The sequence below is a fragment of the Natrinema gelatinilyticum genome, assembly GCF_024266705.1.
GTDB classification, from domain to species: domain Archaea; phylum Halobacteriota; class Halobacteria; order Halobacteriales; family Natrialbaceae; genus Natrinema; species Natrinema gelatinilyticum.
The window spans coordinates 2,048,485-2,104,350 of the sequence record NZ_CP100756.1; the positions used below are offsets into that span (position 1 = coordinate 2,048,485).

Genomic DNA, 55,866 nt, shown 5'->3' on the forward strand with positions numbered 1-55,866 from the left:
TCAGCGGGCCGACGAGCGCCCCGATGGCGATACCGAAGCTGGCGACCCCGAGGACGAGCACGGACATCGTAAACAGCATCCCCTCTATCGAGTTCGGGTTCGGGGTCACGTCGCCGTAGCCGACCGTACTCGAGGTGATCAGCGTGAAGTAGAACGCGTCGAGGATGGTGTCGATGCCGTCGAAGTGGTCCCTGAGTGTGTAGCCGCCGATGGTGCCGTAGAGTTGGACCCCGACGAGCGCCGCCCCGGCCGCAATCTGGGTCGTGGTGAGCGAGAGCGGCTTGTCGAACCGGTCGTATGTCAGCAACAGGAGCGGGATGGAAACGATGGAGAGGACGACCAGCGGAAACGAGTACGGACTCGACTGGAGGAGTCCCTGTGCCGCGGTTAACGGAAGTAACACCAGCGTCGCCCACCACCCGGCACGGAGTCCGCGTCGGAGCGCAAGTGCGCTGCCGACCATCGTAAATCCGGTGAGTGCTCCGGTGAAGGCGGCGGCGCTTTGGATCGCTTCGGGGACGTACCCGTGGAGCGGACCGGGGTTCGGATTCCAGATATTCAAAACCGCGGTGGCGACAGACAGCAACGCGACCAGCAGGACGAGAATGACGGTCGCACGCGTCGTGAGGACTCGCCGCCAGTTCTCGGGTAGTCGTTCGCGGAGTGACTGGTCGCCGACCATACACACCGCTCAGCGACGGTGTTAGTTAAACGTCATCGTCTTCATCCGCTGACGGGCACCCACCGCCTCCCGATCGGCGGCCGAAGCGTCTCGAACGACGGTCATCGAACGTGGTTAGCGAACGACGGTTACGGGTACCGGCGAGTGCTCGAATACCTTGTCCGCGACGTTGCCGACGAACAGGCGATCGATCATGTCGCCCCCGTGGCTGCCCATCACGACCGCGTCGTAGTCGGCCGCGCGACGGACGATCGCCCGTGCCGGCCGGTCGATGGCGATGGCGGTGTCTATCTCCGCGTCGTGGTCGGCAGCCAGCTCGCGGGCTCGGTCGAAGACCGACTCGGCGCGCTCTTTCGCCGCCGATTCGATGACCTCCTCGAAGGCGATACTCATCGCTTCGCCCATCATGACGGACGGCTCGCCGACCACGGTGACGACGGTGACCGATGCGCCGGGATGGTTCTCGAGTGCGTGTTCGGACATCTCCGAGCCGTCCATCGGCACGAGAACGCACGAGAGCATACCCACGCTTCGACGGTCGTCCGGTCAAATCCACTCCACCGACCGATTCCGAGGTCGCTGACGGCTCCGACCGACCCTATCGGCCGCGGCCCGCGAACGGGCGGTCCCCTTCGACCCGACGACCCGCACCCGGTGGTCCCCGACCGGGGCAGCGGTGAACCTTTAACGATTCCGCCCGACCGGCCCATCATGCAATCGCTTCCGGTCGAAGTACTGCTCGGCATCTATCTCGGGCTCTTGACCGGTATCGTCCCCGCGTTCGTCGCCGGCTCACTGGGCTTTCTCGTCCGATACTTCACCGGCGTTACGCTGCCGGGATTCGGTGTCGTCGTCCTCGCACTCTCGATCGCCAGCGTCCAGGGCGGTTTGCTCGGCCTCGTCGAGCCCACTATCGCTCAGTCGCCGCGGCTGCTCGTCGCCGTGCTGGTCGTCCTCATGCTCGCGCTCTACGCCCACAATCAGGGCGACAAACTCGGGGCCGAACTCCCCCGCAGACTCTCGTTCACCTCTCTCAGACAACGAACTCTCTCTGCCGACGTGGTCGAACTCGTCGGCTCGGTCGGCCAGGTGACGGTCAGACCCGCCGGCGAAATCCGTGACATGGAGGGGTATCCACCGCTGTCGCCCGACATCCGACAGACCATCGAGGCGGGTTCGTGGCGACTGCCGGCCGATCTCCCGATCTCGGAACTCGAGTCTCGCCTCGAGGAACGGCTGCGAACCGATCACGATCTCGCGGACGTCGACATCACCATCAGCGAACGAGCGCGAGCGTCGATCGCCGCGGCACCGCCATCCGGAACGCTCTCGCGGCGCGTATCGGCGGGCCAGCGTGCCGTCTCGCTCGCGACGGTGGTTCCGACGGGGCTGGCTCCCGGCGACAGGGTGACGGTCAGGTCAGGCGAACGTTCGATCCCGGGGACGGTCCTGAGCGTCCGGACCGAGGTCGACGACGAACACGATGCGGCCGCGGTCCCTGACGACTTCGTGACCGACGACCCGGCGGCGACCGACGGTGGCGAAGACGTCGAGTCCGTGGTCCCGTCGTCGAAACCCACCGTCGGGACCGCTGGCGGACCCGGGCGCGTCACCCTCACGGTCGCTCGACAGGAGGTAAAATCGATCCTCGAGACCGCCTCACCGCGGCTCGTCGTGCGTTCGCGTGGGACCAGCCCCGAGTTCGAGGCGTTCGCGCTCGTGAAACGCGACGGGAACGCCATCCGTCGGCTCACCGTCGGTCCGACCGGAGAGGAGACTGACGCCGCGGAACTCGACGAGTCCGACCCGTCGGCGGACGTAACGATCCTCGCGGTACGACGGCAGGGCAGCGAAACCGGCGGCCGGCGTCACGGCTGGGTGTTCGGACCCGGCATCGAGCGCCGCCTCGAGGCGGGCGACGAGGCGTTCGTCGCTGGACCGGCGGAAGCGACCGAAGCGTTCGTGGAGGCGCTCGCCCGATGAGCCGCCCCACCACCGATCGCTGTTCAATGGTCCGCCCCATCTCTGGCGTGGTACGGGCAGTTCGACCCATCTCTGGCACGGCACTGGCTATTCGATCCGTTACCACGGCTCGCGGCCGCCCGCGTCTGGGAGGTGCTGTCCCGTGGTAGCCCTCCCGGTCGCCCAAGTGGTTTCTACCGAGACACTGCTCCAGGCGCTCGTTCGGATCGTCGGGTTCGCTCTGCTCGCGAGCGGAACGGCGGCTGCTGCGGCGTTTACGTACCGCTGGTACAGCGCGGACGAAATCCCAGAAGGTGTCGCAGTGCTGACCGGTGCGACGATCGTCGCGCTCTGGCTGAACACGCAGACCGCACTGCAGCGGGCGATCATCGGCGATACCGGGCTTCTCGAGCCTCGAACCGCGGTCTACACCGTCGCCACGTTCGTCGTCAGTGCAATCGCCGCCGACGCCGGTCGCTGGGTGGGCGATTTCGTGGCCCGCGACGTGTTCGCGGTTGCCTCCCCGCGGACGATCACCGAGGTTACGCAACTCGTTCGCGCGGCCGGCCGCGTCGTCACCGTCGAGCTCCCCGACGAAATCGGCGACATCGACGGCTACGACCCGGTCGACGAATCGGCGAAGGCCGAACTCGAGGGGGAGACGTTTCTCTTTCCACGCCGGCTCACCCGCGAGGAACTCCGCGAGCGGTTTGTCGCTCGCCTCGAGCGCGACCACGGGATCGGCCACGTCGACGTCGACCTCGCCGCCAACGGGACGATCGACTACCTCGCGGTGGGGAGCCGACCGGCGGGAATCGGCCCGACACTCGCGCCGGGGACCGTGGCGATCGCGCTCGAGGCCGATCCCGCGGCCGACGCCAGCCCAGGCGATGCGGTTCGCATCTGGCTGCGGGACGGGGACGCGACGCGACGGGTCGCCGGCGGTGAACTCCGTGCGACCGCGGGCGACGTCGCGACCGTCGCGCTGGATGCCGACGCCGCGAGCGACCTCGAGTCGGGCGGCGACTACCGACTCGTGACGCTGCCGGGCAGTCACGATGCCGAACGGGATCTCGTCTCCGTGCTCCGGGCGGCCGACGAGACGGTGACGACCGTCTCCGTCGAGCCCAACGATCTGCTCGCGGGGATGACGGTCGACTCGCTGCCCGTCCTGGTGCTCGCACTCGAACGCGCAGTCGACGACGGCGACGGTAGCGACGAGTCCCTCGCGTTGCCGGCCGGCAACGTTCGACTCGCGGTCGGGGACGTAGCCTACGTCCTCGGTCGCCCGGACACGCTGCGTCGGGTGACCGACCGGACCGTCGCCCGGACGGTAGACGGGAGCCACGGACAGACCGAGGACGGGGACGAGAACGCTGAGCGGAATCGGACGGCGCCCGACGAACGTCGGACCCGAGACCGAGAGGCCGAGCATTGACCGGGAGGTCGCACAGCCGAGTGAACGCGGCCTCGGGAGCGGTAGCTACTTGCCGTCGGCAGCGATAGCGCCAGGTATGCCTACGGACTGGAAACTGTTCGCCGACCTCGCCGAACGTGCCGGTAACAAACAGGTGACCGTCGACGCCTCGGCCGGTGATACGGTCGGAGACGCCCTTGAACAGTTGCTCGACGACGCGCCCGCTCTCGAGGACCGCGTCCTCGATGACGACGGTGAACTGCGGTCGCAGATCAACGTGCTTCGCAACGGAACCAACGTCCTGGTCGAAGCGGAGGGGTTGGAAACGGAACTCGACGGAGACGACGAACTGGCGCTGTTCCCGCCAGTCAGCGGGGGCTAAACTCGTGTCATCGGGACCGCCGGTCTCGGGCCTCTCGAGCCGTCCGGTCGCCCCTACCGATCCAGACCCGATCGCACGTTCGTCAGGTCGATTCCCAGCACGAAATCCGGTTCCTCAGAGAGTTCGGCTCCGGTCGCGGCGGCGTCGGTGACGAACCGGGCCGTTTCCGGGATCGCGACGCGGGTCGCATCGGCCCCCAGGGCGGCCGCGTCTCGAGCGATCGCGGCGAACAGCGAGCGGGCGGCGTCGACGTCCGTCCACGCGCCGAGTCCGTATTCGGCCCATGTCTCCGTCTCTGCGGGCCCGTCACCGCCGTCGGTCGTCCGTTCGACGGTCCGGGTTCTGTAGGCAGCGCCCGCGAGCCCGTCGTCGCTCTCGACCGCAAACACGGCCGTCTGATCGGCCAATCGGTCGAAATCGCGTCGCGTGAGTTCCCGGACGGCCCACGATTCCTCGGGTGCGAGCCCCAGTCCGTCGAGATGGTCGCGCGCGCCGCTATGGGTCCAGTACCGCCAGGCCGCCGTCGGATCGCTCGAGACGCGACACGAATCCGGCCCGTCGGCGTCCGGATCGGGATTCGGATGGGCGAACCGGAACTCGGTGATCGGGCCGAAGCCGCTCGCCCGCGCCACGCCGAGGGACCCCGCGTTCCACGAGAAAACCATGATCCGACCGACGGTCGCACCCTGTTCGCGTCCCCACTCGAACGTCGCGTCGTTCAGCCGACGGCTTACCCCCCGCCGGCGGAATTCCGCGGCGACGCGCATCCCCTGGAACCACGCCTCGTCCGGCGAGAGCATCACGCCCTGGACGATGCCCGCGACCTCGCCGTCGACCTCCGCGAGGAAGGTCTTCTTTCCCGTCTCGGTGGGTTTCTCGAGCCACTCGTGGTAGATTCGCGGAATGTAGTCGCCGCCCCGATCCGACCAGATGTCGCTCGTGAAGGCGGTGACGGCCTCGTAATCGTCGTGTGTCGCGCGGCGGATTTCGATGGAGGGTTCGGCGTCAGGTGACATCGTCCGTGATACAGTCCTCTCTCACGGTACCACACGGTGAAAGCCCTTCGTCGAATCGATGGCAGCTCTCGCGGAGTGCGCCGTTCGTGAGCATCGTTTTCGCGGCCCCTCGGACAGGTCCGGGCGGTGACGTCGGGCGATGGTGGGTTCGGCCCGCACACACGCACCATCCACAGATTCTTATAAAAGAAGAAACACTATTCAGATATGGAACTGTTCGAACTCGTCGTCCTGGTTCTAACGAGTATCCTCGCGTACAGGCTCATCGAAGCAATGTACGAGGGGGTGCGAGGATACGTCAGCACCAGACGCTGAACGCGGACGACAGCATCCGGTGCCGAAAGCGGGTTTTTCGTGCCGGTGTTCCCTGGAATCCTACATCCAGGGAACCGACCGCGCCTGAATCTCGCCGGCGAGCGACGTCCCCATCGCCTCTTCGACGTCGTTCGAATTCGCGAGCGCCCACATCAGCTTGACCTTTGCCGTCCCCGGCAGCATATCGTCGCCCTCGAGAACGCCCGCCTCGAGCAGATCCCGCCCGGTGTCGTAGACCCGGTCGCAGACTCGGCCCTCGAGACATTGGCTGGTCATGACGACTGTCGTGCCGTCGTCGACGAGTTCCTCGATCCGCGGGATGAGATCGGTGTGGACGTGGCCGAGGCCGGTTCCCTCGATAACCAGCCCCCCGGAGCCCTCGACGACGTCGAGGAAGGCGGGGTCCATGCCGGGCGTGAATTTCAGAAGATCGACGTCGTCCTCGAGCGCCGGTTCGATCACGAGGTCGACCGCGTCGCGCTCTCGATACTCACGTCGGAAGCTGATAGTCTCGGTCTCGTAGTCGACGCTGCCCAGTGGCTCCGCCCCGATCGTCTCGAACGCATCCCGACGCGAGGTGTGGTTCTTTCGAACGCGCGTCCCGCGGTGGAGCGCGCAGACGTCGTCGCTCTCGGAGGCGTGCATGCAGACCAGCACCTCCGCACAGTCGCTCTTTGCGGCCTCGACTGCCGACACGGCGTTCATCACGTTGTCCGACGAGGGTCGGTCCGCCGAACGCTGGGATCCGGTGAAGACGATCGGGACCGGCGTCTCGAGCATGAACGCGAGCGCGGCGGCCGAGTACTGCATCGTGTCGGTGCCGTGCATGACGACCACGCCGTCGGCGCCGGCTTCGATCTCCTCGTGGACGGCCCGAGCGAGATCCTGCCACAGGGGCGGCTCCATGTTCTCCGAGAGAATGTTGGCGACGACGCGGCCGCGGTAATTCGCGCGGCCAGCGAGGTCTGGAACGGCCCGAAGGACGTCCTCGGCGTCGAACTGTGCCGTCACCGCGCCGGTACGGTAGTCGACCGTCGAGGCGATCGTGCCGCCGGTCGAGAGCAGCGAAATCGTCGGGAGGTCGTCGTCGAACTCGATTTTCGAACTCACGCCGTCGGTCTCGGCCTCGTCGGGACCCGTCGCGTCCGTCGCGTCGATTTCGTAGACGTCCTCCGCGAGGACGGACACGTCGGCGTCGTCCCGGTCGATACCGACGTTGTAGCCGCCCTCGAGTTTCACGACGAGGTGCTCGTCCGTGCTCGAGGGGAGTAACACGCCTTCGTACGTGCGATCCGCGCGGTCGACGCGGACGCGGTCGCCTGGATTCATGGAGGTGCGTTGCGCGCCGGCGGACTTGAAGGCACGCTTTCCGCGGAGCGGATCGCGCCGTTCCGTCGCGGGTCGGGTGGGCTACTGACCGTCGCGGCGGGTACTTCCCGAGAACGACCGCCGTTGAGATACGTCGTCAAACGCAACAAATAAACCGATGACGGATCACGTACGTGATATGCAAATCGAGCCGCAAGCGTTCGACCGGGTCCTCTCGTCCATGTGCACGGAACCGCACCCGGTGGCGCGCGACGCGGCCGAGCGGTTTCTCGCGACGAACCCCGGTGATCCTGGCACCTACCCGAACGTCGCGGCGCTCGAAGACGACGCCATCGACCTTCTGGGGGACATCGCGGGGCTGGACGACCCGACGGGCTACATCACCAGCGGCGGGACCGAGGCGAACATCCAGGCCGTCCGAATCGCCCGCGAGCGGGCCGACACCCGCTCGCCGAACGTCGTCATGTCCGAATCGGGCCACTTCAGTTTCCGGAAGGCCGCCGACCTGCTCGGCGTCGAACTCAGAGTCGTTCCGACCGACGATCGACACCGTGTTGATCTCGAAGCAGTTCGCGCGAGCGTCGACGACGACACGGCGCTGGTAATCGGCGTCGCAGGAACGACGGAGTACGGTCGTGTCGACCCGATCCCTGCGCTCGGCGACATCGCTCACGCCGCGGGCGCGATGCTCCACGTCGACGCCGCCTGGGGCGGGTTCGTCCTCCCCTTTACCGACTACGAGTGGCACTTCGGTCACGCCGCGGTCGACACGATGGCGATCGACCCGCACAAAATGGGGCAGGCTGCGGTCCCCGCGGGCGGACTGCTCGTCCGCTCCCCCGCCCTGCTCGACGAACTCGCCGTCGATACGCCCTATCTCGAGTCGACCTCCCAGGCCACGCTGACCGGAACCCGTTCGGGTGCGGGTGTCGCGAGCGCAGTCGCCGCGATGAAGGTGCTGTGGCCGGAGGGGTACCGCAGTCAGTACGTCCGGTCGCAGAACAACGCGGAGTGGCTGGCTGACGCCCTCGAGAAGCGAGGCTATCGGGTCGTCGATCCGACGCTACCGCTCGTCGCGGCCGACGTCCCCCGTTCGACGTTCGACGGGCTCCGGGGGGCCGGGTGGCGAATTTCGCGGACCGCCGCGGGAGAACTCCGGATCGTCTGTATGCCCCACGTCACCCGCGAGATGCTGGCTTCCTTTGTCGGGGATCTGGATCGGCTCGAGGTGCGCGCAAGCGTTCCCGTCGTCAGCGACGACTGACGGTAATCCCGACCCTTTCGAACCGGTAGTTTCGGCCCTTTTTGACGTCGCCGACGTCTGCTGCTCGCCGGACGGTCCTATCGGCGGCCGCCGACGCGGGGGACGGGTACCCGGCCCGTATCGCTCGAGCCCGGGTCCGCATGGAGAGTGCCGGCAGCAGCCTTAGATCGATCTGCTCCCGAGTACGGGTGTGATTAACAACCATGAGAAACGGCAGACAGCAGAAGCTCGTTTCCCGTTCCATCGAAGGAACCGAAGCGCTCGTTAGTACCGAGCCGGGCGAAATCTATCTCGACGTCCCCGCCGCGAACCCGCGCTACATCCGCGTCGAAGAAGGCGACACGGTTCAAGAGGGTGATATCCGTTCGCGGACGGCAGAGGAACTCGAATCCGAATCGCTCGCCAAGTGGTCGATAGACACGATCGGTCCAGAGACGGTCATCGGGACGGATCGAGAGACGGGTCAGCGCCGCGAGTGGGACCGCGAGTCCCTCGAACAGAAACTCGCGATCGGCGGCTTCAGTACGGAACTCACCGATTTCGAACGGGTGACGGTGAGCGGAGGAGCGGGCGCGTCAAAGCCGGAGGGACGGGGCTCCGACGAGATTTCCGTGACCGTTTACGGGAACGATAGCCGCAAATTCACCGAGACGTATCGGCGCGCCGATACCGACGCCGATGCGGTCGCCGAGGAACGTCGCCTCGAACTGACCGAATCCGACGAGCGCGTCGAGCGCTTCGATCCCGCCCTCCGAGAGCGCTTCGATCAGGTGGTCGAACTCGCGCTGAGAAACGAAGGGTACGCGGTCTGAACGGTCAGGCGCTTCTCCTCGCTGTCCCTTCGTCCGGCGGGGCGCCCTCGGAGTCGGAGACGGATACCGCGACGGACGTCGGGGTCCGCGCGATCGAAACCGGCGGGTTTTACGCCCGCGAGTGCAACGTGACGAGCATGAGCCGCGACGAGTTTCCGACGGACGTACCCGCCGTCGTGACCTGCGGGTTACCGTACGCGAACGGTGACCTGCACATCGGTCACCTACGAAGCTACATCGGCGCAGATGCGTTTAACCGCGCACTCGAGACGCTCGGACAGCAATCGATCTACGTCTGCGGGTCGGACATGCACGGGACCCCGGTCGCCGTGAACGCCGAAGAGCAAGGCGTCGACCCGGAAGATTTCGCCCTGGAGTGGCACCGCCAGTACGAGGAGACGTTTCCGCAGTTCAACGTCGAGTTCGATAACTACGGGCACACCCACGACGAGACCAACACCGAACTGACCCAGGAGATCGTCCGCACCTTAGACGAGAAGGGCTACATCTACGAAAAGGAGATACAGGTCGCCTACGACCCCGAAGCCGACCAGTATCTGCCCGATCGGTACGTCGAGGGGACCTGTCCCTACTGCGGTGCAAAAGCCCGCGGCGACGAGTGCGACGAGGGGTGTCAGCGCCACTTAGAGCCCGGCGAAGTCGAGAATCCGACGAGTACGATCACGGGCAACCCCGCGGAGTACCGCGACCGACCGCACAAGTTCTTCGAGGTCTCCGAGTTTGCCGACTTCCTCACCGGGTTCCTCGACGATCTCGAGGGGACGTCCAACGCGCGGAATCAGCCCCGACAGTGGATCGAAGACGGCCTCCAGGACTGGTGTATCACGCGCGATATGGACTGGGGAATCGACTATCCCGGTGAGGACGGGGACAGCGTTGCTCACGCAGAGCAACGAAACGGAGGCGGTGAAACCGCCGACGAATCCGACCTCGTCCTCTACGTCTGGGTCGACGCACCGATCGAGTACATCTCCTCGACGAAGCAGTACTCGGAGCGCGTCGGAGCCGACGAGTACGACTGGGAGCGAGTCTGGAAGGACGAGGGCGAGATCGTCCACGTCATCGGCCGCGACATCATCCAGCACCACACGATCTTCTGGCCGGCGATGCTCGAGGGCGCGGGGTACAACACGCCGCGCGGTATCGCCGCGCACGGCTTCATCACGATCAACGGCAAGGGCCTCTCGACGAGCCGGAATCGTGCGATCTGGGCGAAGGAGTACCTCGAGGAAGGGTTCCACCCGGACCTGCTTCGGTACTACCTGACCACCACGGGCGGCTTCCAGCAGGACGTCGACTTCTCGTGGGAGGCGTTCCAGGAGAAGGTCAACGGCGAACTCGTCGGCACGGTCGGCAACTTCTGGTATCGCTCGCTGCTCTTCGCCTACCGAAATTACGAGGGAACGCCGGACGCGTCGGTGTCCGAGGAAGTACGGGAACGCATCGAGGACGCGATCGACGACGTTCGCGAGAGCGTCAACGACTACTCCATGCGAGGGGTGGGGCAAGCCGCGACCAGGCTCGCACAGTTCGGCAACGAGTACATCCAGCGCAACGAGCCGTGGAAGCTCACCGACGACGAGCCCGAACGAGCGGCGCAGGTCATCCGGGACTGCGTCCAGATCGCCAAGGCGGTCGGCGTTCTCATCGAGCCGATCGCCCCCGGCAAAGCGCAGGCGCTGTGGACCCAACTCGGCGAGGAGGGCGATATCACGGACGCTCACCTCGAAGACGCGCTCGAAGCCCCGCCGAGGACTTTCGACGAACCGGGCGAACTCTTCGAGCAGATCGAGGACGATCGGGTCGCGGAACTGACCGAGAACCTCGAGGACAGGATTGCGGCCGCCGACTCCTCATCGCCGGCCACCGAGGCGGAAACCGAAAGCGACGACACCGATGCGAGCGAACCCGAGCGTATGACGGACACGGAGGATCTCGAGGCGTTGACCGAAGAGCGAATCGGGTTCGACGACTTTCAGGAACTGGACATTCGCGTCGGCCGGATCGAGACAGCGGACGGTATCGAGGGCGCGGACGACCTCGCGCGACTCGAGGTCGACATCGGCTTCGAGACCCGACAGGTCGTCGCAGGGATCAAGCAACTTCACGACCTCGACGAGTTACCGGGAACGAAGTGCGTCCTGCTCGCGAACATGGAACCCGCCGAACTGTTCGGCGTGGAGTCCAACGGTATGATCCTCGCGGCCGGCGAGCAGGCGGATCTGCTGACTACGCACGGGGACGCGGACGTCGGCGAGAAGATCCGATAGGCTCGTCGAGAGCCGCAACTTCTGATGTGATCGGTCTCTCGAGGTTCTGTAGGCTCTGGAGCGTCGGTCTCGTCGAGGCGGCGTTCTGGCTAGTCGATCTGACGAGTATCGACATCCATTTCGAGAGCAACACAGGCCCCAAGCGAGTCATGCGCCCGCTCGAGCGTCCGGCGGACTGAACGAGCGACGACGCCGGTCGTGGCCGAGGCGTCGGTGCCATCAGCGTCTCATACGGACTACTGTACGACGTTGCCGGTGCAACCGCAGGACGGTCGCGGTTGCACCGGTACATCGGTACAGCAGACCGTATCAGTCGAGGGGCTGATACGATCAGATTTCGTCGACCAGGTCCGCGAAGCTATCCGTGTCGACGATTTCCATGGTCTTTCCCTCGAGTCCGTGCCGGTGGAGCGTCAGCGCTGATTTGAACGCGGCTTCGCGGTCGGCGGCCTCGAAGATGATGAGGAAGTCGCATTCGCCGAGGACGGCGTACGAATGCCGGAGTTCCGAGTTGTGTTCTTCGAACTCCGTTTTGATCTCGCCCCAGATCGACGTAAGCTCCTGGGCGTTCTGGACCTCGCGGTCGACGATATCGACGAGCGTGGCGTAGGTGGGCATATCTAATCGGATGATCGAACCGCGGAAAACGGTTGTCGTGGCAGTGGACGGGAGTGACGACCGACGGACACCGACGGGAGCGGCAGCCGCAGGCCGATTGCAGCAATCACATACTCACAATCGAGTAAGTCCCTATCTTTTAGGCGGTGCTCGCGCTACTCACCGCTATGAGAAACGCGAAGATCGTCTGTACGCTGGGACCTGCGTCGAACGACAGGAAGACGATCCGGGACCTCGCCGCGGCCGGGATGTCCGTCGCGCGACTGAACGCGAGTCACGGGACCCGCGACGTGCGGGCGGCCCTGATAGATCGTATCCGCGCGGTCGACGAGGAACGAGCGGAGTCGGTCGCGGTCATGCTCGACATGCAGGGTCCAGAGATTCGGACCGCACCGCTGCCCGACGGCGAGACGGTGACCCTGGAGACGGACTCTGAGATTCGGTTCGTCGAGGGCGACGAGGCGACGCAAGACACGGTCGGACTCTCGCTGTCGATCGACGCCGTCGAGCCGGGAGATCGCATCCTGCTCGCCGACGGACTGATCGAGACGACCGTGCTCGAGCGCGAGGAGTCGGGAGCGAACGATTCCGACGCGGTTCGGGTACGTGTCGACACCGGCGGCGAGTTGGGCGGACGAAAGGGGGTGAACGTTCCCGGCGTCGACCTGAATCTCGACGTGGTCACGGAGTCGGATCGCAAGGACCTCGAGCTGGCCGCCGAGAAGGGCGTCGACTTCGTCGCGGCGAGTTTCGTCCGCGATGCCGACGACGTCTACGAGGTCAGCGAGGTGCTCGAGGACGCGGGTGCGGACGTTCCCGTCGTCGCGAAAATCGAACGCGCGGGTGCGGTCGAGAACTTAGACGAGATCATCGACGCCGCCTACGGTGTGATGGTTGCACGGGGTGACCTCGGCGTGGAGTGTCCGATGGAAGACGTCCCGATGATTCAAAAACGGATCATCCGCAAATGCCGTGATGCGGGCCGGCCGGTCATCACGGCGACGGAGATGCTCGATTCGATGGTCCACGCACGTCGCCCGACACGCGCGGAGGCGTCGGACGTCGCCAACGCTGTCCTCGACGGCACGGACGCGGTCATGCTCTCGGCCGAAACCGCCGTCGGCGACCACCCCGTCGCCGTCGTCGACGCGATGGACAGCATCGTCGGCCAGGTCGAACGCTCCGGCGAGTACGCAGAATTGCTCGAGCAGCGCGTCCCCGCCTCCGGCGAGGCGCGAACGGATGCACTGGCTCGCTCCGCGCGGTTTCTGGCGCGGGACATCGATGCGGACGCGGTCGTCGCGGCGACCGAATCCGGCTACACCGCGTTGAAGACGGCGAAGTACCGCCCCGGAGTACCAGTCGTCGCTTCGACGTCGAGCCAGGCGGTGCGTCGCCAGCTCGCGCTGACCTGGGGTGTGACGCCGCTTTACGCTCCGGTCTCGGGTCAAAGCGCCGACGCCGTCGTGGAGGAAGCCGTCCAGGCAGCGTTGGACGCCAATGTCGCCGCGAGCGGCGATACCGTCGTCGTCCTCTGTGGCATGATGACCGAACTCGAGGGGACGAACACGACGAACATGCTGAAAGTCCACGTCGCCGCGGAGGCGTTGACGACCGGGCGAGTCGTCGTGGAGGGTCGCGTGACCGGTCCGCTAGTGCGGAGTTCTGACGGCGACCTCTCGGGCGTTCCAGAGGGTGCGATCCTCGCTCTCTCGGCCGAGTTCGACGAGGAATTCACGGGTGAGACGAACCGAATCGCAGGCATCGTAAACGCCGAGCGGGGGATGACGGGGTACCCGGCGCTGATCGCTCGCGAACTGGACTTGCCGATGATCAGCGATGCGGATCTCACGGAACTCGAGGGGATCGGGGACGGTGACATCGTTACCCTAGACGCCGAACGCGGCGTCGTCTACGGCGGCGATCTCGGGAAACGAACCGAACAGACCTGATCGGCACGAATACGGGGTCGTGACACGGCAGCCTGCATGCATCGGGAGTCGTCGTTCGAGCCGGCGTCGTCCGCAGACCGCGGCTTTTTGGCGACGGGACTAGTACAAACGGGTATGGCAGACGACCCGTCCGGAGCCGGTGGCGAACCCGACGACAGACGGCACGACACGTGGGGGTCGGACCCGGGCCTCGGATCGACAGCGGACTCCGAGTCGGCCGACGCTTCCGGAGGCGAGGGCACGTGGGATGGGGTCCCGCTCGATCTCTCCGGTTCGAGCGACGATGGAACGAGCGCAGATCCCGATCTCGAAGACGAATACACACCGGAGGCGAACTCGACGCCGATCGAACCCGGCGATCCGGACCTCGAGAACGTGCTGTTCGTCCTGCTAGGCGCGATCGGGATGGTACTTGTCCTCCTTCGGCTGATAACCATCCCGCTCGGCTGATCGGTGAGCGCGCTCGCGTCTGCAGTGACACTTAGTCCCCGATCCGTTCACTTCGAATCGCTCCGTCCGGCCTCTCGGTCGCCGCTCGTCGCGCTTGGCCGATAAAATCAGTCTTGGCTCTCAGTAAACATTTAATCGGGGCGGGACCTAACCCCGCATATGGTCGAATCCCTCGTGGGGAACGTGCCGCTGCTGCTTCTAGTTGCGGGACTCGTGTTGATGGTCCTCGAGGCCCTCTCTCCCGGAGCCCATCTCATCGTGATCGGGATCGCGCTGGTCGGTGCCGGACTCGTCGGCGTGCTCTTTCAACCCGCGGCGAGTCCGCTCGTCCTGGCGGGACTAACGCTCGTGATCGGACTCGCCGCCGCCTACGTCTACCGGGAGTTCGACTTCTACGGTGGGAAAGGGACTGCACAGACGACGGACTCCGATTCGTTGGCGGGCACAACGGGGTACGTCACCGAGACCGTCACGAATCGCAGCGGCGAGGTCAAACTCGACGAAGGCGGTTTCGCTCCTTACTATAGCGCACGGTCGACCGAGGGTACGATCGAGGAGGGTGAGGAGATCATCGTTCTCGATCCGGGCGGCGGCAACGTTCTCACGGTCGAATCGCTCGACTCGATCGGCGAGGACGAGATCGATCGCGCGCTCGCACGTGAGCGGGCGGCGTCCGAGTCACGCGAACGAGAGGCCGCAGACGGCGGCGACGAACTCGACGACACGAGGTCCGAAGTCGATCGCGAACCCGAAACGGAGAAATCGAATTGAGGAATGCGAACAGTCAACATATGTTGGCGGAATAAGGGAACGCTTTTCTCCCCCCCACCGTAACCCTGAAATATGGTTGCACAATTGTTCCCCCTACAGACCACCGGCGCTGCCCTGCTGATCGTCGGAGTGCTCGTTCTGGTCGTCGTCATCGCCGCACTCCTCAGCGCAATCGAAATCGTTGCCGCCTACGAGAAACGCGCCCTGACCGTCTTCGGCGAGTACCGCAAACTCCTCGAGCCGGGTATCAACTTCGTCCCGCCGTTCGTCTCGAACACGTACGCGTTCGACATGCGAACCCAGACGCTGGACGTCCCCCGGCAGGAAGCCATCACTCGGGACAACTCGCCCGTCACGGCTGATGCGGTCGTCTACATCAAGGTAATGGACGCCAAGAAGGCGTTTCTCCAGGTCGACGACTACAAGCGCGCCGTCTCGAACCTCGCTCAGACGACCCTTCGGGCCGTATTGGGTGACATGGAACTCGACGATACGCTGAACAAGCGCCAGGAGATCAACGCTCGTATCCGCACAGAACTCGACGAACCCACCGACGAGTGGGGCATCCGCGTCGAGTCGGTCGAGGTCCGCGAGGTCAACCCCTCGAAGGACGTCCAGCGTGCGATGGAGCAACAGACCTCCGCCGAGCGAAAGCGTCGCGCCATGATCCTCGAGGCACAGGGTGAACGCCGGAGCGCCGTCGAAAAGGCCGAAGGTGATAAACAGAGCGAAATCATCCGCGCCCAGGGTGAAAAGCAGAGCCAGATCCTCGAAGCGCAGGGTGACGCGATCTCGACCGTGCTTCGCGCGCGATCCGCGGAATCAATGGGCGAACGCGCGGTCATCGACAAGGGAATGGAGACCTTAGCCGACATCGGCCAGGGCGAGTCGACGACGTTCGTCCTGCCACAGGAACTCTCCTCGCTGGTCGGCCGCTACGGCAAGCACCTCTCGGGCAGCGACGTCAAGGAGAACGGCGCGGAACTCGAGAGCCGCGAGTTCGACGAGGAGACTCGCGAACTGATCGGTCTGGACGACATCGCCGAGATCATCGGCGAAATCGATCAGGAAGCTGATATGGACGTCGAGGCGATGGAACAAGAAGCCCAGGCTATCAAAGAAGGGAAGGACACGGCGGATATCACGGATCCCGACGAGGTCATCGAAGAGATGGACCAGGACTTCCAGAGTCAGGCCGACGGCGGCACTGAGATGCCGACCGACGACCCGGAGGAATAATCGGCGGACTGACCGAGGCGGACCTCCACTCGAGCACGGCACTCGTCTCCTCCGCTTCGGCTCCTCTCGTCCACTGACAATTTCTTTCGAGGCCGCCGAACGACCGCTCGACAGGCCCCTCCGTCTCGAATTCAGTCACCGGGTAAACAGCTACTACCGATCACCGATCGAAACGGTCCGATCGCTAACTGGTCGTTTTCGGTGAACAAAGCGGAGCGAAACCTGTTTTACGGGTCGCCTCTAAGGGGCCGTAAGCAGCCATGACATCACCCGACGGGGTCGACGACGAGAAACGTGCGACCCTGCGCCGATTCGCAGCCCTCGGTGCTGCTTCTCCGCTGGTCGGACTCTCCGAGTCGGCAGCGGCCGAGACGGGTGAAAGCGACGCGCGCGACGCCATCGCCGGGTACCTTTCTACGACGCCGGGTGCGCACTTCTCGAAGATCCGGGACGACCTCCAACTCGGAACCGGCGAAACCCAACACCACCTTCGGCGACTCGAGGAGGTCGATGCGATCGAGCGCTATCGCGACGGCGATTACAAGCGGTTCGTTACGGCCGGCAGATTCGACGAGTTCGAAAAGCGGGCGCTCGGCTACCTCCGGCGGGAGACGCCACGCGGGATGTTGATCGAACTCCTGTTGAATCCGGATGTGACGGCTGGCGACCTCGCGACGGCGCTCGACGTCTCACCGCCGACGGTCAGCAAGTACGCCGGCGAACTCGAGGAAGCTGGATTGCTCTCTCGGGACAGTGGGTACACGGTCGAACGACCGGAGACCGTACTGGTCCTCGTCGTCCGCCACGCGGATTCGTTCGGGACTCGAGCGCGGACGCTCGCGCGGAAGGCCGATCAATTTCTGACGTACGACGTCTGAGAGACGAACCCCGAAGGTGCTACTACGGGACTGCCCGACACGGGGAGTAAGGAGTAAGAACGGATTACCCGACGAATCATACGGGTTCGACCACGTCCAGTAGCTCTCTGAGCGACCGGATCTCGTACGTGGCGTGTACGGGACGTTCGCACTCGCGGTTGTGCGGTCGCCGAACGAACGCGGTCTCGAGGCCGGCCGCACGGCCGGCTATGACGTCTTTCGGCGAATCGCCGACGTAGATTCCGTCGGCGACGCCGAGGTCGGCGAGCGCATCTTCGAGGTAATAGGGATCGGGTTTGCGCCGCTCGTAGCCTGCGAAGGTCGGATCTCGTCCGCGCACGACGTCGAAGTCGAACCCGAAGTAGTCGGCGACGAACGCGGCGGTTTCATGGCGGTTGTTGGTGACGAGACCGACCGTCGTTCGATCGGTCAGGTCGTCGATCGCGTCGATATCCTCGTACGTCACTCGCTCTCCGGTCCGTATCCGGTCGTGGGTTCGACTCGAGGCGTGGGTCTCCTTCAATTCCCAGAACAGCGCGGGGTCGATCTCGAGATCGGTGCAGTGATCCCGAATTCGTTCGTGATCGTGGCGTCTAAAATCGCGGTGCTGGGACGGGGTCGGATCGGCCTCCAGTTCGGCGAGGGCGGCGTCAGCGGCGTCGGCGTACACCTGCGGGTCAGTCCGCGGGCCCTTGAGGATCACCCCGTCCATGTCGAAGAAGACTGCCGACGTCATGTATCGATTCTGTCGGGACTCGAGATACAAAGGCGTTCGGCGTCTTCGAGTGCCGGCGCGCCGTTAAAGCGGTGAGTGAACGGAGGGGAGAACCGCGTTCGACTTCGATACCGTCTCCGGTTAAACGTCGACTTTCCAGGTCGTACTTGAGGAGTAACCCCATTTTTCGATCTCGACATCGTACTCGCTGTTCTGGAGTGCGGTGATGTTCGAGCCGACCTCTTTCGCGGTCATTCCGAGCTCCTGGCCGATAAGACGGGATTTGAAGTACGTTTTCGTCGCCGCGTTCTCCCGGAGGTACTCCAGAATCTGCCGTTGTTTACTCGTGAGGTCGGGGGCCATTGCAGTACTCATACACCGTGGAATGACAGGAATACCCTTAGGGGGTTTGGTACGCGCAGTTAACCCACTCCCGTCGTGCGGTTTTCCCGACGAGTAATCGAGGAATAATTGGGTAGAAAGCTTTCGTTGGTACGACCGGTTAAACAATCTCCAGGAGAGATTGTCGCATGTTCGTGACCATTTCTGCCCACCCGGGTGGCGATTGCGGCCGCCAGAACGGGACACGGTCTCTGTGCGGCCGGTTCGGGTACCGGTCAACTTTCGTCGTCGTAATAGGTTGTTACGAAGGGGCCAAACGAACACGCAACTGCTTCGCCGAGCGCTCGCGTTCGGTCCGTCAGTCCCGCCGTCAGTACACCCGCCGCCCCCTCCGCCTCGGCGACGTGTTCGGTCCCGAGCATCTCGTCCACCACCGGCCCCAGTTCACCTCCCTCTGTGACGCGTTCGGCGATCCGGTCGGGAAGTCGAAGCGTCGGCCCGCCACCTCGCTCCGTTCGGACGCCGTCCGTCGTGACACCCCACATTATCAGTGAGAGCCCCGGCATCGCCTCGAGTCGAGCGATCCCACCTTCGAGGCCGACTCCGTAGTCGGCGTCGGTCGCTGCGAGCGCTCGTCGTGCACGGTTTTCGGCTCCCCTGACCGTTTCGACGATCGTCCGCGGTTGCTCGCCGACGCCAGAGTCGACGTCGACGGCGATAACTGTCGGGTTGTACCGCTCGAGCGTTCGTTCGACTGCGTCGATCTTGACCGGATTCGTGCTGCCGACTGCAATCTCCATACCGGCCGTTCGAGGGGGTCAAAGTTGGCAGCTGCGTTTTGGAGCTGCGGCGCAACATTAATGTTACTATCCCTCATGCTTTTTCAGTCGAATTATCCACTTTCCAGGGGCTTCGGGATACGATTTCGAAACCATTAAACCTCGAGTGTCTGAACGTGAGAGGTAACGAATCCGTCCGGGCTTTTGTGATTGGTTCGGCCGGGAGCATTCGCCATCGCATGACTAACGCACCATCGAAAACGAGAGTACGACGTAGCGAACCACAAACGAACGAACGGGAAACGGAGAGCGAGACGGAGGGCCTCGCTTGCCCCGAGTGTGCGGGCCACCTCGTCGTCGACGATGAGCACGGCGAAACCGTCTGCGAGGACTGCGGACTGGTCGTCGAGGAAGATTCGGTCGATCGCGGCCCCGAGTGGCGCGCGTTCGACGCCGCCGAGAAGAACGAGAAGTCTCGCGTGGGCGCACCCACGACGAACACGATGCACGACAAGGGGCTCTCGACCAATATCGACTGGCGAAACAAGGACGCCTACGGCAACTCGCTCGGCTCACGCCAGCGCGAAAAGATGCAGCGTCTGCGCAAGTGGAACGAGCGGTTCCGGACGCGCGACTCGAAGGAACGCAACCTCAAGCAGGCACTCGGCGAAATCGACCGGATGGCCTCCGCGCTCGGTCTCCCGACGAACGTCCGCGAGACGGCGAGCGTCATCTACCGGCGCGCACTCGACGAGGACCTCCTCCCCGGTCGCTCGATCGAGGGCGTCTCGACTGCCTGCGTCTACGCCGCTGCCCGTCAGGCGGGCGTTCCACGGAGCCTCGACGAAATCGCGGACGTGTCTCGCGTCGAGAAAAACGAGATTGCCCGGACGTACCGGTACGTCGTCCGCGAACTCGGACTCGAGGTCCAGCCCGCAGACCCCGAGAGCTACGTTCCCCGCTTCGCGTCGGGTCTCGAGCTCTCGGACGAAGCCGAACACCGAGCACGGTCGCTCCTCCAGAACGCCAAGGAGAAGGGGGTTCACTCCGGCAAGTCGCCAGTCGGCCTCGCAGCCGCCGCGGTCTACGCCGCTGCGCTCCTGACCAACGAGAAGACGACCCAGGCCGCCGTCAGTGACGTCGCCGACATCTCCGAGGTCACGATCCGGAACCGTTACCACGAACTCCTCGAGGCCGAGGAGACGATCGGACTGGCCTGACCTCGGACCCGCCGCGCAGAATCTCGCCGAAACGATATCGTTTTTGCCGCCCTCGGTCCCAGTGGAGAGCAATGGGACTGAACCTCGACTCGTTCGTGCTCGCGGCGTCGACGGCGGACCTCTCCGACGAGCCTGCGGCCCGCGATCACGCCGACGCGATCGAGTTCCGGATGGATCTGGCCGACGACCCCCTTGCCGCGCTCGAAGCCTACGACGGCGAACTGCCGATCCTCGTGACGAACCGCGCCCCGTGGGAAACCGGCGCAGAACCGAGTTCGGCGGACGGTTCGAGCGGCGAAACGCCGCGCGGTGGCGAGGCCGAAGCGCGTCGACTCGAGGCGCTGGCCGAAGCGACCGCGCTCGAGTCCGTCGAGGCAATCGACGTCGAATTCGAGTCGATACTCGCAGGTGACGCCGACGAACTGCTCGAGACGGCACGGAGCCGCGACGTCACGGTCGTCGCGTCGGCCCACGATTTCGAGGGGACGCCGCCCCGACGCGAGATAGTGCGGACGTTGACAGAGGCGGGCAAGTACGCGGACGTCGCGAAACTGGCGGTCACGGCCGAGTCGAGGGCGGATACGCTCGCACTGTTGTCGGCGACCGAGCAGCTGACCGCCCACGGCGATGCCGTCGCGACGATGGCGATGGGCGACGTCGGGAGTCACACGCGCGCGGTGGCGCCGGTATACGGGTCAAAAATAGGATACGCGCCCGTCGACCCAGCAGAGGCGACTGCACCGGGACAGTACGACCTCGAGACGCTCGCGGAACTGGTTGTACAACTGGACTGATCCGAAAGCAATCGAAATCGGAATGTTAAGGGCAGGGGTCTCCTACCATCCGCACGTACAATGACATGGCTCCGCGCGCTCCTCGCTGCCGGCCTCTCGGTTATCATGCCTGGCGCAGGCCACGTCCTCGTCCGCGACTGGCTCCGTGCCGCTATCTTCGCCGGCATCTTTCTCTCGGCAAGCGCTCTCTTTCTCCCGACCGAGCAGATCGCGGCCACCGGCCCGATAACGAGTCCGAACGAGGTCTTCGAGCAGGCGACGATTATGGCCGAAGAGACCGACGCGATGGCTCAGTTTCTCCTCTCGTTTATCGCCCTGTTCGCCGCGATCGACGCGACTTTTCGTGTGCTCTCCCGACCCGGCGAGAATGGCGACGCGGAGGGGGTGACCTGTCCCGAGTGCGGAAAGGAAGTCGACGAGGACCTCGAATTCTGTCACTGGTGTACGACGCGACTCGAGCCGAAGACGTCCGACGAAGAGCCGGGTCGCTCGTGAACGCACGGAAGCGGTCGCCGTTCGGATCTAGCCCGTCGTCGGCCCCGCCCGTCCAGTATCGCGAGAACGACTCGTGATATAACCACACTAGTAGTGTATCGTCGGTGCCCTTTTGCTGTCTCGTCGGATACCGAGGCGCACCTCGTCGACTGCAGATGCATTCGGCGGGAGTGATCTGAATGCGAACGAACGGAAAACAACGCGACGAACGGGACGTCACGGCCGATTTCGACATCGATCAGTATGTGAGCTACGCGGACGGCGACGGGACGATCATCACCGACCGGCAGAATCCGTCCGCGTGGATTCGGTCGACGGATATGCGGCCGTGTGTCCGATAGGCTGGGAGCCACCCGACGAATCGAACCTGATTCGCTCCGATGACGAAACTGGATATCGATCCGGTCTGCATCGCCCTTCCCGACCTCACCATCGGTGATCGGAACGTGACGGCGACGGGCGCTGTCAGCGGCAACGGCGACAGACGAATTCGGAGGCGCGATCGGTTTCGAGCTGCGGTTGCGGGTAGTACCGGCCGCACTCAGAACACCACGTCCAGTAGATCCAGTGCGGGCCAGCTTCTTCCATGGTGTGTGTACCCCCTGCGGACGTGGTTTCAGCGTCAGCCCGTTCGATCGTGATGGACTCCGTGGAAACATCGGTAACCGTTCCGTCGATGGGCGCGTGTTGGGCCACGCTGATACCGTCAGCCGGTTGTGCAATCATCTCATCCGCCTGTACCTCGTCTGCGGCCTGGACGATCGGTTCGCTCGGGGTAACCACGCCTTCGAAGTCGGGATTCGTGATCAACGGAACCTCGACCCTGTCCGGCGAGAGCGTCTCCGTTAGTTCCGTTTCGTGGCTCGACTGCTTCCAGGCCGCCGTCGCGAGAACGTTGACCCGACCGCCACTTCCGAGGCGATTCTCCGCGACGACTGACTCCTCGATTACGAGCAGACAGTTCGTTCGCTTGCGGACACCGAACTTCTCCGGGGACTGTTCGATTTCGAAACACCACCCCGGGCCGCCGTCAAGGATGATCTCGTTCTCTTCGAGGTCTGTCGATCGACCCGCGGCCTCGAGGAGTGCCGTTGCAGGCGTGCCGACTGGTACTCTGAGGAACCGGTGGTCCGGGACCCGGCCATCGACGTGAATGAACTTCTCGGTCGTTGGCTCACCCTCGACGAGCGCACGATAGACGTTGAAAAGCGTCTCCGTATTCTGGACGATCCAGCCGTAATCCATCGGTAACTTCTCGCCTTGCATGACGGTGTCCGCGACAATCCGCATCAGTACACTTTCCATCCCGAACTCGTACTTGTCCGCCGTGTAGGCGATTGTGATACCGGTTTCGTCGCCGTCGATCGGGAGGTCAGCCGGTTCGTAGATCGTTGCGTCGGTCGCCGCCTCGAGTTCGCCCAGCCACTCGTCTCGGTCGGCCTGCTTTGCACTGATAACGATTCGATCGAACGCGTGGTCGAGCAGTCCGTCGAACAGGGACGACAGTTCGTCGGTTCGTTCACGGCCCAGCCACTTGTCCATGTAGTAATTCGGTTCGCTCTCCTGGTGGTTGACGAGCAACGAATCGACTTCCTCGAGTCGTTCCCACTTGGCGTACGTCGGAAAACCGGCACCGCCTGCCCCTGCCAGGCCAGCATTGCGCAGCGTCACCGCGAACTCGGGCGGTTCAACCGCTCTCACTTTCTCTCGAGTGACGCTCATAGTCCGGCTAGTAGATCCGCGGCGACCACTATAGGTTGGTGACAATGTTTCCCTAAATTAATAGAATAATTGAATGTTAGCATCCGAATTGATGTAACAATTGGAGATAATTCACTGATGTGTTGAAAAATAGTTGTTTTCTGACCGTGTCCGACGACTGTTGTGGTGTATGTTACCAATTAACTATGTAGGATGTGAGAGGGGTGGGTGAAAGCCGTTATAGTGCTGAACAGGCGCAAAACCCACGACTGAACAGTAGGTGCCGAACCTCCAAACAGATGCGTCCAGTTCTCGACCGCAGGGTCAAGATTAACCAGTCAACTAGTGTTCACTCCTTGAGCAAACACATTCATCAGACAATCAATTGACCGCAGAAGGGAATGAATGTAGCCTTGCCAGTCGGCAGCAGCGTGCTGACCCGGGTCGGCCCGGGTCAGCCGCCGCACTCTCTGCTAACTGTCTGGAAGAGACAATACAAATAGCCGAAACAGGGCTGTCGAGACTGCCGGCCGGTCGGTCAATACTCGCTGCTCAACGAGAACCAGACACACCAGAATCCAAAGATTGTACAACGCCACAGCGAACAGAAACTCGAACAGTCGCACCGCGAACGTCGGCGACGACGTTCGCGGGAGAAACTCTCCGATCTTCCGATAGGACGTCTCTATCCCCCAGCGACGGCGGTACGCTTCCGCAAACGGTTCGGCGAACTCCACCGAGACGTCACAGTTCGTTACCAGACAGAACGAGTCGTCGTCCCGCGTTCGGTGCGGGACGACGACGAGTGTTACCGATATTCGTCCCGTCGGTGGTTGTTTCCGGACCATCTCGTAGTTGGTGACGAATGTCTCCTCGTCATGGGCGTCAAGCACGCGCTTGACGCCCGGTGTCTTCGGCGCGCGTACGACGAACCTGACGTCCAGATCAGCCAATGTTTGAACAAGTGAAACCCGGTAGAAACTCCTGTCGCAGTAGACGCGGTTGATCTGGACGAACTGGCGAGCGATCTCGATGAGTCGGCGGATGGACTCCCGCAGCGTGCGGGAGTCATCCGCCTCGATCGATTCCCACGCCAGTGTCAGCCGAACCGCTGGATCGACGACACAGAGCGTCACAAATGCGTAGGCAAGGTTCGTTCCACGGTCTGGATTGATCGCACAGACGTGCGGTGTCTCGGCCGAGCCGTAGTAGAGCCACTCGTGAATATCGAGCGCGACGTCGACAGGACGAGCGAACGCCCGCTGCTGGCGGGCGTGAGCGAACGTGGCTGCCCGGACGCCATCGAACTGGGCGCCGATGGCGTCCGGGCTTAGTCCACGAAGATGGTAGAGAAGCGATTTCGCGAGCGGACTCCGTTGCTGAAGGTCAATGTCTTCTCCTCGAGCGAGCTGCAGTTCTTTCGCGGTCGTATGGACAAACTCGCCGTCGAAGGCACTTCGAGCGAGGACTTTCTCAAAGTCCTCGCTCGAATACTGCCCGTTCGATTTCGTCGCAAAATCGAGCCGCGTGAACAACAGAGAGGTAGCTGCACGAGATAGGTGTTTTGCCTCGGTCGCATGGATCATACTGTTGATTCGTCACCGACGACGAAAACGACGACTTAGCTACTTCGGCACCTACTGTGAAGTCGTGGGTTTTGCGCTGTACACATCCTGCAGGCAACGCTTTTGAGTGGTGCCCGCGTCGCTTGTCGTGTCGGTCCGAAGGTTACGACCCCTTCGGCAACCGATGGCCCGAAACTGGCGGTTCGAGTGTCCGCCCATCCCGGAAACGGGACGTGCCCTTCGTGGGAACAAAAACCAAGCGTCGGGCTTCAGCACGCGAGACACGTAACTCCGAGTCCGTTGACGCCCCGTTTTGGTTCCGGCGGAACCAAAACGTCGGGTCCGAACAGAGTGAGGATAGGAGTACCGGCGGCGTGGCACCGCCAGCGCCCCATCCCTCGCTACATGGGTCGCGGGCGGGGATTCCAACCCCGCCCGCGACGGTGGCCCGCAAACCTGCAAACACCCAATCCAGCGCGGTGCGGTACGGCGTGGGAAGCCCATGACTTCGGTCATAGGAGGATGTCACTTCTCGATGATGCTCTCCTCGACGGCCTCGCCGAAGTGGCGAGCCGTGTCCTCGTAGTAGATCAGGATCTCGTCACCGGCCTCTAAGTCGGTCACCGCCGTCCGTCCCTTCGCGGCGGCTACCTTGATCGTCTCCGCGTTCTGGAGGAGCGTCTCGATTCGATCGCCGCTCTCGGTCTCGAGGGCGATCCGGAACATCGGCCGCTTCTCGATCTTGACACGGCCGACGATCGCTTCGCGGGTGCTCCCCTCGAGACCGACGATCTGGACGGTGTCGCCGCTCTGGAGTTCCGCGAGGTATTTCGTGCCACCGTCGGGCGTGCGGACATAGGCGTGGACCGCGCCCGCGTTAACCCGGAACGGACGCGAGGCGACGTACGGCGATTCGGCGGTCTCAGCGTGGACGAAGACCAGTCCGCGACTCATCGAGCCGACGAGCATCCCCTCCTCGTGTTCGAGCAGGTTCCCGGTGTCGACACAGACCCGATCAGCGCTGCCGGCCTGTTCGACGGCTACGACTTCGGCGTATTCGAGATCGAGGCGCTCGCGCTCGGCCTCGTCGCGGACCTCGACCGTCTTCCGGATCTCGTCCGGGTCGTCCGAATCTAGCAGGACGGAATCGGCTCCGATCTCGAGCGTTTCGAAGGCCGTCTTGGCCTCCTCGGCGCTTGTCACGCCTGCGACCAGGTCGGTTTCCTCGCCGATGCGCGCGATCAGATTCTCGAGTGGTATGATCGTCCAGTCTTCGCCAACGACGACCGTGTGATCGGCCTCCTCGGCCGCGGTCTCCGCGAAGCGCTCGTACTCCTTGCCGAGGATGCGGACGTACGCGCCTCGATCGAAGTCGCCGTCGCGGCGAAGCGTCGAGAGGTCGGCGGAGCCAGAGAAATCTTCCGGAAGGTCGATCGTCGCGTCGCCTTCACCGCCTTTTCCAACGATGACCGCGTCGGCTTGTGCAACCGGCCCGTCGTCGTTGCTGTCCGCTTCTGCGTCGTCGATGTCGTCGACCAGGGTCACGTCCCCGTCGGTACGGTACGCGGCGACGTTGATATCGCCGAGTTCGCGGACGCGTTCCACGTCGTTCTCGTCGACCAGCACCCAGTCTACACCCGATTCGAGCGCGGCGGTGATCCGCGCCCTGCGGTCGTCCCAATCGCCGATTGCGTCGTCGGCTTTCACCCAGACACTTCGCGTCATAAATCGTCCGTCGGAGGGAATCGGCTTGAACGTGGCGGATCGGACGGCATCGCCGGGCGGCGTCGCGTGTCGCGGCCGACGGTATCGACGACCGCCGAATCAACTCGCGCAGTACCGTTCGGTTCGTCACTCGCCATACTCACGGTAGTAACAATAGTCCCGATAGTAACGATAGTACTGATACTTTCTCATAAATAGATAACATATGCCCGTTCGATCGATCCAGTATGGGCCAGCGCCACCTCGAGACGACGGCCGAACTGACGATCGATCGTGCCGCCCACGGTCTGGAGGTGACTTCCGTAACGGACGTCGCTCGAGCGGCGTTCGATCACGCGGGCGAGGAGGTAATCGGAAAGTTAGGTCTCGACGCGGCCGTTCTGGGTGCCATCCGCCTCGCGTGTCGTCGCACCGGCGTCGGCGAACCTGCTCGCGAGCAGTTCGCGGCCGAGTTCGCCGTCGATCCGGATCTCGTCGTCGCAGCGGATGACGTGTTGGCGGGCCGGCTGAGTTCGCCCGCCGATACCGACGATATCCGTTCGCTTCGACGGCGGCTGATCGTGGCACAGGAAGTCCTCACCGCGGTCGAGTGCGACCGCGGCGCTGGCCCGCAGCTTCCGGGTTCGCACCTCGCTGACGCCGCGCCCTTCCTGCTCGCTCGTGCGAGCAGCCATCTCGACTCCCGTACGGACCGCGAATTCCCGGAGCTGTCTGCGGCGGCACTTCGCGATCACATCGACAGACTCGAGGCCGACCTCATGTTGGCCCGCCTCGGGACGACGCTGTTCACGCTCGTTTCCGACGCGGACTGAGCCGGGTGCCCGTCACGGCGATTCGCCGCTTAGCGCAACTCGCCAGCGTCGTCCATGAGTTTGTGTCGAAACGCTCGATAGGCGTTTTCGCCCCGCTCGGTCAACTCGACGACCCGGCGCCGGCCGACCGACTCGATCGTGACGTAGCCGTCCTCGGCGAGCGGCTCCAGGACGTGCGTATCGAGGACGCGAAACGCGCCCTTGTCTTCGGCGCTGCGTTCGTCGGGCGAGCGCCGATCAGCCATGAAGGAGAGATCGGTATCCCGGGCGTACTCGATGAGGTCTTTCTTCTTCGGCGGCGACGTCCGGTCGGCGTGGAATCCCTCCCACGCGCCGGGCTCGGACAGGAACTCCATGATCGCGACCTGATCGCGCGTCGGCGATTCGATGGGATAGGTCGGAACCTGCTCTATCTCGTCGACGCCGAAGGAGATCGGTTCGGTCGTCCCGTCGTGGGCGTACTCCGACGGTTCGACGTAGTAGGCGTGGGCGTCGGTCGAGACGTCCATGCAGGCGATCGTTGCGCCGATCGCCGGAATCGTGCCGGCCCCCGAGACGTTTACGTACACCTGGTCGTCGGCGTGGATGTCCGCGATTGTCGTTACGTCACCGAGGACCGCGTAGACGTCCGTCAGATCGCACTCCCAGGTTCGGACCTCGGGAACGATCGTTCCGAGTTCGTCGCGTAACTCGTCGTGATAGTCTGCCGGCGCTGTAGCGTTTCGCTCGATGTACCCGTCGTCATCCGCTGGTCGCGTGTCCCCGTCCGGGTGTCTGTGACCGGCGGTGCTGTCGTCCTCGAGGAGGTAGACCAGGTCGGCCCGCTGGTCACGGATCGGCTCTACGATCCGCTCGTACTCGTAGCCAAGCGGGACGACGTGGACTCGCTTCACGACGTCCATACCCCGAGAGGTGTGTCGGTGAAAATAACTGCTGTGGATTCCACGGCGGGGATCGAGCCAGTTCCCGGGCGACCGAACCGGGAATCCCGCCATCGGCGAAACGTTGAGAAGACCTGAACCCCTACGACGTGACAGATGGCCGTCTACGACGCGATCTGTTTCGATCTCGACCGGACTCTCTGCGAATCGACCCAGGACGCGGTTGCGGTGCTCGAGTCGACGTTCGATGGCGCTGACTGCGAACAGTTCTGTACGCCTGCGGAGCTTCGAGCCGCCGTGCCCGACCTGCCGAGTACCGGAACGGATCGTGAGTTCTACGACACGCTTTTTACCGAAGTCGCACGACGGGCCGGCGTCGATACGTCCGTCGCACCGACGCTGACGACTGAGTATCTCGACCGTCGGGATCCGACCGCCGTACAGTTCCGACCCGGCGCCCGGGCCGCGCTCGAACACGCCAGCGATCGAGGCCGGGTCGGCCTCATAACGAACGGCGGGCGGACGACCCAAACGGAGAAACTTCGGTCGCTGGGTATCGAGGACGCCTTCGACGTGCGAGTCTTCACCGAACCGAGCGCCGGCATTCACCCGAAACCCAGCGCGGCCCCCTTCGAACGCGCACTCGCCGAACTCGAGGTCGCACCTGATGCAGCGATCCACGTCGGCGACTCCTTACACGCCGATGTCGCGGGCGCCAACGCGATGGGGATCGATTCGGCCTGGCTCGACCCCGGTCGCGACGACGGCCCCCGCGACCACGAACCGACCTACGAACTCGCGTCGCTCGAGTCGTTCGAGACGATCGTCTGAGCGACGTGTAGTCGCTTTCGACGATGAAGTCGTTCACGCACGCTGTTCGTCTGGCAACAGGTCCGTGTGAACCACGGCGCGGTACTGACTCTCGGTCCCCTCCTCGAGTCGCTTGAGCAGCGCGGCGGCCGCCGAGAAGTTCTCTGGAAGTTCGAACGGGTCGTCGTCGGCTTCGTCGCGTTGTTTGCAGCGCTTGACGAACGCGACGAGTTTACTGTAGGTCTCCGAGCGGGCGTAGACCACGCCGATGTCACGATCGAAGCTCTCGCGCCAGGTTTCGATCACCGGTTCGCTCGCGCGCCGGGGCCGTTGCAGTCGTTCGGCAAGCGCCTCGGTATCGATTTCGGACGCCTGGCCGTCCGCGATGCCGCCGATGGCCGCCTCCAGGTCGTCGGTCTCGACGTCGAGCGCCGGCGCCTCGGCTTCGGCCTCGAGCAAGTCCGCGAACGCTTCGACCTCTTCGCGGCGAACTGCGATGGGGTAGACGAAGTCGTGCGTCTCCTTCGGCAGCGTGTACGACTTCGCCGCGACGCCCTGTTCGCCGGGGCCTGATTTCCCCAGCATCAACTCGAGTAGTCCCATATGTGAAACAGGTAGAGTGAGCCGAATAAGTGTTCCGCGGTCGACTCGAAACGAACCATCGACGACCGCGCGCTGGACGCCTCGACGCCGTCGTTGCGTTGCCGATCGACCAGGTGATCGGACGGCGTCCAGTCGCCCGAACAGACTACCGCAGAGACCGAATGCCGTTCGAACGGAACGTCCGTCGAGACCGACAGATCCTCGGCAGGAGTTCGCGATTAGGCGGCTGCGTTCGACCGTCGATCGCGATCCCCTCTCGCTACCAGTCTTCGCCGAGCGCCGCTTTCGCGCCGCCGTACCCGCTCGCAGTCGTCCACGTCCGGCCGCTTTCGACGTGTTCGACCTCGTATGATCCGCCACAGACCCCACAGCAGTACTGGTCGGGCGACGTGACCGGCTTCGACGCTCGATAGCGCTTCGCGCGCCAGTCGCAGTCGGCAGTGAGACACTGGAAGACGTACCGGGGCTCCGTAAACGCCTCGCAGTAGCGGGGCGCCTCGAGCGCGGTAGCCTGTTCGTGAAACCGGTCGCCGTGGCCGGACTCGCCGAACTGCTGGAACTCCCAGGCGTGGACGAGTTCGTGTCGGACGATACCGGCGAAGGTGGGCCACTCGTACCGTTCGTATGCCCGGCGGGCGAGTACGATTGTCGCCACGCCACGGTTCGCGTGCCACCGACACGCTCCCGCTCGCCGACGTGCTCGCGCGGACACGTCCCACTCGAGGGCCGCGAGATCCACCGCCAGCCCGTTCTCGTCGATGACGTCGCGGGCATGAATCCGCGCGCGAGCGACTATCTCGTCCTCGAGCGTGTGCTCCTCGCCGTCGGTCACAGACTCGAGAAGGAAGACCGCGCCTGAAATTCTTCCGGTGGACGGAGCGTTGGGGTGTTCGACGGCCCGGAACCACGGTAATAATAACTCAGAGGCAATTTCTTGTTAAGGTTGCTAGTTTACACTCCGTCTAATAGCAGCCAATTTAATAAATGAACTGGCCTGAGTTCGACCTACGATGAGTCACAACGAGCATCGCGACGGGCGGGCTCGTCGTCAACGTCGTCTCGGTCTACGTCCTCCACGGCGACGCGATGAGTCTCAACGAGAAGGGTGCGTTCTACCATCTGCTCGGCGACGCCGGCGGCTCGGTGGCCGTCATCGTCTCCGTCCTCGCCATCGAAGTGACCGGCATCCGCGTGATCGATCCGATCGCCGCGGCGCTCATCGCCGCCGTCGTTACCTGGTCGGCGATGACCGTGTTGCGCGGCAGCGGCGAGATATTTTTCCTCAAGACCCCGCTCGAGAGCGACGAAATTCGTTCGATCCTCGACGACATAGACGACGTCGACCGGATCGACGACTTCCACGCGTGGCAGATCTGTAGTCAGATCACGGTCGCGACAGTTCACGTCGAAACGGACGTCGAGACGATGGCCGAAGCCGAGTCGATCGTTCGCCGCGTTCACGACGAACTCGCCCACGAGGGCATCGATCACGCGTCCGTCGAACTGTGTCCCCAGTACGCCGACCGCGACGTGCATCTCGATACACACTGTCACTAACGGTCGCACAGCGACCGCACCAGACGTCCACCTGGCGGCGATCGAACCGAGAAAACGAACGAGCAGTTCCGAGCAGTATCCTCAACGGCCTGCTGTACCGATATACCGGTGCATCCGCAGGACGGTCGCGGTTGCACCGGCAATGACGCACAGTAGTCCGTATCAGACCTCGAGCGCCAACCCCGCCTCGGCGAGCGTCTCGTCGGCCGACAGGTCGTGGTGGACGACACCGGCGACCGCTCGCGCGATGGCTTCGGGGTCTTCGTGCTGGAAGATGGATCGCCCCATCGAGACACCGGCGCCGCCGGCATCCATCACGCCGCGGACCATCTCGATCGTCTGCCGATCGGATCCCTTCGAACCGCCGGCGATGACCACCGGGAGCCGAGTCGACTCGACGACGTGCCGGAAACTTTCGGCGTCGCCGCTGTAGCCCGTTTTGACGATGTCCGCGCCCAGTTCTTCGGCGAGTCGGACCGCGTGGCCGAGCGCCTCGGGATCCTCGGGATCGATGCCGGGCCCGCGGGCGTAGGCCATCGCCAGCACCGGCATCCCGAATCGCTCGGCCGTTTCCGTAACCTCCGAAAGTTGGGTGAGCTGATCGGGTTCGTGATCCGAACCGACGTTGATGTGGAACGAGACCGCGTCGGCGCCGACCCGAATCGCCTCTTCGACGGTGCCGGTCACTCGCTTGTCGTTCTCGTCGGGGCCAATCGTCGTCGAGCCGTTGAGATGGACGATGTAGCCCTTACCGTTTTTGTTGTCGTGGACGCGTGGTGCGATCCCTTTCTGCGTGAGGACTGCGTCCGCGCCGCCGCTAGTGACGTCGTCGATGGTCGATTCGATGTCTTTCAGCCCCTGGACGGCACCCATCGTGATGCCGTGGTCCATTGGGACGATCACGTACGATCCGTCTGTCCCGAGTCGCTCGAGTCGTGCGTCAATTCCGGTGGTCATTGCGGGAGTGTAGCAAGCTTGCAGTTATGGCTGTTCTGGTTCCGGTGCATCTTCAGCGTCGGCGTCGGCCTCGGTGTCGTCGACTGCGCCGCGGCAAGCGCCGTGTTTGAGTTCCGTCGCCGTGGCCTCGAGTTCGGCGACCGCGCCGGCGGGGTCGTCGCTCGACGCGATGATGTCGACGAGCGCGCTGCCGACGATGACGCCGTCGGCGCCCGCCTCGACGATTTCGGCGGCGTGGTCACCTTTGCTCACGCCGAAGCCGACCGCCTTCGGGACGTCGTACCCCGAGAGCCGCGCGAGGCTGTCGTGTGTCGCCGTCGAGACGTTCGCGCGCGCACCGGTCGTCCCGAGACGAGCCTGGACGTACGCGAATCCCGAAACCTGCGACATGATGGTCTCGAGGCGCTCGCCCTCGGTCGTCGGCGCGATGATGAAGACGAGATCGAGCCCGCGGTCGTCGCAGGCCTCGCGCAGCGGGTCCGCCTCCTCGGCGGGCAGGTCGGGGACGATAATCCCCGAGAGTCCGACTTCGGCGGCACGCTCGACGAACGGTCGAACGTCCGGCTCCGAACCGTACTGCAGGATCATATTGTAGTACGTCATAACCAGCAGCGGTGCGTCGGTCTCGAGTTCGTCGACCAACTCGAAAAAGCCCTGGGGGGTCGTACCGGCCTCGAGCGCGCGATTGATCGCCGCCTGGATCGTCGGCCCTTCGGCGATCGGTTCCGAAAACGGGAGCCCGAGTTCGATTAGATCGGAGCCGCCGCGGTCGAGGGCCTCGACGTACGCCGTCGTGTCCTCGAGGGTCGGATCGCCCGCCGTGATGTAGGTGATCAGTGCGGGACGATTATCGCGGATCGCGGCTTCGACGTCGCTGTCGTAGTCGACCGAATCGTCGGTCACCGGTCGAACACCTCGACGTCGGGTGCGGCCTCGAGATCGCGTTTTTCGGTCTCCTCGAGCACCGTCTCGAGGTCCTTGTCGCCGCGTCCCGAGACGGTGACGACAACGAGGTCGCCGAGTTCCTCGTGCGCCTCGTCTCGCGGGCTTCGCTCGCTCGACGTATCCGTGGCGATCCCCGCCGCGCACTCGAGATAGCCTAGTGCGTGACTCGACTCGAGTGCCGGGATGATGCCCTCGAGGCGGGAGAGCCGGTGGAAGCCGTTGACTGCGTCCTCGTCCTCGACGCTCACGGGAGTTACCCGGCCCGTCTCGACGAGGTGCGAGAGTTCGGGCCCGACGCCGGCGTAATCCAGCCCCGCGCTGACGCTGTGTGACTCCACGATCTGGCCGTCCCCGCTCTGGAGGAGCTTCGTCATCGCACCGTGGAGGACGCCGTCGGTGCCCGTCGAGAGCGTCGCAGAGTTGGGCGCGAGACCCGCCTTTTCGTCGATCGAGAGGCTCGAGCCGCCGGCTTCGACGGCGTACAGCGCAACGTCTTCGTCTGGCGGACGCCGTCCGCTCGAGTCGTCAGCGAACCGTGGGCCCGCGCAGTCAGGAACGAACGCGTGAAAGGTGCCCATCGTGTTCGAGCCGCCGCCGGCGCAGGCGACGACGCTGTCGGGGAGCTGCCCCGCCTCCTCCTGTATTTGCTCGCGGATCTCCTCGCCGATGACGGACTGGAAGTCTCGGACCATCTTCGGGAAGGGGTGCGGGCCGACGACGGAGCCGATCACGTAGTGGGTTCGTTCGACGGTGGTCGCCCAGTCTCGCATCGTCTCGTTGATGGCCTCTTTCAGGGTTGCGCTGCCTGCATCGACTGGATTTACCTCGGCTCCGTTCATCCGCATCCGATAGACGTTCGGTCGCTGGCGATTGACGTCAGTTCGGCCCATGTATATTTCACAGGGCATGTCGAGGTGGGCCGCGGCCATGGCCGTCGCGGTACCGTGTTGACCCGCACCGGTTTCGGCGATGATCCGCTCTTTGCCCATGTACTTCGCGAGCAGCACTTGCCCGAGCGCGTTGTTCAGTTTGTGCGCACCGCCGTGGACGAGGTCTTCGCGCTTGAGATAGATTTCGCGGTCGTAGCGATCGCTCAGCCGGTCGGCGCGCTGTAGCGGCGTCGGCCGGCCGCCGAAGTCGTGCATTCGCTCGCGGAACTCGTCCATGAACCCGTCCTCGTTCTCGAGGACGAACCGTTCGTAGGCGGCTTCGAGTTCCTGCAGGGCTGGCATCAGCGCCTCCGGAACGTACTGACCACCGTAGTCACCGAACGTTCCCGTGCTCCCGGAACGTGATCCGCTCTCGTCGCGTTCGTCTGTGTTCATGTCTGTGTGTCTCCGTCGTGTGCGCTCATGTCGACTCGGTTTCCGCTGCGTCCGGTGATTCCGCTTGTGTGAGTCGCCGGGTGTTCTCGGTCACGTCGCTCTCGTCCGCACTGTGGTCCATGATGGCGCTGCCGACCAGCAACGCGTCGGCGCCGGCCTCGCGCATTCTGCGGACGTCCGCCGGCGACGACACCCCGCTCTCGGCGATCAGCGTCACGTCGTCCGGAGCGGCGGGAGCTACCGACTCGAAGGTTTCGAGGTCGACCTCGAGTTTCGCCAGGTCCCGGTTGTTCACCCCAACGAGCTCCGCGTCCGCGTCGAACGCGGCCTCGAGTTCGTCCCGGTCGTGTACTTCGACAAGCGGCTGGAACCCGCGGTCGCGTGCGGCTGCCACGAGCGCTGGCAGGTCGTCGACGAACCGCGCGATTAAGAGCAACAGGTCGGCCGCGACGACGTCCATCCCGGCCTCGTCCAGAACGAAGTCCTTGCGGAGGACGGGGACGTTCACGGCTTCCCGGACGCGGGTCAGCGCGTCGGGTGAGCCGCCGAAGTGGGTCGGCTCCGTGAGAACCGAAATCGCCGCCGCGCCGCCCTCGACCATCGCTTCGGCCAGTTCGACGGGATCGTCGGCTCGCGTTCCGTCGGCCGTCGGACTCGTCAGTTTCACCTCCGCGATCACCGGGACAAGCCCGTTCGCTTCCGCCCGTGCCAGCGCGTCGGGCAACGACCGTGCGTCGACGTCTACGACGCCGTCGCCGCCGGAGCGCTCTCGAGCGGCCGCGAGGATCGACTTCACTGCGGGCGCAAGCTCCGTTTCGGAGTTCATTATTGTACATCGACGTACTCATATGTACATAAGGTTTGCGTCATCGTGATGGCGGAGACGGGAGACATCCGACGGTCCTGTTTCGGCGGGACGGTCGGTCGTCTGTCGGCGACCTCGCTGGCTAGTCGCTCCGTTCGGCTTCGAGGGCCTGGAGCGTGTCGTAGGCATCGACTGCGTACGTCATCGCGGGACCACCGCCCATCACCACGGCGATCTTCAGCGCGTCGACGATCTCGTCGTGGGTCGCACCGGCCTCGAGCGCCGCGTCCGTGTGCCAGAGGATACAGTGGTCACAGCAAGTGACGACGCCGATGGCGAGCGACATCAACTCTTTCGTCTTGTGATCGAGCGTCGTCGTCATTTCCGCTGTTTCGACGAACCCACTGAACCGTTTCAGCTCCGGCGCCTCGCTCGTCAGTTCGCCGAGCGTCTCCTTGAAATCGTCTAGTTCTTGTGATCGGGACATCGTTTAGCAAAACCACGACTGGGGACTAAACGCAATGGGGGTGGAACAGGACCGCTGTGAGGGGTCGCGCATTCCACACTTGTGACGTGTTGCAGACGGGATTCCGATCGCCGAGAACGGCAGTCGTCGGTGGTCATACCGCACTGAACCGAGACCCGGGACCGGCGCCTATTCAAGCCCGGGTCTCCTACGGCATCCTATGGTGGACGTTACGGACGCTGGAATCTACGCGCGGGAATCGCCGTACCTCGATCGGTACGTCCAGCTCGGAGTCGCCAGCGGGCGGGTTCTGAGCGTCTCGTTTCCCGAGGTTTTGGATGACGACGCCGAAGAGGACCACCCCGTACTCGATCGAATTTTCGAGTATCTCGACGGCCTCGAGCCGGTCACCTTCGAGGACGTCCAGGTTGCGATGACCATGCCGACCGACCAACGGTCGGTCCTCGAACAGGTCCAGCAGGTTCCCTACGGCGACCAGGTTACCGTCGAGACACTCGCCCGGATGACCTCGGGTCTCGATCACGAGGACGAAACCGACATCGTCCTCGTCCGAACGGCACTCGACGAGAATCCCGCGCCCCTTCTCATTCCCGATCACCGCGTCCGCGACGGCCCCAGCGCCGCGCCCCCGGACGTCGAGCAGAAGCTCCGGTCGCTCGAGGAATTGTAAGCGTCCGATATCCCGTATGAGCGAGTCGACGAAGGCACGAACCCGCATCCGAAGCTGTATACAGCGGTTCAACGGAGCAGTCGAGAACTCGGCGAGTACGCGGTTACGTCTCTGATCGGTCGATCTTCTCGGGCACTTCGAACGCCGTCGCCAACTCGAGTAACTGCACGAGGATCCGGCCTGTCGCGCCCCAGACGGTGTAGCCGTTCACGTGGAAGTAGTGGATGACGACCTCGCCGTAGTACGGATGTGATCGACGTTCGTACTCGTAGTTCGCTGGATCGAGCAGTCCGGCCAGGGGAAGCACGACGATTTCGGCGACTTCGTTGTCGTCGCGGACGTACTCCCGATCCGGGACGTGGGCAACAAACGGCGTGACGGCGTACTCGGTGACCGTCCGGATGTCGTCCAGTTGCCCGACTACTTCGGCCTCGCTCGGCTCGAGGCCGATCTCTTCGTTGGCCTCCCGGAGCGCGGTATCGAGGATCGTCCCGTCTATCGGCTCGGCACCACCGCCGGGGAAACTCATCTGGCCGGGGTGCTCGCCGAGGTGGTCGGCGCGTCGGGTGAACAGCAGGTGATCCTCACCGTCGCGATCGACGATCGGCGCGAGGACGGCTGCGTCGTACTCCTGATCGTCGATCTCGACCGGGTCGTGGGCGGCGACCGGCTCGAGGCTCAACCTCGTATCAGTCATTCCGAAAGTGCGTCCTCCAGCCGCGTCCGTTCGTCTGTGAGATCGACCGGTGCCCAGGCCTCGAGGTCGTAGCTGACGTCGAGCAAGGTCCGACACCGCGCGCCGTCGCCTGCGGCGATTGCTTCCTCGACGGCTGCAACGAAGCGATCGCGGGTCGCATCACCCAGTGGCTGCCGATCGGGTCGGCGGCGTTCGACGTCGAGGATGTGGGGGACGTCTTCGGCGTGTTCCGGTACCGACGGAAACGCAGTTGGCCCGGCGACGAAGAGCGCCTCGCCGTCCGTGTTCGCCACTGCGTCGCTTCCGCTGGCGGGATCGTACTGAACGAGTGCGAACGATTCGAGTGCCGCCTCGATCGCCGTGTCGAGGGTGTCGTCGTCTACCGACTGCCCGTCGGCTCGATACGCGGCCTCGGCGAGCGCCCGCTCGAGCTCTTCGCGGGTCAACCCGCCGAAGAGGTCGACCACGCCGGCCAGTTCGTCGGCGGTCGCGTCCATACCCGGTCCAACGGCCGGTGATGGGATTAGTCTTGTGAGCGTGATCCGACCCGTCGCTCTTGCCAGGGCTGGGCAGCTTCGACCACCTCGGCCGGGTCGAACGGGGCGTCGGTCCACCGCGGCAGACGCGCGTCGTCCTCCGGCGGCGCGATCGAAGTGGCGTAGCGGGCCAGCTGATCGCGTTCGCCAGCGGGATCGTACTCGAGACCGTTGAACGCCGCATCGACGTGATATTGTCGGATCAGTGTCTCGCCGACTGCACGATATCGCTCGGGCAGCGTCTCGTACTCGGGATCGACGCCGTGTTCCTCGAACACGCGTAAGAGTGCGGCCGCGACTTCGCGGCTCATCCCTTCGAGCCCCGTCTCGCCCGCGACCGTTCGGTGGTCGTGTTCGTGGGTCCCGAGGTCGACCTGAGCAGTCCCGTCGAAGCCGGCGACCGCGAAGGCGTCGCCGAGCGTTCCGACCTCGAGTCCCCACGCCCGGGGTGGGCGCAGCCGGCGGGTGAGGTTGGCGGTCGCGGCGAACTCGCCGGCCAGCGCGTATCGAAACGCGCGGAGGTAGTCGACGATCGGCTCGTCGTGGGCGTCCGCGACCGTTCGAACGAGCGGTTCGTAGAACAGGCGGCAGAGCCGGCCGTAAAGCCGATCGCGTTCGACGCGGGCGTAGTACCCCTTCGAAAAGTCGAAGTTCATCGTCAGGGGTGCGAGCAGGCGGTGGACGTGTCCGCACTCGTAGCTTCTGACATCTGCATCGTGGACGACGACTGCGTCGGCGCTGTCGGCGGCCGGGCCGAGCGCGAGCCATACGTCTCGTCCCTTTCCGAAGTATCCGCCCAGGTCCGCGTCGGTGAGCAACGCGTCGACGTCCGGTGCGGTACACCAGAGGACGCGCATCGGCAGCGCGAACGAGGTGAGCCACTCGCGAAACGGCCCGATCTGATCGGGCTCGGCGCGAACGGGAACGAAGACCGCAGCAGGCGCTGGCTCGAGGCACTCGAGTTCGCGGAGGACATGTTCGGCGGCGGGACGGTCGTACTCGCGGGCGGTCATCGGGACGACGACGGCCGTCTCGGCGACTGCGGCGGCAGCTTCGTGTCCGAGGTTGCCACAGGGTCCGTCCCCGTCGCTGAACTCGTGGAGCGTCGCGATTCGCTCCTGGACGTACTCCATCGGTGGGGTGTTCGGGCGAATCGGTAAAACTGCCACGAATGCGGCCCGGTGATATCCTCCCCGTCGTGAACGACGGCCTTCTCGTTCCGCAAGGTGGGATAGTTGCCGGTCCACGACACAACGTGTTCTCTCTCGCAGCGGGTGAAATCCGACCAATACTCTTCGAGGATCGAACCGTTCGAGATCCGGACGGGTTGTCGTATCTGAGATCGTGCTCGAAGCTGTCTGCTTTGGACGTGGTTTGTGGCGGGTGTGAGAAGCCGCTGAAGACCGAAAATCACCCCGACGAGATCGAGACGCTCCGAATCTGTCCGAATTGCAACGCCGAGTGGAAGGAGATCCGCTAGGGCCATTTTCTCCCCCGATTGCCACGACCGTTCGGGGGTGGAGTCGAGATTCCGAATCGATCCCACGCGCCGTCTCGGTCCTCCGCCCGGCGCACAGCGTCCTACCGACGGTTCTCGTCGCCGTGCGGTGACCGACGGGGTCTGACGTCCAACTGCTTTTACCGACGAGCGCCCAATCACGGGTGTGAGCTACGGAAATCTTTGCGACCACCTCGACGCTCTCGAGGCCGGCGATGGTCGACACGTCGTCGCCCTTCCCGACGGCAGCGTCGACCACCGGTACGCTCTCTCGGGAGCCGGCGGCGCGTCCATCGAGGGCGTCGACGAGTTCGCCGGCCAACTCGCAGACGGCAGCCGTGCGTTCTGGCTCGAGGCAACCGGCGTCCGGCCCGGTGGACAGGCGGTCAACGTGGCCGTACAGGTCGACGCACTCGGCGATTCTGCGACCCTCGTCGGTCATCTCGACCATCCGGTGTTGGCAGACTTTTCCTTCGAAACGTACTCCATGGGCCCGCCAGCGACCGTCAGCGTCGTCGCGTTCGATGGGGACGACCTCCTCTTCTCAGAGCCGGGGCCGACCGAAGCGTGGGACGTCGCGGATCTCAGTGCGGTCGTGGACTGAGACCAGCTCGTCGATGCGGACGCGCTCTGTTGTGCGAACTGGGTCACGGTCCGCGGCCTCACGGCCGTCTTCGACCGACTCCAGTCGGCCCCGCCCGCCGAGTTCCTCGCGGTCGTCCTCGATCCCGGCCCGATCGACGCGGTCGAGCCGGCGGCGCTCGCGGACCTGTTCGACGCGCTCGCGCAAGCGGACGCGGCAAGCGACACCCTCGAGGTTGTTCTCTCCGTCAATCCGACCGAACTCGAGGCCGCCGTGACGGCCGCCGACGGAGCGGACGGCGCGTTCGATGGGGCCCCGGACCGGAACCGAGACAGAGCGGAGACCCTTCGTTCGGCGGTCGACGTCACAGGCGTGGTCTCTCACGGCGCGGACGTGGCGGCCGGGGCGACTCGCGACGAGTCTGCCGTCGTCGACATGCTCGACGTCAGTGAGGTGACGCACACGACCGGTGCCGGCGACCGATTCTCGGCTGGGCTGGCGTGTGCGCTGGCTCGCAAGTGGCCGCTCGAGGCGGCGCTCGCGCTCGGAAACGCCTGTGCGGCACACTTCGTCGAAACTGGCGAAACCGCCAATCCAAGGGCGGTGCGCTCGTTGCTCACGCGCCGGGGGTGAGTCCGATCGATCCGGACTAGCGTTCGCCGGCCAGCGCCGAAAAGAGCCGGTCTTCGAATTCCGCGCGGCTGATCCCGTCCGAGGGGCCGATTCCGTTCATGTGGTCGACCGAGAGTTGGCCGCCGCCCATTCGCGCGTGACCGCCCGCGCTAGCCATCGGAATGTCGCTGATAGCGTGGCGAAGCGTCTCGCCCATGTGGACCCGGTCGTCGCGCGATCGGCCGGAGAGGTGGAGCGTCCCGTCGTTTTCGCCGTAGACGACGACCGCCGTCACGCCCTCGAGATGCATGAGTTCGTCCGCGGCCTGCGGAATTGCGTCCACGTTCCCGATTTCGCCGACGTCACAGACGGCGAATGGACCCTCGACGCGTTTCTGAGTGATCGCTGTCGCCTTAACCCGTAATACGTCGTCGCTGACCTGGGGATTAGCGATTCGGTCGAGCAAGTCCTCGTCTATCCCCGGAAACAACGTGGCACAGGCGTCGAATTCGGCCCGCGAGCAGCCGTTCGTCAGGTGGTTCGTGTCCGACTGAATTCCATAGAGCAGTCCTGTTGCCAGTTCCGGTGAGATCTCGAACCCGCTCGAGCTTTCTTCTTCGTCGGCCATCGTCGCGCCGATATCGGTTAGATACTCGACGATGATCGTCGACGCCGCGCCGTAGTCGGTCCGAACGTCCGTGAACTTCGTCCCGGCTCCGTTACCGGGGTGGTGGTCGACGACCGCGATCGGCTCGACGGTCTGGGCACCGGTAAAGCCCCGCGGGGTATTGTGATCGACGAGTACCACCGCGTCCGAGCTGAGCTGCGAACTGGCCTCGATGGGGTCGAGATCCAGATCGAGAACGGTCCGGAACGCCCGATTCTCCTGGTGACGGATCTCGCCGGGGAACTGCAGGTTCGCCTCAGTGTCGACCGAGTCCGCGATCGCTGCGATCCCCATCGCACACGACATGGCGTCGGGATCCGGATTTGGGTGCATCAACACCGTCACGTCGTCGTGATTCGCGAGCACGCGCTGCAGCCGGGCGCCCGGCGGTCGTCGGAACCAGCGAATCGCCCACCAGCCGCCGATAACGAGTCCGACGACGACGAGGACGAGAAGTGAGAGAACGAGCGGTTCGAGAGAGCGGATCGAGTCGCCGACGAAACCGGTCACGAAGGGATTCGCCCCGACCAACGCAGCCCCACTCGAGACGGTCCGGCGGCTCATATCAGCAAATCAAATCGGACCACCAAGAGTTTTCCCCATAGCAGCCGGGGTTCATCACTTACCCGACGAGCTTCGGAAGCGTTCGATAGCAGCGTGATACCCTTCGCGGAACGTCGGATAGACGAACTCGTATCCCAGCGCCCGTAATTTCTCGTTCGAACACCGCTTACTCGTCAGAATTCGACGTCGACCGGCCTCGGAAACGTCGTCTGCCGCTAGGCGCTCGTCTTTCGTCTGCTTCGGGGGCCGTTCGACCCCGCACTCGTCGGCCAGCCAATCCGCAAACGTCCACTTCGAGGTGGGATCGTCGTCGACGACCTGAACCACCTCGCCGCGTGCGAGGGCCTCCTTGAGCAGGTAGCGGACTGCCCCGGCCGCGTCGTCTCGGTGGACCATGTTCAGATACCCCTCCGTCACGGGCCCCTCGAGGTAGCGCTCGAGCCGATACCGGTCGGGTCCGTAGAGGCCGGCGTAGCGCGCGACGGTCCCGTCGATGCCGTGTTCCGGCGCGTCCTCGAGTGCGATCCGCTCGGCCTCGGCGAGTACCGCGGTCTTGTCGGTGGTCGGCTCGACCGGCGTTTCCTCGTCGACCCAGGCGCCGTCGTGGTCGCCGTGGACGCCGGTCGAGGACGTGTAGAGGAGCCGCTCGGGTGGATTCTCGCGCTCGCCGAAGGCATCGATCACCGTTTGCAACCCGTCGACGTACACCTCGCGAGCAGTCTCGGCTCCGCGGCCGCCGCTGCTCGCGGCGAACACGATCGCGTCGACGTCCGGTATCGTCGCGAGCGCCTCGCGGTCGGTGACGTCCGCCCGTCTCGCTTCGAAGCCGGCTTCTTCGATCTGCTCGACGCCCGCAGGCGATCGGCGAACACCGATCGGCTCGTGCCCGCGATCCGCGAGCTGTCGGCCCAGTTCGATCCCGACGTACCCGCAGCCCAGGATCCCAACGTACATGACCGAACTCGCGGTCGGCTGCACATAATCTCACCGCTCGAGCCCCGGTTTCCGACCACCTGTGCTACTCGTGTCGTCGGTTGCGAGTCGATGCGCTTGACCGCACGCTTGATACGGACTACTGTACGTCATTGCCGGTGCACCCGCAGGACGGTCGCGGTTGCACCGGTACATCGGTATAGCAGACCGTATGAGGTCGAACGGACGCGAGGAAGGCGGTGCGCAACGGGAAGGTACTCGACGGCGACCTGCGAGGCGCTACTCGACGGTGACTTCGACCGCGTGGGGAAGATACGCGTTCTCGGCGTAGCCGCCTTCGTTCCACGGATATGCGTCGTCGCGGTCCTCGTCGGGCCGCGCGATTCGCGCCGGTTGGCGGCGGCCGCGGTCGTCCGTCGCTCGAGAAACGAGCGTGTAAGTGCCAGGAGACGGCTCCCAGACGTAGCGAAACAGCCGCCAGGCGCAGTCGTAGTGTGGACCGAAGAACGATCCCTCCTCCCAACTGCCGCCGCCGTCAGTCGATAGTTCGATGGCCGTCACCTCGTCGTCGCCCGCCCACGCGACGCCGACGACTTCGACTGTGCCGTCTTCTCGCGGGGCGACGGTCTCGCCGTCTTCTGGCGAGCCGATCGTGGATTTGACGTTTTCGTCGAAAGTGTACGGATGATCGATCTCGTCGGATTCGATCTGGTCCCAGGTGTCGTCCGTCGGCACCGTCGGGTTCGATTCGGGCTCGACGCCTTCGGGGTGGATCCGGTAGGCAGATTGCTGCCACTTGGTGTAGTCCTCCCCGTCGCGGTCGGTCCAGTCCTCACCGTGGACCATCGTCTCCGCGACGTGGAGTTCGGTGAGCCACTTGACGCTGTTGACGCCGTACCAGCCCGGAACGAGCAACCGAACTGGCTGCCCGTGTTCCGGTGGGAGCGCCTCGCCGTTGACTTCGTACGCGAGGATGCAGTCCTCGAGAACTTTGGTCATCGGGATCGAGCGGGCGAACCGGTCGTTCTCACCGTCGACTTCGGGACGGTCGCCACCGACCGCAGTAAGCCACGTGTCGTCGGTCGCCGCTCCGTGGTCGGTCAGAATCGAGCGTAGCGGCGTCCCCGTCCAGATTGCGGTACTGACGGCTCCGTACTCCCACTGCACGCTTCCTGTCTCCGGTTCGAAGTAGCCGCGGCCGTTTCCGGCACACTCCATCGTGTGCGCGACCGCGACCGTCGGGTAGTCCTCCCGAATCGCGTCCATTCCCAGGTCGGCCTCGCGATCGACCGCACCAGCCAGTGCGACTGTCCACTCGTCGGCCTCGGGCTCGAGCGTCTCGTTGCGGTGGCAGACGTAGTGATCCTCGAGCGGTGTGAGCCAGTTCGCGTACGTGTCTCGATCGGCGGCGCCGACGACCCGATACCGATCTTCGAAGTCGGCGACGGCCTCCGTGCCGGGTTTGCGACCCAGAATTGCGTCCGTCTCTCGCCGTCGGCGCTCGCTGCGCTCCGAATTCGACATGGGGTCCGAACACCGTCGAGCTAGATAAATACTCGGTGGTATCGCTGGCCGCGAGACGACCCGACCGGAACTCGACGACGCCTAGGGTGCGCCGTCGGCGATCACGTACTGGACGTGGACGAACTCCTCGAACGACATCGGTGCCCGCTGTTCGATCTTTTGCTGGATCTCCTTTGCGTCCATGTCGATCTCGAGTTTGCTCTCGACCGCGTCGACGTCGAGGACCGCAGTCGACATTCCGAGCAGGAGATGTTCGAGCGCTATCGTGACGACCGTCTCCGGACCGGGTTCTCCCTCTTCGAGCGCCTGAATCTCCGCCGCTTCCTCGAGTGTGAGGTCGGGCGAATCGCCTCGTGCGAGCGCCTCGAGCGCGTCCCGTTCCAGGTCTGTTTCGGCCGTGACGGCCTCGGGGCCGCGTCGGTCGACGATCGCCGCGAGCTCGTCTTCGTACTCGGCCCGAAGATCGGCGGGTGAGTCGGGAACGGTCATCCGTTGTTCGTAGAACATACCCGAACGGAGGGGAATGCGCCAGAAATGCATTGTGACCTTCATCGGACGGGGCGCCGCCAGATCGGCCACTGGTCCGCGCCGTGTGCGTCCGCTCGCTTGACGGCATCGTCACCTCGAAGGCGGACGCTATTTTCATCGACGCCGGCCTCGGCGGCGGGACCGGCAGCGGCGGTGCGCCCGTCTTCGTCCACCACCTCCAGCGGCTCTACGACGGTCCGGTCTACGCACTCGGCGTCTTGCCGGGACGAAACGAGGGGACGCTCTACCAGGCCAACGCCGGCCGCTCGCTGAAGACGCTCCTCAGGAGGTCGATTCGGTGCTGCTCGTCGTCGCAGGCCAGCCGGATCCCCGAAAGCGAGCCGGTGACTCGAGGACGAAATCGGCAGCATGCAGGTCCGGGACGGAGACGTTCCGCTGGTCAGCGACCGACTCGGCGCGCTGGTGTTACTCAGCGGAGCGGACGGTCGGATCAGATTCAACGGTTCGTGGACCGAGCGCGTGACGCAAAGCGCGCACAGGAGCGGGAATCGACGGACCACGCCGAGCAGTTCGCGGACGACCGACTCGAGAATCTCCTCTAGTCGATCCTGAACCCACGGCGATCCTGAACCGATGGAAGGGCTTTTTACTTCGGCTTCGCTGACAGTGATAATGACCGACGAGTGGGTCGGTGGGATCGTCACCGACCGCAACGGCGACGGTCCACCGACCGTCGAGGAGTGGCGACTCGTATCGGTTCCCGGGCGCCCAAGTGGGTTCGACGGGGGACCGATCGCCTATCGAACGAACTTTACGGATCCCCGATACGACGAGGCTGAACGGGCGCTACTCGAACTCCGTGGCGCCTACGACCGCGCGACGGTCTGGCTGAACGGCACGCGACTCGGAACCAACGAACCGCACTTCGTTCCCCTTCGACTCGAGTTCGAACCGCAGCCCGAAAACGAACTGATCGTCGTCTGCGAGCGACCCGACTCGTTTGCGGGGATCTACGAGACCGACGAGGTACCGGCCCACTTCGGGACACCGGGTATCTGGTGGGACGTCGAGGTCGAATCGCGACCCACGGCCTTTCTCCGGCGGCTCGAGGCACGGACTCGTGTCGGCGTGAGTCCGGAGTCACGGCGGAGCGTGGAGACGACGGGGGAAGCGATCACGACCGCGACCACCGACGGCGCGGGTGCGACTATCGACGTCACACTCGAGATAGATGCGGGCGAGGCGGTCGACGACGCGGCGTCGCTGTCGCTCCGGCCAGCGGGGTTTCGCGGTGGCGCCACTATGGAGCGGATCCAGATCCGAGCCGACGCGGGCGAGCGGACGACGGTGTCGAAAACGATCTCCATGACGAAGCCGTCGCTGTGGTGGCCTCGCGGTTACGGCCCCCAACGACGGTATACGATCCGGGCAAAACTCGGCGACGACGCCATCGAACGAACCGTCGGTCTCCGGTCCGTCGAGCGAGACGACGACGGACTGGTGGTCAACGGCCGCCGCGTCCGCGCTCGCGGATTCACGCGGCTCCCCGGCGGCGACCCGCGCGACGACGTCGACCGGGCGGTCGATGCGAACGCCACGATGCTTCGTGCCCGGGCACACGTCCCACCGCGAGAGTTCTACAGCGCCTGTGACGAAGCGGGAATCCTGGTCTGGCAGGATCTACCCGCCACCGGAACCGGGTCTGAGCTACCGGTCGAGCGGGGGACGGAACTGGCGTCGGCGCTCATCGAGGAATACGGGCGACATCCCAGTCTCGCGATGATTGGCGTTCACGATCGGCCGTTGGACCCGTTCGCGGATCCGCTCGGGAGCGGCTTCCGCTCGAAACTTGCAGTTCGGTATCGGGCGTGGCGGACGTCGGTCGACCATGGTCCCGCAACCGAGATCGCCGAGTCGATCCCCAGCGATCTCCCCGTCGTTCCGACGATCGGCGCGCCGGGAACCGGCGCGGAGGCGTCTCACCTGGCTCTCGGCTGGCAGTACCTCGAGGCGGACGATATCGACTGGCTGCTCGAAACGTATCCCGCTCTGGAGGACGTCGTCGGCGGGTTCGGAACTGGCTCTCTCACGAGTGATGACGCCGATCCCGCGGCGATTCCGGGGATCGACCCGACGCTGCTCGAGCGGCGAGCAGACGATGCCGACGCGTCCCAACTCGAGCAGACGCGGACGCTGAAGACGATCACGGAAGCACTCCGACGGCGAGGTTGTGGCATCGTGACGGCGTCGACGCTACGCGATAGTGCGCCGGACGGCGGGATGGGTGTTCACTCGGTCGACGGCGAGCCGAAACGGGCCGCCGAGGCGATTTCACTCTCGTTCGAACCCGTCCAGGCCGTTCTCGACGGCCCGGCCAGTCCAGGAACGGTCGGGATCACCCTCTGCAACGACACGCACGATGTGCTCGAGCCGGTCGTCGGCTGGCGGGTCGGCGACGCCACGGAGACCGCACAGGTAAGCGTCGGGCCGCTCGAGACGACGCCGGTCGGAACGGTTCGAATCCCGCGGGACGCAGAGCGGGTCGACCTCGAGGTGGCCGTCGACGGTCGGTCGGTCTGGAACAACTACGAGTTGTGAACCGCATTCGCAGCGACCGTCGTGCGTTCTCACTGGCCAAAAATCGTCGCGTGGTTTCACCCGATATTGGCCGATCCGACTGCCCTGACTGGGTGTGAATCGGCTCGCCGTGATCGAGTGGCGGTTCTTCCACGAAGCCGAGACACTCGCGTGGCTTCGGCCTGAATCCGTCTCGGTATGCGTCATACGGTCTGCGGTGACGATGTACCGGAGCACCCACAGAACGATCGCGGTTGCTCCGGAACTGACGGACAGCAGTTCGTATCAGTCGACCCGGACGTCACGCACATTCGGTCTCGTCTGTCACGATGGTGATATCGAGATGCTGGTCTATCGACGTTCGGCGCGGCAGTTCCGTCGCTGCCGTCTTTCTCCGGGCAAACGACGTTCTGACCGCCGGTTTTCTCTAAACGATGCACTCGAAACACGCTCGGTAATCGGATCTCCAGTGCGTCTCTCGTGTCGCACGCCGTGGATGTTTCGACTGCGCTCCAATATAAGTACCTCCCACCACCCCTGTCAACGTCCAACATGGCACGATGAGGGCCCTGAGAACCGGTTTCGGGAGTTTCGGGACCGGTACATTTAAATTATAAGCGCCAGTAGTAGCGGCTACCAGAACGCCACCGGGGCGCGTATCGCTCGACGATCGATGACAGGAAATCTTATTCACCGAGGTTTCGCAGATCGTGAGCAGTCGCTTCGAACAGCCGGACGGCCCGTAACGAGCGCCACTCGTCTTCTGACCGGCGAGTCGCTTTCTGCCGTCCGACCGGTTCTCCGGTGCGGGTATGGCACAGAGGTTTGAATAACATGGTAGACGAATCGAAAAACATCGAACTGACAGAGGACGACCTCGAGAACAAATCGAAAGGGCAGCTCATCAAAATGGCCGGTCAACTGCGGGATCGGCGAAACGAGCTGAATCAGATGGCTTCTGAACGCGCCTCCAAGCGCGACGATCTCAACGCGAAGACTCGCGAGAAAGTCGACGAGGCTCAGGAACATCGCGAGAAACGCGACGAGCTAAACGAGCAAGTCCAGGAGCACAAAGAACAGCGCAACGAGTTAAACGCCGAGGCCAACGCGCTGTTCGACAAGGTCGAGCAGCTCAAGTCGGACATGGAACTCGACGAGGGAAAGGACCTGGAGGAACTCGAGAATGAAATCGAACAACTCGAGTTCAAACAGCAGACCGAGGTTCTCTCGAGCGAGGAAGAGAAGGACCTTATCGAGAAGATCGAGTCGAAGCGCGAGGAATACGAAGAGCGCAAACAGAAACTCGATCAGAACGAAGACTTGGAGGAACTCGTCGAGGAGGCCGAAGAAGTCCGATCGGACGCCTCCCAGCACCACCAGAAGGTGACGGAGCTGGCGGACAAGGCCCAGGAACATCACAATCAGATGATCGAGGCCTATCGCGAAGCCGACGACATCCGTGACGAGGCCGACGAGATGCACGAGAAGTTCGTCGTGGCCCAGGAGGCCGCCGACCGCCACCACGAGGACTTCGTCCGCGTTCAAAAGCGCCTGCGCGAACTGGACAAGAAGGAAGAAGAAGAGCGCAAGTCGGAGCGCGACAAGAAGAAGGAAGCGGCCAAAGAAGAGGCCGAGGAGATTTATCAGAAGTTCAAGGAAGGCGAAACCCTCGACACTGAAGATCTGATGAAGCTCCAGAAAACGGGGCTGCTCTAAGTCGAACACGTCTACCGCGTCTTTTCTCCCGATTTTCTAGATTCGAAAGCGGGTACAGAGTCGTTCGCATTCGCGTCCGTCAACGGGCGCACAGCGGACTCTCCCGACTCACCGCCGTAGAGCAATCGTCGCGTCGGTCAGTTACACAGTCGTGACAGTCACCGTTCCGTTCTCATAGTCTGTGAACCGTGTACTGCTCTTTTGTTCATACGGGTGTTCCACACCAGCCTAACAGGGTAATGAAATCGAACGAACATCGGTCGGTCGAGAATCCGACTGCTCGGGAACGGCTGACGGAATTCTATACGACGTTCAATCACGTCGTCACGAACGACAGCGACATCGATACGTTGGCAGCGGCGATGACGGACGACGTTACCTGGATAGACGCGACGACCGGCGCTCGTACCGATCGACGGTACTCGGGGACGGACGCCGTCCTCGAGAACGTGGTTCTAACACCGCGTGATCGATCCGATCATCTTCAGGCCCATCCCGAACGGTTCACCGACGCGGGTGAGACCGTGATCGTAGAGGGCGCCTACGTCGGAACGGTCGACGGACGGAACTTCGATATCGCGTTCGCCCACGTATTCGAACTGATCGACGGCCGGATCGACGGCTGTACGGCCTACAGGGATACTGCACTCGAGCAGCGAGTATTCGATGCCTAACGCTGCCTGTCCGGGGATATGCTGGATTGGAAACCGACAGGTTGCAGTATACGATCTATAACAATGGAACAAGACCCACTGACCTCGCGTATGCAACGACACAGGGACGACATGAGCGTGGTCGTTCCCGGGATCGGCGCGCCGAGTACCGTCGCCTGTCTCCGCTCGCTTCGACCACGCGGCATCCGAACGATTGTCGGCTCCGAGTCGCGGTCGACCCCGGCGGCCACGTCGGCGTATCGCGACGAATTCGTCGGCCTTCCGGACCCGGCGACGGATCTTCCCGGCTACGGAGACGCCTTGCTCTCGCTCGCCGAACGTCCGGACGTCGTGACGATCATCCCCGTTCGGGAGGAAGACGTCTACGTCCTTGCGGATCGAAAAGACGCGTTCGCTGACGAAATTGCGACTCTCTGGCCGGATTTCGACACGCTTCGACGCGTCCAGGACCGCATCGACCTCTTCGACGCGGCCGACGCAGCCGACGTCGCGGCCCCCGAGACCGAACGCCTCGACGAATGGGACGACTGGGATCAGGAGACGATCGTCAAACCCCGCTACACCGTGGCCGCCCCCGAGTATCTCGGCCCGACGTTCGACTGCGCTGAGATCGGCTCCACCGAGTACCAGCGCCCCGGATCTCGACCGGATACGGCGGCGGAAATCGAGAAACGTGGTCACATTCCGCTCGTCCAAGAACGGATCGCAGACCTGCGAGAGTTCGGCTTCTTCGCGCTCTACGATCACGGCGACCCCGTTGCGACCTTCCAGCACTGTCAGCGTCGGGGATGGGAGTATTGCGGCGGTCCGAGCGCATACCGAGAGTCGGTCCACATCCCGGAACTCGAATCCGCCGGTCGCGCGCTGCTCGACGAACTCGAGTGGCACGGCCTCGCGATGGTCGAGTTCCTCCGCGACCCCACGGACGGCGAGTTCAAGCTGATGGAGATAAACCCGCGCTTCTGGTCGTCGCTGCCGTTTTCCGTCCGAGTAGGTGCTGACTTCCCCTACTATTACTGGAAACTCGCGAACGACGAGTCGATTACGTCAACCCCGACGTACGAGGTCGGCATCGGCGGCCACCTCCTCCGTGGTGAACTCAGTTACCTCCACAGCGTGGCGACCAAAGAGTATCCGCTTGTGGATCGTCCCCCGCTTTCCGGAGCCATCCGCGAGGTCGCGGCGTCGATTCTCCGCCATCCCCGGTTCGATTACGCGGTCGGCGACGATCCGGTGCCGTTCTTCCAGGACAGCGTGAATCTCGTGCGGGCGTGGCTGAATAGTCACGCCGACTCGGATCGGCCGGCCGGCGCGACAACGGAGGCGATGGCCGAAACCGGACGTCCGGACGACGGACGCGCGGAATCAACCGAAACGAGCGAAACGAGCCCGTCCGTCGACGGTGACTCGACGCGCTCGGTTCAGACTGACGGCGGCTCGCAATCCCACTCACGACGGTCCTGACAGAGCCACGCCGAAGCGCTCCGGCCGAATCGCCCGCAACCGCCAACGCTTATCGGACTTCGCCCCCAGCTACGCAGTATGACTCGAGGTGGACCCAGTGGTCAGTAGCGAGGATGTCGGTCAACTAGTGATCGTCGTCGTCGGTGCGCTCGTGTTCGCAGCCATCGGTATCGTCCTGTTCGTCATCCTTCCGTCGACGCTGGCACAGCTGCTGGGCGTGGTCCTCGCACTCGGAACCGCTCTCGTCGGTATGCGTCTGGCGGGCAACGTCGCCAGATCGATATTCCCGGGCTACGACGTCGCCGAAGTGGCCGTCGAAGGCCCGATTGCCCGCGACGGCGGTGGCGGTCGATTTCCGTCCACTCCAGGGACGACGCCGGCCGACGATATCGTCGAACAGATCGATCGCGCGAACGACGACGATAACGCACAGGCGCTTCTCCTGAAGCTGAACACGCCAGGGGGCGAGGTCGTGCCGAGCGACGATATCCGGCTCGCGGCAATGCGATTCGACGGCCCGACGATCGCCTACGCGACCGACGTCTGTGCCAGCGGCGGCTACTGGATCGCCAGCGGCTGTGACGAACTCTGGGCCCGCGAGGGGAGCATCGTCGGGTCCATCGGCGTTATCGGCTCGCGGATCAACGCGAGCGACTTCGCCGAGAAGGTCGGCCTCTCCTACGAGCGGTTCGCCGCCGGCGAGTACAAAGACGCCGGCACCGCACTCAAGGAAATCGACGAGGACGAACGCGCGTACCTCCAGGGGCTGATCGACGACTACTACGACACCTTCATCGAGCGCGTCAGCGATGGGCGAGACCTCGAGCCCGAATTCATCCGAGACACCGAGGCACGGATCTACCTCGGCGAGCAGGCCTTCGACCTCGACCTCGTCGATCGCCTCGGCACTCGCCGAGACATAGAGGGCGAGTTGGCCGACCGTCTCGACGTCGACGAGGTATCGGTCGAGAAATTCGAACCGAAGCGTCCGCTGATGGCTCGCGTCGGTGCCGGCGCTCAGACGGTCGCGTACGCCTTCGGTGCCGGAATCGCGGGCTTCGCCGACGAGCGCGGGTTCCGGCTGCGGAGCTGAGTCGACTGCCACTCGTGCGCGAACCGATATAGCGGTCGAACCGGCCGCCGACCTCCACGGCACCGACCGACGGAGCGTCCGCGATCGATTCGAGCGCCGGACCGGCGCCGGCTTGATGCTCGACGGTCCCGTCGCGATCGATGTGATCGCGGTGCTGGACACGGCCACGGGGGTAGTCGAACGAGTAAGTGGTTTTATCGTTACACGGAATGCAACAGCTATCGTGACTACGCTGGTCGTCTGCCTTGATCGGACCGACGACGTCGGCCGCAAGACCGGCCTCCGCTCGCCCGTCGTCGGTTGGGAGGCAGTTCGCGCGCTCGTGACCGATGTCGGCCTCGCAGATCCGGAGGACTCGGGGGTCAACACCCTGCTCGAGTCGCTCCGCGTCGCACAGAACCTGCGCGACGAGAACGAGGAAGTCGTCGTCGCGGTCGTCTCTGGAGACCACGATTCGATGGTATCGGCCGATCGAGCGGTCGCCGAGCAACTGGACGGACTCCTCGCCGACTACGAACCCGATTCGGCGGTCGTCGTGACAGATAGCGCGGATGACGAGCGGCTGATCCCGATCGTGGAGAGCCGCGTTCGGGTCGATTCCGTCGACCGGGTCGTCGTCCGCCAGGCCCGCGACATAGAGTCGACGTATTATCTGCTCAAGCAGTTCCTGGCCGACGAGGAGCTCCGCCAGACGGTGCTGGTCCCGATCGGGTTGACACTGCTGGTCTTCCCGCTGCTCGCGACCATCTCCGGCCCTGCGGAGGGTGCGGCCGCGATCACGACCGTCATCGGACTCTTCTTGCTTTACAAGGGGTTCAACATCGACGAGCGGCTGACCAGACTCGCTCATCAGACGCGGGAGTCGCTTTACTCCGGCCAGGTGTCGGTCGTCACCTACGTGGTCGCGGCCGGACTGACCTTCGTCGGCCTGTTCGTCGGCGCACTCGGCGTGTCGAACCTCGGTGAAACGCCGGGTGTGGTGATCCCCGCGACGCAGTTCGCCTTCGATAGCATCCCCTGGCTCGCAATGGCCGCACTGACCGCAAGCGTCGGTCGATTACTCGACGAGGCGATCGGCGAGGAACCGATCCGCAGTTCGTTTCTCAACCTGCCGTTCATCGTCGTCGCGGTTAGTCTAGTCGTCCGCGGGTTCTCTGCGTACTTCCTCGAGCAACAGGACGTGGTCGATTCGTTCGTCGTCCCGGCGGCGGAACTCGGGGTTCTCTCGAACGAACGGTTCGTGATGGGTGCCGGCGAACGGCTCGCGCTGTTCGTCGTTACTGCGATCGTGGTGAGCCTCATCGGCGCGCAGGTCGCGTCGGTCGTCTCCGGCTCCGGTGACGGCGGCTCCGACGCGGAACGTACTGACAGCAGTGACGGATCCGATGGGGCGGTCGAGCGTGACTCGACGACCGATGCGACCTCCGACCGTGAGGACAGGTCGCTATCGGATCGAGCGGACCCCGAACTCACCGACGGTGGCGCTGACGCGAACGCAGACCCGTACTCGTTGAACGACCGTGACCGGTGACTCGTCCCTGGATCGCTTGGGGCTCAGGTCAGATCGTCCCGTCTCCGAACTCGGTATCCATTTACCCGTTCCTCTTCACTACCGACTATGAGCGATGCAGACGGTGCGTGGATGAGCCTCTTTTCCGGCGGCAAGGACTCGGCGTGGGCGCTGTATCGAGCCATTGAACGCGGGCTACCGGTCGAACGGCTGGTTACTGTCCATCCCGAGGGTGACTCGTACATGTATCACGTCCCGGCGACGGACCTCACCGCGCTCGCGGCCGAGAGCATCGGTATCGAATTGATCGACGTCGAACCCGAGGACTTCGGAGCCGAGGTCGCCGTCGACTCGAGTAGCCAGGGCGACGATGAACTCGAGCCCCTGGAGGCCGCCCTCGCCGATCTCGACCGCGAACTGCCGGGCGGCGTTGCTGGCGTCACGGCGGGTGCCGTCGAGAGCGAGTACCAGACCAGCCGCATTCGCGGGATGTGCGACCGCCTCGGCTGTGAACTCTTCGCCCCGCTCTGGCAGCAGGATCCCCGGGGGCTGGCCGACGCGATGCTCGAGGCCGGCTTCGAGATCACGATCGTTCAGGTCGCAGCCCACGGATTGGACGAATCGTGGCTGGGCCGCACGCTCGACCGCGAGGCAATCGCCGACCTCGAGGCGCTCAACGAGGAGTACGGCGTCCACATCCTGGGTGAGGGTGGCGGGTTCGAGACGTTTGTGGTGGACGGGCCGCACATGGATCGGCGGATCGATCTCGAGTACGAGACCGAGTGGGACGGGACGCGGGGGCGGGTGCGGATCACGGACGCTCGGCTCGAGTGACGGGCCGCGAACGGACGCAGTGAGAGAGCGGCTTTTTGGTCCAGATTCACGTTGCGTCTTCCCGGCGACGATTTTCGCATGATCGAGAACGACCGCGAGCTGTTGGTTCGGGAGCTGCACGAACGCTACCACATCGACCGCGAACTCGAGGACCTGTCGTCGGAACTGGCCGAGGCCGCGAGCGACGAGGCGCTCGAGGAGTTTTGCATGGCCCACGGCGAGCGAACGACGGAGCAGGTGGTGCGGCTCAAACCGATCTTCGACGCGACCGAGGCCGAACCCCCACTGGTCGAGAACCCAGTTCTCGAGGGATTGCGGACGGACCGCGAGGACATCGTGGGGGACCTTCGGGAGCCGGTACTCGGCGACCTCGTCGAGACGGAACTGGGACGGGGAATCGAACGGCTGGAAATAACGAAACTCGAGACCCTGCTCGCACTCACCGACCGGATCGACTTCCCGAGCGAGGTCACCGATCCGCTGGAGCAGACCAGGGCGGATGCCGAAACCGGTCTCGAGCAGGTCCGGGAACTGACCGCCGTGTGAGCTGGCGGTTCGCGGCGGACCTGACGACCGGCCGACGGTCGCTGTCATTCACACGTGACGGACGGCATCGAGAACCGCGTCGCGTTCGGACGGGTCGGTAGCCGTCCACCACGCAACCCGGTCGAGTTCGAGCGGGCTGAACCCCGAGGCGAACGCCAGCCACTCGGCGGAGGCGATCGTCCGCAGACCCGTCGTCGTCTCGATCGGTGACTCTTCCAGGTCGTCGTCGACCGCCGTAAGCAGTCGCTCGATCGTCGGATCCGGCGTGACGGTTGCGACGCCGGCCAGCTGGCGGAGATACTGAAACGTCGCCGGGCCGATGCCCGAGATTGCCCCGATGGAGTCCTCGTCGTAGCCGTAGGGGTCGGCCGTTTGTGCCCAGTCGCTCAGCGCGGTGAGATCGTCGTCGGCCGATCGGTCTGTGAGAACGCGTGCGGTCCTACAGAGGACACGTCGCTTGCGTTGCGCACCGAAGGCAGCCACGAGGTCGTCGTCTTCGACGTCGATGGCCGCCATCTCACTGAAGGACGTGACTCGATCGGGTACGACGAAGGCGTCACGAAATCGCTCGACGGCTGGCCTGATTCCGTCGATGAAGCGCTGACCGGTCGTCGCGGCGGCAGCCTCGGCGACGAGCAACACCGGATCGTCCCCCGTCCAGCGACGATACGCGAGGAAGTCTCCGGCGAGTTCCTCGTATGGGACGTCCTCGGCGTACGGCTCGAGGACCGCTCGAACCGTCTCGTCAGGTTGCATGACCGTTGTCCCCACGTATCACACGGC

The 55,866-nt window shown here is 64.3% G+C and carries 54 protein-coding genes and 4 pseudogenes (1 of these 58 only partly in view); 31 read left to right on the forward strand and 27 right to left on the reverse strand.

The features are described from left to right. Positions 1-682, reverse strand: the 5' portion of a protein-coding gene (locus tag NJU76_RS09970) for an NAD-binding protein (RefSeq protein WP_254528064.1). Its footprint begins 503 nt before the window's first position; only the first 682 of its 1,185 coding nucleotides appear in the window; it begins with the start codon at positions 680-682; its stop codon lies beyond the left edge, outside the window. A 114-nt stretch (positions 683-796) separates the two neighbouring features. Beyond that, the gene (locus NJU76_RS09975; protein ID WP_254528065.1) at positions 797-1,204 is read right to left on the reverse strand and encodes a universal stress protein; all 408 of its coding nucleotides are present in this window, start codon (positions 1,202-1,204) and stop codon (positions 797-799) included. A gap of 189 nt (positions 1,205-1,393) precedes the next feature. Here NJU76_RS09975 and NJU76_RS09980 point away from each other — a divergent pair, with 189 nt between their 5' ends. The 3 genes from NJU76_RS09980 (at position 1,394) to NJU76_RS09990 (ending at position 4,443) form a co-directional block, all read left to right on the forward strand. After that, positions 1,394-2,665 (forward strand): DUF8167 domain-containing protein, encoded by a 1,272-nt coding sequence (locus NJU76_RS09980; protein WP_254528066.1) that lies wholly within the window; start codon positions 1,394-1,396, stop codon positions 2,663-2,665. 142 nt (positions 2,666-2,807) lie between these two features. Beyond that, the gene (locus tag NJU76_RS09985; RefSeq protein WP_254528067.1) at positions 2,808-4,082 is read left to right on the forward strand and encodes a TrkA C-terminal domain-containing protein; all 1,275 of its coding nucleotides are present in this window, start codon (positions 2,808-2,810) and stop codon (positions 4,080-4,082) included. A gap of 76 nt (positions 4,083-4,158) precedes the next feature. Beyond that, complete coding sequence (locus NJU76_RS09990) at positions 4,159-4,443, forward strand: ubiquitin-like small modifier protein 1 (protein WP_254528068.1); 285 nt, start codon at positions 4,159-4,161, stop codon at positions 4,441-4,443. A 53-nt stretch (positions 4,444-4,496) separates the two neighbouring features. Here NJU76_RS09990 and NJU76_RS09995 read toward each other — a convergent pair whose 3' ends face one another. Beyond that, positions 4,497-5,459 (reverse strand): GNAT family N-acetyltransferase, encoded by a 963-nt coding sequence (locus tag NJU76_RS09995; RefSeq protein WP_254528069.1) that lies wholly within the window; start codon positions 5,457-5,459, stop codon positions 4,497-4,499. Between the two features lie 375 nt (positions 5,460-5,834). Next, on the reverse strand, positions 5,835-7,103 hold the full coding sequence (gatD, locus tag NJU76_RS10000; protein ID WP_254528070.1) for a Glu-tRNA(Gln) amidotransferase subunit GatD: 1,269 nt from the start codon (positions 7,101-7,103) through the stop codon (positions 5,835-5,837). 157 nt (positions 7,104-7,260) lie between these two features. Between gatD and mfnA the strand changes: the two genes are divergently transcribed. The 3 genes from mfnA (at position 7,261) to metG (ending at position 11,470) form a co-directional block, all read left to right on the forward strand. Beyond that, positions 7,261-8,367: a tyrosine decarboxylase MfnA gene (gene mfnA / locus NJU76_RS10005; RefSeq protein ID WP_256565998.1), complete on the forward strand. Its 1,107-nt coding sequence runs from the start codon at positions 7,261-7,263 to the stop codon at positions 8,365-8,367. 203 nt (positions 8,368-8,570) lie between these two features. After that, the gene (locus tag NJU76_RS10010; RefSeq protein WP_254528073.1) at positions 8,571-9,179 is read left to right on the forward strand and encodes a hypothetical protein; all 609 of its coding nucleotides are present in this window, start codon (positions 8,571-8,573) and stop codon (positions 9,177-9,179) included. A gap of 137 nt (positions 9,180-9,316) precedes the next feature. Then, a complete protein-coding gene (gene metG, locus NJU76_RS10015; protein WP_254528080.1) occupies positions 9,317-11,470 on the forward strand; it encodes a methionine--tRNA ligase in 2,154 nt (717 codons plus the stop codon). A 330-nt stretch (positions 11,471-11,800) separates the two neighbouring features. On the opposite strand, the gene NJU76_RS10020 is transcribed toward metG, so the two are convergent. Next, positions 11,801-12,088, reverse strand: a complete 288-nt coding sequence (locus NJU76_RS10020) for a GYD domain-containing protein (protein ID WP_254528082.1) — start codon at positions 12,086-12,088, stop codon at positions 11,801-11,803. 167 nt (positions 12,089-12,255) lie between these two features. Here NJU76_RS10020 and pyk point away from each other — a divergent pair, with 167 nt between their 5' ends. The 5 genes from pyk (at position 12,256) to NJU76_RS10045 (ending at position 17,378) form a co-directional block, all read left to right on the forward strand. Then, positions 12,256-14,040: a pyruvate kinase gene (pyk, locus tag NJU76_RS10025; RefSeq protein WP_254528087.1), complete on the forward strand. Its 1,785-nt coding sequence runs from the start codon at positions 12,256-12,258 to the stop codon at positions 14,038-14,040. A gap of 114 nt (positions 14,041-14,154) precedes the next feature. Then, entirely contained in the window at positions 14,155-14,490 is a 336-nt protein-coding gene (locus NJU76_RS10030) for a DUF7312 domain-containing protein (protein WP_254528089.1), read from the forward strand. A gap of 159 nt (positions 14,491-14,649) precedes the next feature. After that, positions 14,650-15,261, forward strand: coding sequence for an NfeD family protein (locus tag NJU76_RS10035; RefSeq protein ID WP_254528090.1), 612 nt, complete (start codon positions 14,650-14,652; stop codon positions 15,259-15,261). Between the two features lie 72 nt (positions 15,262-15,333). Then, positions 15,334-16,500: an SPFH domain-containing protein gene (locus NJU76_RS10040; protein ID WP_254528092.1), complete on the forward strand. Its 1,167-nt coding sequence runs from the start codon at positions 15,334-15,336 to the stop codon at positions 16,498-16,500. Positions 16,501-16,760: 260 nt separating this feature from the next. Continuing rightward, complete coding sequence (locus NJU76_RS10045; protein ID WP_254528093.1) at positions 16,761-17,378, forward strand: winged helix-turn-helix transcriptional regulator; 618 nt, start codon at positions 16,761-16,763, stop codon at positions 17,376-17,378. Between the two features lie 76 nt (positions 17,379-17,454). Here the strand turns inward: NJU76_RS10045 and NJU76_RS10050 are convergent, their stop codons facing one another. From NJU76_RS10050 to yjjX, 3 genes are all read right to left on the reverse strand, one after another. After that, positions 17,455-18,114 (reverse strand): HAD family hydrolase, encoded by a 660-nt coding sequence (locus NJU76_RS10050; RefSeq protein WP_254528094.1) that lies wholly within the window; start codon positions 18,112-18,114, stop codon positions 17,455-17,457. 120 nt (positions 18,115-18,234) lie between these two features. Continuing rightward, complete coding sequence (locus NJU76_RS10055) at positions 18,235-18,456, reverse strand: DUF7123 family protein (protein WP_254532451.1); 222 nt, start codon at positions 18,454-18,456, stop codon at positions 18,235-18,237. 254 nt (positions 18,457-18,710) lie between these two features. Beyond that, positions 18,711-19,235: an inosine/xanthosine triphosphatase gene (gene yjjX / locus NJU76_RS10060; RefSeq protein WP_254528095.1), complete on the reverse strand. Its 525-nt coding sequence runs from the start codon at positions 19,233-19,235 to the stop codon at positions 18,711-18,713. Between the two features lie 218 nt (positions 19,236-19,453). On the opposite strand from yjjX, the gene NJU76_RS10065 reads away from it, so the two are divergent. From NJU76_RS10065 to NJU76_RS10080, 4 genes are all read left to right on the forward strand, one after another. After that, positions 19,454-20,434: a transcription initiation factor IIB gene (locus NJU76_RS10065; protein ID WP_254528096.1), complete on the forward strand. Its 981-nt coding sequence runs from the start codon at positions 19,454-19,456 to the stop codon at positions 20,432-20,434. Between the two features lie 71 nt (positions 20,435-20,505). Next, positions 20,506-21,228, forward strand: coding sequence for a type I 3-dehydroquinate dehydratase (locus tag NJU76_RS10070; protein ID WP_254528099.1), 723 nt, complete (start codon positions 20,506-20,508; stop codon positions 21,226-21,228). Between the two features lie 60 nt (positions 21,229-21,288). Next, positions 21,289-21,723, forward strand: a complete 435-nt coding sequence (locus NJU76_RS10075; RefSeq protein ID WP_254528101.1) for a zinc ribbon domain-containing protein — start codon at positions 21,289-21,291, stop codon at positions 21,721-21,723. A 179-nt stretch (positions 21,724-21,902) separates the two neighbouring features. Then, positions 21,903-22,064, forward strand: a complete 162-nt coding sequence (locus tag NJU76_RS10080) for a DUF7331 family protein (RefSeq protein WP_254528103.1) — start codon at positions 21,903-21,905, stop codon at positions 22,062-22,064. Positions 22,065-22,188: 124 nt separating this feature from the next. Here the strand turns inward: NJU76_RS10080 and NJU76_RS10085 are convergent, their stop codons facing one another. The 3 genes from NJU76_RS10085 to NJU76_RS10095 form a co-directional block, all read right to left on the reverse strand. After that, entirely contained in the window at positions 22,189-23,445 is a 1,257-nt protein-coding gene (locus NJU76_RS10085) for an NADH dehydrogenase subunit (protein WP_254528105.1), read from the reverse strand. 452 nt (positions 23,446-23,897) lie between these two features. Beyond that, positions 23,898-25,010 carry a transposase gene (locus NJU76_RS10090; RefSeq protein WP_254528107.1) on the reverse strand — a complete coding sequence of 371 codons (1,113 nt, stop codon included), beginning with the start codon at positions 25,008-25,010 and terminating at the stop codon, positions 23,898-23,900. Positions 25,011-25,514: 504 nt separating this feature from the next. Further along, on the reverse strand, positions 25,515-26,714 hold the full coding sequence (locus tag NJU76_RS10095; RefSeq protein WP_254528109.1) for a 3-dehydroquinate synthase II: 1,200 nt from the start codon (positions 26,712-26,714) through the stop codon (positions 25,515-25,517). 227 nt (positions 26,715-26,941) lie between these two features. Here NJU76_RS10095 and NJU76_RS10100 point away from each other — a divergent pair, with 227 nt between their 5' ends. Continuing rightward, the gene (locus tag NJU76_RS10100) at positions 26,942-27,526 is read left to right on the forward strand and encodes a hypothetical protein (RefSeq protein WP_254528111.1); all 585 of its coding nucleotides are present in this window, start codon (positions 26,942-26,944) and stop codon (positions 27,524-27,526) included. Between the two features lie 29 nt (positions 27,527-27,555). On the opposite strand, the gene NJU76_RS10105 is transcribed toward NJU76_RS10100, so the two are convergent. Further along, on the reverse strand, positions 27,556-28,428 hold the full coding sequence (locus tag NJU76_RS10105) for an HFX_2341 family transcriptional regulator domain-containing protein (RefSeq protein ID WP_254528112.1): 873 nt from the start codon (positions 28,426-28,428) through the stop codon (positions 27,556-27,558). Positions 28,429-28,563: 135 nt separating this feature from the next. On the opposite strand from NJU76_RS10105, the gene NJU76_RS10110 reads away from it, so the two are divergent. Then, entirely contained in the window at positions 28,564-29,238 is a 675-nt protein-coding gene (locus NJU76_RS10110; RefSeq protein WP_254528114.1) for an HAD family hydrolase, read from the forward strand. A gap of 33 nt (positions 29,239-29,271) precedes the next feature. On the opposite strand, the gene NJU76_RS10115 is transcribed toward NJU76_RS10110, so the two are convergent. Both NJU76_RS10115 and NJU76_RS10120 read right to left on the reverse strand, forming a co-directional pair. Next, positions 29,272-29,820, reverse strand: coding sequence for a hypothetical protein (locus NJU76_RS10115; protein WP_254528115.1), 549 nt, complete (start codon positions 29,818-29,820; stop codon positions 29,272-29,274). 259 nt (positions 29,821-30,079) lie between these two features. Continuing rightward, entirely contained in the window at positions 30,080-30,652 is a 573-nt protein-coding gene (locus NJU76_RS10120) for a SprT-like domain-containing protein (RefSeq protein WP_254528117.1), read from the reverse strand. A 185-nt stretch (positions 30,653-30,837) separates the two neighbouring features. On the opposite strand from NJU76_RS10120, the pseudogene NJU76_RS10125 reads away from it, so the two are divergent. Continuing rightward, a pseudogene (locus tag NJU76_RS10125) lies at positions 30,838-31,377 on the forward strand (cation diffusion facilitator family transporter); the annotation flags it as partial. Between the two features lie 162 nt (positions 31,378-31,539). Here NJU76_RS10125 and NJU76_RS10130 read toward each other — a convergent pair. The 5 genes from NJU76_RS10130 to NJU76_RS10150 form a co-directional block, all read right to left on the reverse strand. After that, positions 31,540-32,334, reverse strand: a complete 795-nt coding sequence (locus tag NJU76_RS10130; RefSeq protein ID WP_254528119.1) for a 2-amino-3,7-dideoxy-D-threo-hept-6-ulosonate synthase — start codon at positions 32,332-32,334, stop codon at positions 31,540-31,542. A gap of 24 nt (positions 32,335-32,358) precedes the next feature. Next, positions 32,359-33,237, reverse strand: coding sequence for a tryptophan synthase subunit alpha (trpA, locus tag NJU76_RS10135; protein ID WP_254528121.1), 879 nt, complete (start codon positions 33,235-33,237; stop codon positions 32,359-32,361). Then, positions 33,234-34,604 carry a tryptophan synthase subunit beta gene (gene trpB, locus NJU76_RS10140; RefSeq protein ID WP_254528123.1) on the reverse strand — a complete coding sequence of 457 codons (1,371 nt, stop codon included), beginning with the start codon at positions 34,602-34,604 and terminating at the stop codon, positions 33,234-33,236. Before trpB ends, trpA begins: the two co-directional genes overlap by 4 nt. Before the next feature lie 25 nt (positions 34,605-34,629). After that, a complete protein-coding gene (trpC, locus tag NJU76_RS10145) occupies positions 34,630-35,430 on the reverse strand; it encodes an indole-3-glycerol phosphate synthase (RefSeq protein WP_254528125.1) in 801 nt (266 codons plus the stop codon). A 121-nt stretch (positions 35,431-35,551) separates the two neighbouring features. Further along, complete coding sequence (locus NJU76_RS10150) at positions 35,552-35,896, reverse strand: carboxymuconolactone decarboxylase family protein (protein ID WP_254528127.1); 345 nt, start codon at positions 35,894-35,896, stop codon at positions 35,552-35,554. A 199-nt stretch (positions 35,897-36,095) separates the two neighbouring features. Here NJU76_RS10150 and NJU76_RS10155 point away from each other — a divergent pair, with 199 nt between their 5' ends. Continuing rightward, on the forward strand, positions 36,096-36,566 hold the full coding sequence (locus tag NJU76_RS10155; protein WP_254528129.1) for an MGMT family protein: 471 nt from the start codon (positions 36,096-36,098) through the stop codon (positions 36,564-36,566). Between the two features lie 103 nt (positions 36,567-36,669). On the opposite strand, the gene NJU76_RS10160 is transcribed toward NJU76_RS10155, so the two are convergent. The 3 genes from NJU76_RS10160 to NJU76_RS10170 are packed head-to-tail and all read right to left on the reverse strand — an operon-like array spanning position 36,670 to position 38,932. Beyond that, a complete protein-coding gene (locus tag NJU76_RS10160; protein WP_254528131.1) occupies positions 36,670-37,263 on the reverse strand; it encodes an NUDIX hydrolase in 594 nt (197 codons plus the stop codon). Then, positions 37,260-37,760, reverse strand: coding sequence for a DUF7109 family protein (locus tag NJU76_RS10165; RefSeq protein WP_254528133.1), 501 nt, complete (start codon positions 37,758-37,760; stop codon positions 37,260-37,262). The genes NJU76_RS10160 and NJU76_RS10165 overlap by 4 nt, the downstream gene beginning before the upstream one ends. Positions 37,761-37,786: 26 nt before the next feature. Beyond that, a complete protein-coding gene (locus tag NJU76_RS10170) occupies positions 37,787-38,932 on the reverse strand; it encodes a glycosyltransferase family protein (RefSeq protein ID WP_254528135.1) in 1,146 nt (381 codons plus the stop codon). Between the two features lie 236 nt (positions 38,933-39,168). On the opposite strand from NJU76_RS10170, the pseudogene NJU76_RS27030 reads away from it, so the two are divergent. The 3 genes and pseudogenes from NJU76_RS27030 to NJU76_RS10185 all read left to right on the forward strand — a co-directional run. Continuing rightward, a pseudogene (locus tag NJU76_RS27030) lies at positions 39,169-39,279 on the forward strand (HVO_0758 family zinc finger protein); the annotation flags it as partial. Positions 39,280-39,463: 184 nt separating this feature from the next. Beyond that, entirely contained in the window at positions 39,464-39,901 is a 438-nt protein-coding gene (locus NJU76_RS10175; RefSeq protein WP_254528137.1) for a hypothetical protein, read from the forward strand. Positions 39,902-40,009: 108 nt separating this feature from the next. Continuing rightward, positions 40,010-40,513 (forward strand): annotated as a pseudogene (locus tag NJU76_RS10185) (PfkB family carbohydrate kinase); the annotation flags it as partial. Positions 40,514-40,529: 16 nt separating this feature from the next. On the opposite strand, the gene NJU76_RS10190 reads toward NJU76_RS10185, so the two are convergent. The 4 genes from NJU76_RS10190 to NJU76_RS10205 all read right to left on the reverse strand — a co-directional run bounded on the left by NJU76_RS10190 (position 40,530) and on the right by NJU76_RS10205 (position 44,687). Then, on the reverse strand, positions 40,530-41,723 hold the full coding sequence (locus NJU76_RS10190) for a DHH family phosphoesterase (RefSeq protein ID WP_254528142.1): 1,194 nt from the start codon (positions 41,721-41,723) through the stop codon (positions 40,530-40,532). A 54-nt stretch (positions 41,724-41,777) separates the two neighbouring features. Continuing rightward, positions 41,778-42,677: an SDR family oxidoreductase gene (locus tag NJU76_RS10195; RefSeq protein ID WP_254528143.1), complete on the reverse strand. Its 900-nt coding sequence runs from the start codon at positions 42,675-42,677 to the stop codon at positions 41,778-41,780. 258 nt (positions 42,678-42,935) lie between these two features. Then, on the reverse strand, positions 42,936-44,180 hold the full coding sequence (locus tag NJU76_RS10200) for a sulfite oxidase (RefSeq protein WP_254528144.1): 1,245 nt from the start codon (positions 44,178-44,180) through the stop codon (positions 42,936-42,938). Positions 44,181-44,261: 81 nt separating this feature from the next. Next, positions 44,262-44,687, reverse strand: a complete 426-nt coding sequence (locus NJU76_RS10205; RefSeq protein WP_254528145.1) for a DUF5791 family protein — start codon at positions 44,685-44,687, stop codon at positions 44,262-44,264. A gap of 95 nt (positions 44,688-44,782) precedes the next feature. Here NJU76_RS10205 and NJU76_RS10210 point away from each other — a divergent pair. The 9 genes and pseudogenes from NJU76_RS10210 to NJU76_RS10250 form a co-directional block, all read left to right on the forward strand. Beyond that, positions 44,783-45,271 (forward strand): annotated as a pseudogene (locus tag NJU76_RS10210) (cell division protein); the annotation flags it as partial. 70 nt (positions 45,272-45,341) lie between these two features. Then, positions 45,342-47,267 (forward strand): glycoside hydrolase family 2 protein, encoded by a 1,926-nt coding sequence (locus NJU76_RS10215; RefSeq protein WP_254528147.1) that lies wholly within the window; start codon positions 45,342-45,344, stop codon positions 47,265-47,267. An 813-nt stretch (positions 47,268-48,080) separates the two neighbouring features. Then, complete coding sequence (locus tag NJU76_RS10220; RefSeq protein ID WP_254528148.1) at positions 48,081-48,962, forward strand: coiled-coil protein; 882 nt, start codon at positions 48,081-48,083, stop codon at positions 48,960-48,962. Between the two features lie 239 nt (positions 48,963-49,201). Continuing rightward, entirely contained in the window at positions 49,202-49,636 is a 435-nt protein-coding gene (locus NJU76_RS10225; RefSeq protein WP_254528150.1) for a nuclear transport factor 2 family protein, read from the forward strand. A gap of 90 nt (positions 49,637-49,726) precedes the next feature. Beyond that, a complete protein-coding gene (locus NJU76_RS10230; protein WP_254528151.1) occupies positions 49,727-51,100 on the forward strand; it encodes a carboxylate--amine ligase in 1,374 nt (457 codons plus the stop codon). 97 nt (positions 51,101-51,197) lie between these two features. Further along, positions 51,198-52,193, forward strand: a complete 996-nt coding sequence (gene sppA / locus NJU76_RS10235) for a signal peptide peptidase SppA (protein WP_254528153.1) — start codon at positions 51,198-51,200, stop codon at positions 52,191-52,193. A 223-nt stretch (positions 52,194-52,416) separates the two neighbouring features. Beyond that, positions 52,417-53,724 carry a DUF373 family protein gene (locus NJU76_RS10240; protein ID WP_254528154.1) on the forward strand — a complete coding sequence of 436 codons (1,308 nt, stop codon included), beginning with the start codon at positions 52,417-52,419 and terminating at the stop codon, positions 53,722-53,724. 87 nt (positions 53,725-53,811) lie between these two features. Continuing rightward, positions 53,812-54,537: a diphthine--ammonia ligase gene (locus NJU76_RS10245; protein WP_254528155.1), complete on the forward strand. Its 726-nt coding sequence runs from the start codon at positions 53,812-53,814 to the stop codon at positions 54,535-54,537. Positions 54,538-54,615: 78 nt separating this feature from the next. Beyond that, a complete protein-coding gene (locus NJU76_RS10250; protein ID WP_254528157.1) occupies positions 54,616-55,083 on the forward strand; it encodes a DUF892 family protein in 468 nt (155 codons plus the stop codon). Between the two features lie 48 nt (positions 55,084-55,131). Here the strand turns inward: NJU76_RS10250 and NJU76_RS10255 are convergent, their stop codons facing one another. Next, positions 55,132-55,839 (reverse strand): hypothetical protein, encoded by a 708-nt coding sequence (locus NJU76_RS10255; protein WP_254528159.1) that lies wholly within the window; start codon positions 55,837-55,839, stop codon positions 55,132-55,134. Between the last annotated feature and the right edge of the window lie 27 nt (positions 55,840-55,866).

What these genes read in the sequence shown, in the direction of transcription:
- NJU76_RS09975 (WP_254528065.1), bottom strand. Translation starts at nt 1,204, where the DNA reads ATGCTCTCGTGCGTTCTCGTGCCGATGGACGGCTCGGAGATGTCCGAA.
- NJU76_RS09980 (WP_254528066.1), top strand. Translation starts at nt 1,394, where the DNA reads ATGCAATCGCTTCCGGTCGAAGTACTGCTCGGCATCTATCTCGGGCTC.
- NJU76_RS09990 (WP_254528068.1), top strand. Translation starts at nt 4,159, where the DNA reads ATGCCTACGGACTGGAAACTGTTCGCCGACCTCGCCGAACGTGCCGGT.
- NJU76_RS09995 (WP_254528069.1), bottom strand. Translation starts at nt 5,459, where the DNA reads ATGTCACCTGACGCCGAACCCTCCATCGAAATCCGCCGCGCGACACAC.
- gatD (WP_254528070.1), bottom strand. Translation starts at nt 7,103, where the DNA reads ATGAATCCAGGCGACCGCGTCCGCGTCGACCGCGCGGATCGCACGTAC.
- mfnA (WP_256565998.1), top strand. Translation starts at nt 7,261, where the DNA reads ATGACGGATCACGTACGTGATATGCAAATCGAGCCGCAAGCGTTCGAC.
- NJU76_RS10010 (WP_254528073.1), top strand. Translation starts at nt 8,571, where the DNA reads ATGAGAAACGGCAGACAGCAGAAGCTCGTTTCCCGTTCCATCGAAGGA.
- metG (WP_254528080.1), top strand. Translation starts at nt 9,317, where the DNA reads ATGAGCCGCGACGAGTTTCCGACGGACGTACCCGCCGTCGTGACCTGC.
- NJU76_RS10020 (WP_254528082.1), bottom strand. Translation starts at nt 12,088, where the DNA reads ATGCCCACCTACGCCACGCTCGTCGATATCGTCGACCGCGAGGTCCAG.
- pyk (WP_254528087.1), top strand. Translation starts at nt 12,256, where the DNA reads ATGAGAAACGCGAAGATCGTCTGTACGCTGGGACCTGCGTCGAACGAC.
- NJU76_RS10030 (WP_254528089.1), top strand. Translation starts at nt 14,155, where the DNA reads ATGGCAGACGACCCGTCCGGAGCCGGTGGCGAACCCGACGACAGACGG.
- NJU76_RS10035 (WP_254528090.1), top strand. Translation starts at nt 14,650, where the DNA reads ATGGTCGAATCCCTCGTGGGGAACGTGCCGCTGCTGCTTCTAGTTGCG.
- NJU76_RS10040 (WP_254528092.1), top strand. Translation starts at nt 15,334, where the DNA reads ATGGTTGCACAATTGTTCCCCCTACAGACCACCGGCGCTGCCCTGCTG.
- NJU76_RS10045 (WP_254528093.1), top strand. Translation starts at nt 16,761, where the DNA reads ATGACATCACCCGACGGGGTCGACGACGAGAAACGTGCGACCCTGCGC.
- NJU76_RS10050 (WP_254528094.1), bottom strand. Translation starts at nt 18,114, where the DNA reads ATGACGTCGGCAGTCTTCTTCGACATGGACGGGGTGATCCTCAAGGGC.
- NJU76_RS10055 (WP_254532451.1), bottom strand. Translation starts at nt 18,456, where the DNA reads ATGGCCCCCGACCTCACGAGTAAACAACGGCAGATTCTGGAGTACCTC.
- yjjX (WP_254528095.1), bottom strand. Translation starts at nt 19,235, where the DNA reads ATGGAGATTGCAGTCGGCAGCACGAATCCGGTCAAGATCGACGCAGTC.
- NJU76_RS10065 (WP_254528096.1), top strand. Translation starts at nt 19,454, where the DNA reads ATGACTAACGCACCATCGAAAACGAGAGTACGACGTAGCGAACCACAA.
- NJU76_RS10070 (WP_254528099.1), top strand. Translation starts at nt 20,506, where the DNA reads ATGGGACTGAACCTCGACTCGTTCGTGCTCGCGGCGTCGACGGCGGAC.
- NJU76_RS10075 (WP_254528101.1), top strand. Translation starts at nt 21,289, where the DNA reads ATGACATGGCTCCGCGCGCTCCTCGCTGCCGGCCTCTCGGTTATCATG.
- NJU76_RS10080 (WP_254528103.1), top strand. Translation starts at nt 21,903, where the DNA reads ATGCGAACGAACGGAAAACAACGCGACGAACGGGACGTCACGGCCGAT.
- NJU76_RS10085 (WP_254528105.1), bottom strand. Translation starts at nt 23,445, where the DNA reads ATGAGCGTCACTCGAGAGAAAGTGAGAGCGGTTGAACCGCCCGAGTTC.
- NJU76_RS10090 (WP_254528107.1), bottom strand. Translation starts at nt 25,010, where the DNA reads ATGATCCATGCGACCGAGGCAAAACACCTATCTCGTGCAGCTACCTCT.
- NJU76_RS10095 (WP_254528109.1), bottom strand. Translation starts at nt 26,714, where the DNA reads ATGACGCGAAGTGTCTGGGTGAAAGCCGACGACGCAATCGGCGATTGG.
- NJU76_RS10100 (WP_254528111.1), top strand. Translation starts at nt 26,942, where the DNA reads ATGGGCCAGCGCCACCTCGAGACGACGGCCGAACTGACGATCGATCGT.
- NJU76_RS10105 (WP_254528112.1), bottom strand. Translation starts at nt 28,428, where the DNA reads ATGGACGTCGTGAAGCGAGTCCACGTCGTCCCGCTTGGCTACGAGTAC.
- NJU76_RS10110 (WP_254528114.1), top strand. Translation starts at nt 28,564, where the DNA reads ATGGCCGTCTACGACGCGATCTGTTTCGATCTCGACCGGACTCTCTGC.
- NJU76_RS10115 (WP_254528115.1), bottom strand. Translation starts at nt 29,820, where the DNA reads ATGGGACTACTCGAGTTGATGCTGGGGAAATCAGGCCCCGGCGAACAG.
- NJU76_RS10130 (WP_254528119.1), bottom strand. Translation starts at nt 32,334, where the DNA reads ATGACCACCGGAATTGACGCACGACTCGAGCGACTCGGGACAGACGGA.
- trpB (WP_254528123.1), bottom strand. Translation starts at nt 34,604, where the DNA reads ATGAACACAGACGAACGCGACGAGAGCGGATCACGTTCCGGGAGCACG.
- trpC (WP_254528125.1), bottom strand. Translation starts at nt 35,430, where the DNA reads ATGAACTCCGAAACGGAGCTTGCGCCCGCAGTGAAGTCGATCCTCGCG.
- NJU76_RS10150 (WP_254528127.1), bottom strand. Translation starts at nt 35,896, where the DNA reads ATGTCCCGATCACAAGAACTAGACGATTTCAAGGAGACGCTCGGCGAA.
- NJU76_RS10155 (WP_254528129.1), top strand. Translation starts at nt 36,096, where the DNA reads ATGGTGGACGTTACGGACGCTGGAATCTACGCGCGGGAATCGCCGTAC.
- NJU76_RS10160 (WP_254528131.1), bottom strand. Translation starts at nt 37,263, where the DNA reads ATGACTGATACGAGGTTGAGCCTCGAGCCGGTCGCCGCCCACGACCCG.
- NJU76_RS10165 (WP_254528133.1), bottom strand. Translation starts at nt 37,760, where the DNA reads ATGGACGCGACCGCCGACGAACTGGCCGGCGTGGTCGACCTCTTCGGC.
- NJU76_RS10170 (WP_254528135.1), bottom strand. Translation starts at nt 38,932, where the DNA reads ATGGAGTACGTCCAGGAGCGAATCGCGACGCTCCACGAGTTCAGCGAC.
- NJU76_RS10190 (WP_254528142.1), bottom strand. Translation starts at nt 41,723, where the DNA reads ATGAGCCGCCGGACCGTCTCGAGTGGGGCTGCGTTGGTCGGGGCGAAT.
- NJU76_RS10195 (WP_254528143.1), bottom strand. Translation starts at nt 42,677, where the DNA reads ATGTACGTTGGGATCCTGGGCTGCGGGTACGTCGGGATCGAACTGGGC.
- NJU76_RS10200 (WP_254528144.1), bottom strand. Translation starts at nt 44,180, where the DNA reads ATGTCGAATTCGGAGCGCAGCGAGCGCCGACGGCGAGAGACGGACGCA.
- NJU76_RS10205 (WP_254528145.1), bottom strand. Translation starts at nt 44,687, where the DNA reads ATGTTCTACGAACAACGGATGACCGTTCCCGACTCACCCGCCGATCTT.
- NJU76_RS10215 (WP_254528147.1), top strand. Translation starts at nt 45,342, where the DNA reads ATGACCGACGAGTGGGTCGGTGGGATCGTCACCGACCGCAACGGCGAC.
- NJU76_RS10220 (WP_254528148.1), top strand. Translation starts at nt 48,081, where the DNA reads ATGGTAGACGAATCGAAAAACATCGAACTGACAGAGGACGACCTCGAG.
- NJU76_RS10225 (WP_254528150.1), top strand. Translation starts at nt 49,202, where the DNA reads ATGAAATCGAACGAACATCGGTCGGTCGAGAATCCGACTGCTCGGGAA.
- NJU76_RS10230 (WP_254528151.1), top strand. Translation starts at nt 49,727, where the DNA reads ATGCAACGACACAGGGACGACATGAGCGTGGTCGTTCCCGGGATCGGC.
- NJU76_RS10245 (WP_254528155.1), top strand. Translation starts at nt 53,812, where the DNA reads ATGAGCGATGCAGACGGTGCGTGGATGAGCCTCTTTTCCGGCGGCAAG.
- NJU76_RS10250 (WP_254528157.1), top strand. Translation starts at nt 54,616, where the DNA reads ATGATCGAGAACGACCGCGAGCTGTTGGTTCGGGAGCTGCACGAACGC.
- NJU76_RS10255 (WP_254528159.1), bottom strand. Translation starts at nt 55,839, where the DNA reads ATGCAACCTGACGAGACGGTTCGAGCGGTCCTCGAGCCGTACGCCGAG.